Source organism: Pseudomonas sp. AU11447 (assembly GCF_001672555.2).
GTDB lineage: Bacteria > Pseudomonadota > Gammaproteobacteria > Pseudomonadales > Pseudomonadaceae > Pseudomonas > Pseudomonas nitroreducens.
This window is the reverse complement of sequence record NZ_LZDG02000050.1, coordinates 1-46,112: the sequence shown is the minus strand read 5'-3', so window position 1 is coordinate 46,112 and position 46,112 is coordinate 1. Positions and strand designations below refer to the sequence as shown.

Here is a 46,112-nt window from a genome sequence, read left to right as displayed (position 1 = left end):
ATGGGCCAGGGATGGTCCGTCGTGGCGTGCCCCTGAAACTTCGGTTCAACGAGGGTATTTTTCGCCCCAAGCGAAAAACCGGATGGAGGGGCAAGCCTTCTTGGTTACTTCTTCGGCGTCTGGAAGAAGTAACTCGCCCGAGGGGGCGAAATAAAACCTCTCAACACACGCAAAAGCGGCGCAGAAACTCCCAACCCAAAACACGCACAAAACGGACAAAGTCCGCTTCAACCCCGATTGCGTTATCCTGCGGCCCAACCCGTCCCCTCCCAGGAGCCGTCATGCCGTCGTACCGCACATTGCTGCCCCTCTCCCTGGCCCTGCTCGCCGGCTGCGCCGGGCAGACCAAACCCGTGGTCACCCTGGAAGACGCCAGCGACTGCAAGCCACTGAAACTGCATACCGGCCAGGAGCTCGTGCTGATCCTGCCGAGCAACCCCACCACCGGCTTCCGCTGGGAACTGCGCAATGCCGCCAACGGCCTGCTGCGCGCCCTCGGCCCGGAGGTGTACAGCAACCCGGAAGACGCCGGCCTGGTCGGCAGCGCCGGCGAATCCACCTGGCGCTTCCGCGTGACCGCCGCCGGCGAGGACAAGCTGGAACTGGCTTACCGCCGGCCCTGGGAAGCCGAAGTCGCCCCCGCACAGACCTTCGTCTGCCCCATCGCCGTGAAGTAACGCTGCGATACCCGGCGCCATAAGCCGCTCGCGCTGACGCCTTCGGCCTGTAGGCCAGGCGCCGCGCTGCGGCACAGTGGGCGTTCATTTCCTCGGGAGGGAACCCCATGCGCTGGGCACTCTTGGCACTGATCGGCGGTGCCGCCTACCTGTTCGCCGTGACCTTCGACCTGCCCGCCCTGCGCATGCTGTGCAAGCCGTTGCCGGTCCTCGCCATGCTCTTCTGGATTCTCGGCACACCTGCAGACGGCTATCGCCGCTGGGTTGCCGTCGGCCTGGTGCTGTCGATGCTCGGCGACATCCTGCTGGAATGGCCGATCAACGCCTTCGTGCCTGGCCTGGCCGCCTTCCTGCTTGCGCATCTCGCCTACCTGGTCGCCTACCTGGGCGACACCCGCCGCCCAGCCCCGCTAGGCCTGCTGATCGCAGGCGGCGTGGGCGGCGCCCTGTTCGCCCTGCTCTACAGCCGCGGCCTTGGCCCACTGCTGTTGCCGATCGCGCTGTACAGCCTGACCATCAGTGCCATGCTCTGGCGCGCCATCGCTCGCCTCGGCGTGCCGTCGATTGCCAGTGCCAGCCGGGTGTTCGCCGCCCTGGGCGCGCTGCTGTTCGTCAGCTCCGACTCGATGATCGGCATCAGCCGCTTCGTCGCCGCCTTCGACGGCTCCTCCTACGCGATCATGCTCACCTACTGGCTCGGCCAGTTCGGCATCGCCGCGTCGGTCACATCCCGTCATATCGCTCTGCCATACTCGGAAGGACAAACGACTTCCCGGGCGTGACATGCTGCGAATCGCTTCACCGCTGCTGCTTCTCTGTTCGGCGCTGGCCAGCGCCGAACCCTTGCGCCTGGCCGGCGACGACTGGTGTCCCTACCTCTGCCCTGGCGATCCGGACAAGCCCGGCTACCTGCTCGAAGCCCTCGGCCAGGTCCTGCCGCAGCCACCGTTGTTCGAACCCCTGCCCTGGCCGCGCGCCCTGCAGATGGCCCGCGAGGGACTGGTGGATGGCGTGGTCGGCGCCTACAGCGAAGAGTCCGAGGAGCTGCTGATCGGCGAGGAACCCATCGGCTGGGTGACCATGCGTTTCTACGTGCGCAACGACAACCCCTGGACGTGGCAAGGTCCGACCTCGCTGAGCAGCCAGTCCATCGGGCTGGCGCAAGGCTATTCCTACGGCAAGGAGCTGGACGCCTGGCGCGACGAACACCTGTCCAACCATGAGCAGGTTCAGGTACTCAGCGGCGAGAAAGTCCTCGAACGCAATATCCAGAAGCTGCTGCTGGGACGCATCACGGTGCTGCTCGAAGACAGCCAGATCGTCGAGCACTACCTGCATCGCCACGGCCTGTCGCAGAGCATTCAAGCAGCCGGTGAACTCGCCGACAAACGTCCCATGTACGTCGCCTTGAATCCTCGCCTGGATGGCGTGCAGGAGCGCCTGGCTGACCTCGACGAAGGCCTGCGTGAACTGCGTCGCACTGACCAGTGGAAACCCCTGATGCAGGGTTACGGCATCGCCGTTGACTAGTCCCACGAAGGCATGAGAAAAGTCCGGCAGAGCCCTCTGTCATCGGCTATAGATCAATCATAAGAGACTGGGAAAAAGGGGAGCTCCATGCGTGCAGTAGTTCGCTCGATGTTGTTGCTGGGAGCCTGCCTGACTCTCTCGGCCTGTGGCAGCCTGCTGCCCAGCGAACGCGCGGAAGTGCAATCACCATTCCTGGATTACCAGGATGCACAGAGCCGCTACAACCAGGTCGATCCTGGCAAGACCACCAAGTCGCAACTCTACGCGCTGGGCTTCGATCCGCTGTCCCAGGGCAATGCCAAGATGCTCTCGTTCATCGACGTGCGCCTGCTCTTCGTGCAACCCAATATCCCCATCGACTACCTGCCCGACGGCCTCGTCACCTGCCTGCAGGCCAAGGACCGCTGCATCGGCTACGCCTTCGACTTCAACAAGACCGACAGCCAGCGCGTCGGCAGTTTCTGGGCCGACATCTTCAACTTCCGCAAGCGCCGCCAGGTGCAGGGCTGGTCGTTCCGCCCGGTGTTCGTGCTGATCGACGATGTGGTCGTGCACAAGACCAGCAACGGCGAGCCGAATATCCGCCGCATGGAAGACAAGAAGAACCCGCTCGGCCCGCTGCAGGGTGCTGGCGAATACTTCTCCGACCAGCTCAAGTGACCCTTATCGGCTGACGCTTGGGCGCACTTCGCGCCTCGGCTACAATGCGCGCCCCGGCAAACCGGGCGCGCTGCGCCCCGTTGCCTGTTCAGCGTAACGAGGCCCCATCCAGCGTGAGCGAATCCGATCGCATCTTCGCCCAACCGCAAGCCCAGGTTCCCGACTTCACCTTCAACGAGGACGTGGTGCGCGTCTTCCCGGACATGATCAAGCGATCAGTGCCGGGCTACCCCACCATCGTCGAGAACATCGGCGTACTCGGCGCGCGCTTCGCCGCCCCGAACAGCGTGCTCTACGACCTCGGCTGCTCGCTGGGTGCCGTGACCCAGGCGCTGCGCCGCCACGTGAAGACCGACGGCTGCCGCGTCATCGGCGTCGACAATTCCGCACCGATGATCGAACGCTGCGGCGAATACCTGCGCGCCCAGGACGCCATGCACCAGGAACTGCTGCCGGTCGAACTGATCGAGGCGGACATCCTCACCCTGGATCTCAAGCCCTGCTCGCTGATCACGCTGAACTTCACCCTGCAGTTCATCGCCCCCGGACAACGCCTGGAACTGCTCACCCGGTTGCACAGCGCCCTGCTCCCCGGCGGCGCGCTGATCCTTTCGGAAAAACTGCGCTTCGCCGACGAGCAGGAGCACGACCTGCTCACCGACCTGCACATCGACTTCAAGCGCGCCAATGGCTACAGCGAACTGGAAATCGCCCAGAAGCGCACCGCCATCGAGAACGTCATGCGCCCCGATACCCTGGAAACCCACCGCGAGCGCCTGCTGGCCGCCGGTTTCTCCAAGGTCGTGCCCTGGTTCCAATGCCTCAACTTCGCTTCCCTGATTGCCCTGCCATGATCGAACGCTTCGACCTCGACCGCCTCGGCCTTGAACTGGCCGGCACACCGCTGGAATCCTGGGCCGCCACGCTGCCCGCGCAACTGGCCGCCAAGGTCGACGACGGCCATGGCGACCTGGAACGCTGGCTGGCGGCGGTGGATCGCCTGCCCGAACTGCAGCCCGCCGCCATCGAACTGCGCGGGCGCTTCAATCTGGAAGGCGCCTGCGACAAGGCCACCCGCAACCAGCTCAAGCTCGCCCTGCAAGGGCTGATCCCATGGCGCAAGGGACCGTTCCACCTGTTCGGCGTGCACATCGATACCGAATGGCGCTCGGATTGGAAATGGGAGCGTGTCTCGCCGCACCTCGACCTGACCGGCAAGCGCGTACTGGATGTCGGCTGCGGCAACGGTTACTACCAGTGGCGCATGCTCGGCGCGGGCGCGCGCAGCGTGGTGGGTGTCGACCCGAACTGGCTGTTCTTCTGCCAGTTCCTCGCCATGAAGCGCTACCTGCCAGACCTGCCGGCGTGGCACCTGCCCTTCGCCCTGGAAGACCTGCCCGAAAAGCTGGAAGGCTTCGATACCGTGTTCTCCATGGGCGTGCTCTACCACCGCCGCTCCCCCATCGACCACCTGCTCGCGCTCAAGGATTGCCTGCGCAAGGGGGGCGAACTGGTGCTGGAAACCCTGGTGGTGGAAGGCGACGTGAACACCGTGCTGGTGCCCGAGGACCGTTACGCGCAGATGCGCAACGTGTGGTTCCTGCCGTCGGTGCCGGCGTTGGAGCTGTGGCTGCGCCGCGCGGGCTTCACCGACGTGCGCAGCGTGGACATCAGCCGCACCTCGGTGGACGAACAGCGGGCGACCGAGTGGATGCGCTACCAGTCGCTACCGGACTTCCTCGATCCGGAAGACCACGGCCGCACCATCGAAGGCCTGCCGGCGCCCCTGCGCGCCACGCTGGTAGCGCGCAAGCCCTGAGCGCTGCCGACGTAGGGCGCATAACGCCCGAGGCGTTATCCGCCGTGATGGCGGATAACCCGTTCCGGGTTATGCGCCCTACGGTTTTTAAGCAGATGGGGATCAGCGGTTAGCCGCCGCCACGATCAGCGCCTTCATCTCGGCAACTGCCTGCTTGAAGCCCACGAACAGCGCGTGGGCGACGATGGCATGGCCGATGTTCAGTTCGTTGATCCCGGCAATCGCCGCCACTGGCTCGGCGTTGTGGTAATGCAGGCCATGGCCGGCGTTGACGATCAGGCCGTGGGACAGGCCGAATTCCACGCCATCGCGAATGCGCGCCAGCTCATGGGCCGCTTCGGCCGGGTTGTGCGCGTCGGCATAACGACCGGTATGCAGCTCGACGGCCGGCGCACCGATGCGTGCCGAGGCCTCGATCTGAAGCGGGTCCGGGTCGATGAACAAAGACACTTCGCAACCGGCGGCCGCGAGGCGCTGCACCGCTTCGCGGATACGAGCTTCCTGGCCGGCAACGTCCAAGCCACCTTCGGTGGTCAGTTCCTGGCGGGTTTCCGGGACCAGGCATACATGGGCCGGACGGATGATCTCGGCGAACTTCATCATCTCCTCGGTCACACCCATCTCGAAGTTCATGCGGGTCTGCAGCACTTCGGCGAGTACGCGCACATCGCGGTCCTGGATGTGCCGGCGATCTTCGCGCAGGTGCACGGTGATGCCGTCAGCGCCGGCTTCCTCGGCGTCCAGCGCGGCTTTCACCGGGTCGGGATAACGGGTGCCGCGGGCCTGGCGCAGGGTGGCGACGTGGTCGATGTTCACGCCGAGCAGGATACGGTTGGCTTCAGTCACGGGAGTTGTCCTTGCGATTCATGAAGAGCTCGCGGCTGACCAGCGGTCGGCCGCCAAGATGGGGTGCCAGCGCCTGGCGCATCAGGCGCTTGGCCGCCGCCAGGGCGCCCGGCGCGCTCCAGTCGGCTTCGGCCATGGCCAGCAGGTCGGCGCCGTGGAACAGGCCCGGCTGCAGGCTGCCGACCGGCTCGAGGCCCGAGTCGGGCAACAGGCGATAGAGACCGTCCGGCGCAACGCTCTGGCCGACGATATCGGTGTCCAGGGAAAAACCATAGCCCAGGTCGTCCAGCAGCCGCCATTCGAAGGAGCGCAGCAGCGGCTCCAGCGGATTGCCGGCGGCCAGCAGCGGCAGGGTCGCATGGTAGTGATCGAACAATGCGGGATGCGGATCCTCCGCCGGCAGCAGGCGGATCATCAGTTCGTTCAGGTACAGGCCGCTGAACAGCGCTTCGCCACTGAGCAGGTTGGGGATGCCGTTGGGTTCCAGGCGCACGACGTTCTTCAGCTCGCTGCGTCCGCGGAACTCGACCTCCAGCGGCACGAACGGCCGCGCCAGCGCACCGGCCTTGCCCCGCGCGCCGCGCAGCACAGCTCGCAGACGCCCCTGCGGGGTGAAGAAATCCACCAGCGCGCTGGTTTCCTTGTAGGGACGGCTGTGCAGGACGAAGGCGGCTTGGGCAGTGGAAGCGAGGCTCATGGCACTACGCCTGGAGTGGAAGTCGGGAGATGGACGCCCTCAGGCGCCCGAAGGGTGCGCCCCGCAAAAGGTCGCGGGGCGCCGAGGGTCAGAGGTCGCCGTAACCCAGCGACCGCAGTGCGCGCTCGTCGTCGGACCAGCCGCCTTTCACTTTCACCCAGAGGTTGAGCATGACCTTGGAATCGAACAGCACTTCCATGTCCTTGCGCGCGTTCTGGCCGATGCTTTTGATGCGCTCGCCCTTCTCGCCGATGATGATCTTCTTCTGGCCGTCGCGCTCGACCAGGATCAGCGCATGGATGTGCAGGATCGGACCGTCCTGCTTGAATTCCTCGATCTCCACGGTGACCTGGTACGGCAGCTCCGCGCCCAGCTGGCGCATGATCTTCTCGCGCACCAGCTCGGCGGCGAGGAAACGGCTGCTGCGGTCGGTGATCTGGTCTTCCGGGAAGAAGTGCTCGCTCTCCGGCAGGCGCTCGGCCACCAGGGATTCCAGCACATCGAGGTTCTGCCCGTGCTGGGCGGAGATCGGCACGACTTCGGCATTGGGCAGCTGTTCGGCCAGCCACTGCAGGTGCGGCAGCAGGTCGCCCTTGTCTTCCATGCGATCGACCTTGTTCACCGCCAGCAGAACCGGGCAGCTCACGTACTTGACCTTGTCGTAGACCATCTGGTCTTCGTCGGTCCAGCGGTTGCGGTCGACGACGAAGATCACCACGTCGACGTCCTTCAGCGCGGCGCTGGCCGAACGGTTCATGTAGCGGTTGAGCGCCTTGTCGTTGTCCTTGTGCAGGCCGGGGGTGTCGACATACACCGCCTGCACATCACCCTCGGTCTTGATGCCCAGCAGGGTGTGGCGAGTGGTCTGCGGCTTGCGCGAGGTGATTGCCAGTTTCTGCCCGAGGATGTGGTTGAGCAGGGTCGACTTGCCGACGTTGGGGCGGCCGACAATCGCCACGTAGCCGCAGCGAACGACTCCTGCTTCATCGTGCTCGGATTGATCGTGCTGGTCTTGCTCGTGCTCACTCATGGCCATTCTCCACGCCCAGGGCTGCCAGCGCGGCGGCGGCGGCCACCTGCTCGGCGATGCGGCGGCTGCCGCCGTGCCCGTGGGTCTTGTCATTCAGCAGGGCCACCTCGCACTCTACGAAGAAGGTGCGGCAGTGCGGTTCGCCCTGGATATCCACCACGTCGTAGCGCGGCAGTTCGCACCCGCGGGACTGCAGGAACTCCTGCAGGCGGGTCTTGGGGTCCTTGTTGGTATCCACCGGGGTCAGCTCACGCAACTGCGGGCCGAGCCAGGCCATGATCCGCTCGCGAGCGGAATCCATGCCGGTGTCCAGATAGATGGCGCCGATCAGCGCCTCCATGGCGTCAGCCAGAATCGACTCGCGGCGATATCCGCCGCTCTTCAGCTCGCCCGAGCCCAGTCGCAGGTAATCCCCGATTTCGAAACCGCGGGCCAGCAGGGCCAGGGTCTCGCCTTTCACCAGTCGCGCACGCAGGCGCGACAGCTGGCCTTCACGGGCCTGGGGGAAGTGGGTGAACAGAGCTTCGCCAATGACGAAGTTGAGGATGGCGTCACCGAGGAACTCCAGGCGCTCATTATTGCGCCCGGCGAAGCTGCGATGGGTCAGCGCCAGGACCATCAGGTCCTGGTCACGGAAGGTGTAGCCAAGCTTGCGCTCGAGTCGATCCAGGCTGTTGTTGCTCACGGCATTCGTACACGGAATTCTTTGTCAAATTTGACCACCAGGTCGATGTTCTGCACCAGTGGCTCGCGTTTTTCGTACTTCAGGTGGGCGCGGAACTCGTTGTTGTCGAGTTGGACGTCCAGCGCATCTTCCAGCTTGAGATCGCGGATGTTGTTGAGCATCAGCGCCTTGTTCACGTAGGCGTAGAACTCCGGAACAGTGCGCACTTCCGCAGCCTTGTCGGTCTCCACCGAGGTGATGGCTTTCTCGATGGCGTAGTAGTCCATGTAGTGCGGGATGACCTTGAACGCGGCACTGGCCAGGAACGCCACGACGGCGAGTACCACCAGCCAACCCAGCAACGACATCCCCTTCTGCGAACGTGCGTACGTCATATCGACCTCATGTCGGTATCTTTCTTATTTGCCCGCCAACCGCGGCGGATCCAAGTGAAGCGGGGCTGCCTCGCTCCCCGCGTGCAGCCCCGCCTTTATTTAGCATCGTTCCAGCCTTGCCGGCCCGGAGCGTCTCACAAGTTTAGTGAATCACGCCGACTCGCGAGAAATTCGGCAGATTGCGCATCTTCGGATCCGGCCAGCTCATCCAGACTGCGAACGCCTTGCCGACGATATTGCGATCCGGAACCATGCCCAGCAGGTCCTTCGGAATCTTCGGATCGTTCCAGTAGCGGCTGTCGTTGGAGTTGTCGCGGTTGTCGCCCATCATGAAGTAATGGTCGGCCGGCACTTTCCACTGCTTGCCCGGCTCGATGCGGAAGCGGGTCATCTCCTTGCGGATCATGTGCTCCACGGCGCCCAGCTTCTCCTGGTACAGGGTCACGCTGCCCAGGGTGCCCGGCTCATCGCCCACCAGCGACTCGGCCACGGCCTGGTCGTTGATGTAAAGACGCTTGTCGCTGGTGTAGCGGATGGTGTCACCCGGTACGCCAATGACACGCTTGATGTAGTTGATGTTCGGATCGCTGGGGTATCGGAACACCATGACATCGCCGCGCTGCGGGTCACCCACGGGGATCACCTTGGTATCCAGTACCGGCAGGCGGATGCCATAGGCGAACTTGTTCACCAGGATGAAATCGCCCACTTCCAGGGTCGGCTTCATCGAACCCGACGGGATCTGGAAAGGCTCGACCAGGAACGAACGCAGCACCAGCACGATGAACAGCACCGGGAAGAACGACTTGCCGTATTCGACCAGCACCGGTTCCTTGTTCAGCTTCTCCAGCACTTCCGGATCGGCTTCACTGACAGAACCTTCATAGGCGGAAATGGCCGCCCGGCGACGCGGTGCGAACAGCACCAGGTCCACCAGGGCAAGAACGCCGCACACTGCGACGGCAATCACCAGCAACAGCGGGAAATTCAGGGTCATAGGGTTCAACTGTCCACTTTGAGCACAGCGAGGAAGGCTTCCTGCGGAATCTCCACGCTACCGACCTGCTTCATCCTTTTCTTACCGGCCTTCTGCTTCTCCAGCAGCTTGCGCTTACGGCTCACGTCACCACCGTAGCACTTGGCCAGTACGTTCTTCCTGAGCGCCTTCACCGTCGAACGGGCGATGATCTGCCCGCCGATGGCCGCCTGGATCGCGACGTCGAACATCTGCCGCGGAATCAATTCCTTCATCTTCTCCACCAGTTGACGACCCTTGTACGGGGCGTTGTCGCGGTGGACGATCAGGGCGAGGGCATCAACCTTCTCACCGTTGATCAGTACATCGAGACGAACCAGGTTGGCCGGCTCGAAGCGATCGAAGCTGTAGTCCAGCGAAGCATAGCCACGGCTGGTGGATTTCAGACGGTCGAAGAAGTCCAGCACCACTTCGTTCATCGGCAGGTCATAGATCACCTGGACCTGGCCGCTGAGGAAGTGCATGTCACGCTGGACACCGCGTTTCTCGATGCACAGGGTAATGACGTTGCCCAGGTGCTCCTGAGGCACAAGAATCGTCGCGCGGCAGATCGGCTCGCGCATCTCGTCGATGGACGAGAGGTCGGGCAGCTTGGACGGGTTGTCGACATAGAGGATGTCGCCGTTCTTCTGCACGATCTCGAAGATCACGGTCGGTGCAGTGGTGATCAGGTCCAGGTCGTATTCGCGCTCCAGGCGCTCCTGGATGATCTCCATGTGCAGCATGCCGAGGAAGCCGATGCGGAAGCCGAAGCCCAGTGCCTCGGAGCTTTCCGGCTCGTACTGCAGCGCGGCATCGTTCAGGGTCAGCTTCTGCAGCGCCTCGCGGAAGTCCTCGAAGTCATCGGAGCTGACCGGGAACAGGCCGGCGTAGACCTGCGGCTTGATGCGCTTGAAGCCTGGCAGCACATCCACATCGGGCGTGTTGTTCAGGGTCAGGGTGTCGCCCACCGGGGCACCGAGGATGTCCTTGATGCCAGCGATGATGAAGCCCACTTCACCGGCCTTGAGGTCCGGAGTCTCAGTATGCTTCGGGGTGAAGACGCCGACGCTGTCCACCTGGTGGACCTTGCCGGTGGACTTCACCAGGATCTTGTCGCCTTTCTTCACGCGGCCGTGCTTCACGCGCACCAGCGAAACCACGCCCAGGTAGTTGTCGAACCAGGAGTCGATGATCAGCGCCTGCAGCGGCGCGTCGATCTCGCCTTCGGGCGCCGGAATGGCGGTGACCAGGCGTTCCAGCACATCTTCCACGCCCATGCCGCTCTTGGCCGAGCAGGCCACGGCGTCAGTGGCATCGATGCCGATGATGCTTTCGATCTCGTCCTTCACGCGGTCCGGGTCGGCCTGCGGCAGGTCCATCTTGTTCAGCACGGGCATGACTTCCAGGCCCTGCTCGATGGCGGTATAGCAGTTGGCGACCGACTGCGCTTCCACGCCCTGGCCTGCGTCCACCACCAGCAGCGCGCCTTCGCAGGCGGCCAGCGAACGGCTGACTTCGTAGGTGAAGTCGACGTGGCCGGGGGTATCGATGAAGTTCAGCTGGTAGGTCTTGCCGTCCTTCGCCTTGTAGTGAAGGGTGACGCTGTGCGCCTTGATGGTGATGCCGCGCTCACGCTCCAGGTCCATGGAGTCCAGCACCTGGGCCTCCATCTCGCGGTCGGACAGGCCGCCGCACATCTGGATGAAGCGGTCTGCCAGCGTCGACTTGCCATGGTCGATGTGGGCGATGATGGAGAAATTGCGGATATGACTAAGGTCACTCACGGCTGAACACACTCGGAAGGCTGAAGGCGGCGGTCCGCCGAAAAATAGCCGGGGAGTTTACCTGAATACAGCCAGGGGCGTCACGCCGAGCCGGATGGTCAGGCATGAAAAAGGGCGGTCGAAACCGCCCTTTTCTGGTGCGCCGGCCTTACTCGGTCAGCTTGAACGTGATGAAGCTCGCACGCCCCTGGCGCAGTACGCGCATGGAAATCGAACGATCCTTCGGCAGCGCCTTGGCAATCTCGCTGAAGGTTTTCGAGGAATCCACTGCACGGTTGTTCAGGTGAGTGATGACGTCGCCCGGACGCAGGCCGATCATGGCCGCCGGACCGCCCTGCACTTCCTTGATGACCACGCCGCCCTTGATATCCAGGGACTTGCGCTGCTCGGCAGTCAACTCCGCCACGGTCACGCCCATGCGGTTGCTGCTGCGCTCGGCACCCTTGCCTTCGACGGCGGCAACGGCATCGTCGTCGTCCGGCAGGCTACCGATGGTCATGCTCAGGGTCTGGCGCTTGTTGTCACGGATGACTTCCAGGGACGCCTTGTCACCCGGCTTCATGTTGCCAACCAGGTGCGGCAGGTCGGCGGATTCGTTGATGGTCTGACCGTTGAGGCTGAGGATCACATCCCCCACCTGCAGGCCGCCCTTGGCTGCCGGGCCGTCTTCCACCAACTGCGCGACCAGTGCACCAGCCGGCTTGTCGAGACCGAAGGACTCGGCCAGATCCTTGTTCACTTCCTGGATCACCACGCCCAGCCAGCCGCGATTGACCTTGCCGCCAGCCTTGAGCTGATCGGCGACGTTCAGCGCCACATCGATAGGGATAGCGAACGAAAGCCCCATGAAGCCGCCGGAACGGGTGAAGATCTGCGAGTTGATACCGACCACTTCACCCTGCAGGTTCAGCAGCGGGCCACCGGAGTTACCCGGGTTGATCGCCACGTCGGTCTGGATGAACGGCACATAGTTCTCGTTCGGCAGGCTGCGGCCCTTGGCACTGACGATGCCGGCCGTCACCGAGTGATCGAAGCCGAACGGCGAGCCGATGGCCAACACCCACTCGCCGACCTTCAGCTTGTCGGAATCGCCCAGCTTGAGCGTCGGCAGGCCCTTGGCGTCGATCTTCAGCACAGCCACGTCGCTGCGCGGATCGGCACCGACCAGCTTGGCCTTGTGCTCGCTGCGGTCGGACAGGCGCACGAGGATCTCGTCAGCGTCGGCGACCACATGGTTGTTGGTCAGGATGTAGCCATCATCGGAAATGATGAAGCCCGAACCCAGGGACTGGGCTTCGCGCTGCTGGCCACGGGGAGCCTGCCCCTGACCACCCTGGCCACGGGGAATGCTGCGCTCGAAGAATTCACGCAGGCCCGGCGGCAGGCCGTCGAGGTCCGGAATGCCCATCTGCGCGTTGGAACGATCGGGTAGCTTCTGCGTGGTACTGATGTTGACCACCGCCGGCGAGGCTTTCTCGACCAGCGGGGTGAAATCCGGTAGTTCAGCCCGCGCGGTGACCGACAGGCTCAGGGCCAACAGGGCGACCAGCGCAGCCATGCTGCGTTTCAGGGTTTGCATTGACTACAGCTCCCGTGATGTTGATTGGGAAGATCACTAAACAGGGCCGGGCGGCCCACCGACCAGCGCACGCAGCACAACCGGTTGCATCGCCGGATCATCCGTATGGCGTCGCGTGTAGTGACGCACCAGCAGCCAGGCCAGCAGGAAACCCGCCAGCCCAGCCACGATGATGAGAGGTTCCCCCAGATCGAGGCCCGCCGCCAGTAGCGCCAGCGTGAACAGCCCGATCAGAGGAGAGAGATAGAAAAGCAGGGCACTCTTGAGCAGCAGGTCTTCATCCATACCCAGCACGACTTCGTCGCCGGGCGCCAGCGCCAATGAAGACAGGACGCGCATTCCGCCGCGCCCACGCACAACACCCAACTGCCGCAGAAGGCCGTGGCCGCAACCGGCACTGGCCGAGCATCCTGAGCAGGTGGAGTAGCGCAGCGTTTCGACCTGGACAGCGCCAGACTCGACCGCAATCACCCTCCCCCGCTCCTGGATCACTGTGGCTGGGCTCCTGCTGGGCGCATGGACAACGCCACGCGCTCGGCCGTGCCACTGGGGATTTCACCGACTACGGTCACCATAGTGCCGCCGTCGTCACTGGCAAACCGCCGCGATACCACCGTCGTCGGGCCCAACTGGGTGCGGGCATCGTCGACCTTGGCGCCATGCAGCGGCTCGAGGAATACCGAGAAACGCGCCAGGCCATCACCGTAGGCAAGGCAAAGCACCTGATCATTGGACACCGGGCTGCGCTCCTGCAAGGTGCTGTTCAGGGTGAAACCCGGTGGCACCCATTCGGAATGCCAGCTGGTTTTCACTTCGGCGACCTTGGCTTCCTTCACCGGCTTGCAGGCTGCGCTCGGCTGAAGCGCCCCGTCGTCCGGTGCCTCCATGTCGATGCGAGTGAACTGCAGGCGCTCGATGATCTGGCCCTTGTCGTTGAGCAGCAGGGACTTGAGCGGCAGGCCTGTTTCCTTGTCCAGGTGCAACTCGAACCCGTAGCGATGCTGGTCTCGCGGGATGACCGCCAGCACCACCGCCGGACGGTCGGCGATGCGCGACTCGCCAGCGACGCGAACATCATAGTAGGCGGACAGGTCAGTCGGATTCAGCTTGCGGGCCGGCCACATCTCGCCGGTCGACACCTGTCCGGACATGCCGCCACCCACACACTGGGTGGCACCATCGACACGCACCACTTCCTGGCGCGGCCCATCGACCTGGACAAGGTGCTCGCGAACCGAGCCATCACTCTCCACCCGATGCCAGACATCGTGGGTGGTGAAGGCTCCGCTGCGTTCGTAGATGAAGGTACCCTGGAAGTTCTGTTGCTGATCAGCCTCGGAGAGGCGCTTGATCCAGTCCAACGCATCGGCGGCCTGAACTGGCAATGCCAGCAGACCGCCGAGGAAGAACAACAGTGCTGTCGTAGCGCGCATGTCGCTCCTTAAGGTCGCAAATCAGCGGCTTTCCAGGCTCGCGGCGCGTGCGTAGGGCAGGGCGCTGTCGGTGCCGCTGACAGCGGACTGCTGCGCATGCTGACGCAGGTAACCCGGAAGACGCTGCTCGTGCCAGGTGGTCTGCCCGCCCTGGGCATTGGTGATCACCTGCGGCGCCTCGTCCTGAGTGTAGCCTGCCAATACCGCCGGGCCTTGCACTTGCGGCAGGGCGATCTGCGGAGTGGCGCCTTGCTGGGCAAGGCCGTTGGCAACACTGTCATCCTGGTGGTACATGCGCACACCGGCCAGCACGGCCAGGGTCACCGAGGCGGCGACTGCCAGGCGGCCGACGTTGCGCCAGGGATTGCGACTGCGCGGCGCCGGCACGGCCTCGTCGGCCAATGCGGCGGAGACGGCAGCCGCAATGTCCAGCTTGGGCATGGCTGGCTCGCGGTGCATCACTGCACGGGCCAGTTGGTAACGGGACCAGGTGGCCCGCAATTCGGCGTCCTCGCCGCAGGCTGCAAGCACACGCCGCAGCTCCAGCTCATCCGCTTCGTTATCCATAACAGCGGACAGCGACTCCTGCAGGGCTTCACGACTCATAGCGGTACCTCTCTTGGCTTCTGCCGCTGTATCAGACTTCATCATGCAACAAAGGCTGCAAAGCTTTGTCGATCGCTTCCCGCGCACGGAATATCCGTGAGCGGACGGTTCCCACCGGACACTGCATCACGGTGGCGATATCTTCGTAACTCAGACCTTCGAACTCACGCAGGGTCAATGCCGTGCGCAAATCATCGGGCAACTGCTGGATGGTGCGATGGACCGTTTCCTCGATCTCATCCCGCAGCATGGCTCTTTCCGGCGACTCGATGTCCTTCAGGGCGTGATCGCCGTCGAAGAACTCCGCATCCTCTGCCGTGACATCGCTGTCCGGCGGCCGCCGACCGCGCGCAACCAGATGGTTCTTCGCGGTGTTGATGGCGATACGGTACAGCCAGGTATAAAAGGCACTGTCACCGCGGAAGTTACCCAAGGCGCGATACGCCTTGATGAACGCTTCCTGTGCGACGTCCTGGGCTTCCTGGGCGTCGTGCACGAATCGCACGATCAGCCCCAGAATCTTGTGCTGGTACTTCAGCACCAGCAGGTCGAATGCCCGTTTATCTCCGCGCTGTACCCGTTCAACCAGTTGCTGATCCGTTTCCTGGGTTAGCATGAATGCTCCTCTGAAAACCTGGAGGAGCTTCGAGCACCCTGGTGAATCGTCCTGCCAAGATAGACTCGGGTCTTTTGCAAAAGTTCTCCCCTCCAAGCATACGCCGCACAGTTTTTTCACATTGGCGGCAACCGGACCCCGACATGCGTCCGAAGCCCGTCAAATTCAACTGTACCGGGCGGAACACCCGCTCCCCTTCCGCGCAATGTCAATCTGCGCGCAAAGCTGATTGGGTATTCCGCGTTCGAACCGGAACGCCTGAAAAAGTTCCGGGGATTTGCCTTGGTCCTTCAATGATTTCGACGCCACCCGGACGCCCGCCAGGCCGGCTTGAGCGGGGAAGAATGCCTCCCGCCCTGCGACTGCCGTCCCGCCGCACGCACCTTCGGTGTCATCGGTTCGCCAGTATTGTGCCGTGGCCCCCTTCTATATACTAGGGCGCCATTTTGTGGAGCCGGGTATGAGTCAGCATTTCCAGCACGATGTCCTAGTGATCGGCAGCGGGGCCGCCGGCCTGACGCTGGCTTTGACGCTGCCCTCACACCTGAAGATCGCCGTGCTGAGCAAGGGCGAGCTTTCCCAGGGTTCCACGTTCTGGGCCCAGGGCGGCGTCGCCGCCGTGCTGGATGACACCGATACCGTGGAATCCCACGTCGAGGACACTCTGGTCGCCGGCGCGGGCCTGTGCCGCGAGGACGCGGTGAAATTCACCGTCGAGCATAGCCGCGAAGCCATCCAGTGGCTGATCGAGCAGGGCGTACCCTTCACCCGCGACCATGAGCCGGGGCGCGAGGACGGCGGTTTCGAGTTCCACCTGACCCGCGAGGGCGGCCACAGCCATCGCCGGATCATTCACGCCGCCGACGCCACCGGCGCCGCGATCTTCAATACGCTGCTGGAGCAGGCGCGCCAGCGGCCGAACATCGAACTGCTGTCGCAGCGGGTTGCCGTCGACCTGATCACCGAGCGAAAACTGGGGATGAACGGCCAACGCTGCCTGGGCGCGTACGTGCTGGATCGCGCCACCGGCGAAGTCGACACCTTCAGCGCGCGCTTCACCGTGCTCGCCTCCGGCGGCGCCAGCAAGGTCTACCTCTATACCAGCAATCCGGACGGCAACTCCGGCGATGGCATCGCCATGGCCTGGCGCGCCGGCTGCCGAGTCGGCAACCTGGAGTTCAACCAGTTCCACCCGACCTGCCTGTACCACCCGCAGGCCAAGAGTTTCCTGATCACCGAGGCGCTGCGCGGTGAAGGCGCCCTGCTGCGCCTGCCCAATGGCGAGCGCTTCATGCCGCGCTTCCACGCCCTGGGCGAACTTGCCCCGCGCGACGTAGTGGCCCGCGCCATCGACCACGAGATGAAGCGCCTGGGTATCGACTACGTATACCTGGACATCAGCCACAAGCCGGCCGAGTTCATTCGCGAGCACTTCCCCACCGTCTATGAACGCTGCCTGGACTTCGGCATCGACATCACCCGCGAGCCCATCCCGGTCGTGCCGGCGGCGCACTACACCTGCGGTGGCGTGCTGGTGGACGAACACGGCCATACCGATGTGCCGAACCTCTATGCCATCGGCGAAACCACCTTCACCGGCCTACACGGTGCCAACCGCATGGCCAGTAACTCGCTGCTGGAATGCTTCGTCTACGCCCGTTCCGCCGCCGCCGACATCCTCGCCAAGCTGCCCAAGGAACAGGCCCTGGTCGCGCTGCCCTGCTGGGACGCCAGCCAGGTGACCGACTCGGACGAAGACGTGATCATCGCGCACAACTGGGACGAACTGCGGCGTTTCATGTGGGACTACGTGGGCATCGTGCGCACCAACAAGCGCCTTGCCCGCGCCCAGCACCGCGTGCGCCTGCTGCTGGACGAGATCGACGAGTTCTACTCGAACTACAAGGTCAGCCGCGACCTGATCGAACTGCGCAACCTGGCGCAGGTAGCGGAGCTGATCATCAACTCCGCCATGCAACGCCACGAGAGCCGCGGCCTGCACTACACGCTGGACTATCCGGACCTGCTCCCCGAGGCCCGCGACACTATCCTGGCGCCGTCCACCTATTGCGGCTGAACCTCAGCCGCACCCGCAGACGCCGGTGCAACTCCGGCGCCAGGGCATCGGCGGGGACGCAGACGCTGCGAGCCAGCCAGTCGCCAGGGCGACGGAAACGCAGGACGATCAACCTGGGCAGCGCCAGGCTGTCCGGCATCAACTGCACCGGCTGAAAGCCGTCCCGCTCGCTCCACAGCTGCCAGCCCTCGGCGTTGTGGCGCAGCGCACGCACCGAATCCGGCGCGCGCAATAGAATCTGCCGCGGCACAACCCAGCAGGCATGCAGCAGACAGAAACTCAGGCCGAGCGATTTCCAGTGCAGGGGAATGTCCGCGAGCAGCAGCGCCAGGACGGCACCGAACTGCGCGGCGAGGTAGGCCGCCAGCAAACCGATGGACGGTTGCCAGCGGCACTCGAAGGGGTCACTTCGGCTGGACACGGTCCAGGATCATGCGAACGATGATGCGCAGGTCGGCATCTTCCGGCTCGCCGCGCTGCATGAACCAGCCGAACATGTCCTGGTCCTCGCACTCCAGCAGCTTGCGGAAGCGCGCCTGATCATCGGCGGGCAGGCCCGGATAGACTTCCTGGACAAAGGGCACCAGCAGGACGTCCAGTTCCAGCATGCCGCGGCGGCTGTGCCAGAAAAGGCGTTTGAGTTCGGTTTCGTCGGTCATCTGCGGGCACCTCGATTAACAGCGGGCGAATACGTGTTGTCGCTCGCGAAGTCGACGGACGGCGCGAGCCGAGCGGCATTATACGCATGCTCGACTCCCCCGGCACCCGCTGACAAGGCAGGGCCTGAGCTCTATCATGAGGCCCCTAACTTTCTTCCAGCGAATCGTGATGACCGACTCTGCTTTCTACACCGAACTCAATCACGAAGGGATTCTCGCCGTCCGTGGCGCGGACGCCGCCAAATTCCTCCAGGGCCAGCTGACCTGCAACCTCAATTACCTCAACGCCGAGTATTCCAGCCTCGGCGCCCGTTGCACGCCCAAGGGCCGCATGACCTCCAGTTTCCGCATCCTCGCCGAGGGCGAAGGCTTCCTGCTGGCCATGGCCAGGGACCTGCTGGACAGCCAACTGGCGGACCTGAAGAAGTACGCGGTGTTTTCCAAAGCCACCCTCTCCGATGACAGCAGCCAGTGGGCGCGCTTCGGCCTGAGCGCTGCGGACGCCGTTCTGGCCGAACTGAAGCTGCAGCTCTCCGGCGAAGCCGACCAGGTAGCGCGCGCCGACGGCCTGATCGCCATCAGCCTCGGCCAGGGCCGCGTCGAACTCTGGGTGCCGGCCGAGCGCGCCGCTGCCATTGCCGAGCTGCTGCAGGCCCACCTGCCCCACGCCGAACTCAACGACTGGCTGCTCGGCCAGGTGCGTGCCGGCGTCGGCCAGGTATTCGGCGCCACCCGCGAGCTGTTCATCCCGCAGATGATCAACCTGCAGGCCGTGGGCGGCGTGAGCTTCAAGAAAGGCTGCTACACCGGCCAGGAAATCGTTGCGCGCATGCAGTACCTCGGCCGCCTCAAGCGCCGCCTGCAGCGCCTGAAACTCGACGGCGCCGAACTGCCGGAGCCGGGCCGCGAGCTGTTCTCGCCGGTGCACTCCACCAGCGTCGGCGAGGTGGTACTGGCCGCCCGCGCGGACGATGGCGTAGAGCTGCTCGCCGTGCTGCAGGACGACGCCGCTGCCGACGGCAATGTGCGCCTGGGCGAGGATCAGCCCCTGCGCCTGCTGGATCTGCCTTACGTTCTGGACAGCGATCGCGAGATCCAGCGCTGAATTCCGTGCCGGGCGGGGAGCCCGGTTTTCCCTGAAGGACACTTCATGAGCAAGCTTGCCGAAAAAGTACAACAGGAACTGCTGCGAGCCATCGACAACGATGAGCTGGTGCTGCCGACGCTGCCCGAAGTCGCCCTGCGCGTCCGCGAGGCGGCGGAAGACCCGGACATCAGCATCCAGGACCTCAGCAAGGTGATCGGCAACGACGCTGCCCTGACCGCGCGCATCATCAAGGTGGTGAACAGCCCGCTGCTGCGCACCAACAAGGAAATCACCGACCTGCAGATGGCGATCAGCCGCCTGGGGATCAACTACACGTGCAACCTGGCGACCGGCCTGGCCATGGAGCAGATGTTCCAGGCCACGTCCGACGTCGTCGACCGCAAGATGCGCGAGGTGTGGAACAAGAGCACCGAGATCGCCGGCATCTGCCACGCCCTGTGCCGCCACTACACCCGCCTGGCGCCGGACCAGGCGACCCTCGCCGGCCTGGTGCACCAGATCGGCGTCCTGCCGATCCTCACCTACGCCGAGGAGCACAGCGAGCTGCTGGCCGACTCCATCAGCCTCAACCACGTGATCGAGCGCATCCACCCGATCATCGGCGACCGTATCCTCAAGGCCTGGGACTTCCCGGCGCCGATCGCCGCCGTGCCGGGCCAGCACCTGGATTTCAGCCGCGATTCGGCCAAGGTCGACTACGTCGACATCGTCCAGGTCGCCACCCTGCAGAGCTACCTCGGCAGCCAGCACCCCTACACCGAGCTGGACTGGGCGACCATCCCGGCGTTCGCCAAGCTGGGCCTGGACCCGAAGGCGGACGTCAAGGAAGACGAAGACCTCTCCGCGGCCATGGAAGCGGCGATGAGCATGCTGCAGTAACGCCGGCCATAGAACCCCTGGGCCACCCCAACCTGGGGTTCAGGCGCAGGGCTCTTCGTAGGAGCGAGCTTGCTCGCGAAAGGCCAAGCGCCCGTGCTGCCGGCAAGCCCGTTCGCGAGCAAGCTCGCTCCTACAAAAGACCGCCTTGCCGTCGTGCTGCTCCCGAAACCCGCCCTCACCGGCGGGTTTCGCGTTTCTGGCTCAGGCGTTTTCCGCCGGGAAGGTCACGCGCACCAGCAGGCCGCCGAGCTCGCCCTGGCCGAGCTCGATCCGGGCGCGGTGGGCGCTGCAGATCTCGCCGACGATGGCCAAGCCCAGGCCGGTGCCCTGCTGGCGGCGACGGTAGAAGCGGCGGAAGACCTTGTCGTGCTCTTCCGGCGGGATGCCGGGGCCATCGTCCTCGACCTCCAGCTCTGCCGGCGAACGCACGCGGATGATCACGTTGCCATCTGCCGGAGCGTGGGCGATGGCGTTATCCACCAGGTTGCTGAGCAGTTCGTTGAGCAGTGTCGGGTCGCCCTTCACCCAGGCCGGCTCATCCGCTTCCAGCGCCAGCGCCACGCCGCGCGAATAGGCCAGGGGCGCCAGCGCCATGCCCAGTTCGCGGGCCAGCTGGCCCAGCTCGATGCGCTCCCCTGCTCCTTCGGCAATGGCGCGGGCACCACTTTCGACGCGAGCCAGCGACAGCAGCTGATTAGCCAGCCCGGTCACCCGGTCGGTGTTCTGCACAGCCTCGACCAGCGTCGTGCGCCATTGCTGCGGGTCGTCCTCGCGCAGGCCCAGCTCCAACCGTGCCTTGAGCGCCGCCAGCGGCGTGCGCAGTTCGTGGGACGCCTCGGCGATGAACTGCGACTGCCGGTCGAACAGCCCGCGCAGGCGCACGGTGAAGTGGTTGAGCGCCGCCACCAATGGGCGCAGCTCCTTCTGCACACGAACTTCCGGCAGCGGGCGCAGGTCGTCCGGTTGGCGCTCCTCCACCGCTTCGCGCAGGCGATCCAAGGGGCGAAGGCCGGCGCTGACCGCGTACCAGACCATCATCAGCGCGGCGATGGCCGACAGCGCCAGGTTGAGCAGGGTGTCGGCGAGCAGGTTGCGCGCCAGCCGCTCCCGCGCGCCCATGGTTTCGGCGACGCGGATTTCCGCCATGCCGTTGACCGTCGGCTGGCTCACCGGCTGCAACAGGCTGACCACCCGCACGCCCTGACCTTCGTAGGTGGCGTCATAGAACTTGGCCAGCGCCGGGTAATCGTCGGTGCGCGGGGTGGTCGGCAGCGGCGCGGGCAGGTTCTCGTAGCCGGAGATCATTTTCCCCTGGGGGTCGATCACCTGGTAGAAGATGCGCCCGGCGCTGTCGTACTCGAAGCTGTCCAGCGCCACGTAGGGCACGTTGGCGCGCAGGGTGCCGTCGCTGGCGTACAACCCGTCGGCGATGTCCCGCGCGGAGGCCAGCAGCGTTCGGTCATAGGCAATGTCGGCGGCGTGGCGGGCACGCCAGTAAGTGGCCGCGCTGCCGATCAGCAGCAGCACCAGCAGCAGGCCGCCAAGGCGCCAGAGCAGCCGCCCGCGCAGGCTTCCCGTGCCGGGAAAGCGCCAGCGCCGTTCAGCCATCCTGGGCTTCCAGCAGGTAACCCAGGCCACGGAAGGTGACGATACGCACCGAGCTGCCCTCGAGCTTCTTGCGCAGGCGATGCACGTAGATCTCGATGGCATCGGCACTGGCATCCTGGTCCAGGCCGAACACCTGCGCCGCCAGTTGTTCCTTGCTCATCACCCGCCCCGGCCGCGCGATCAGCGCCTCCAGCACGGCCTGCTCGCGGGAAGTGAGGTTCATCGCCTGCTCGGCGAGAGTGAAGCGCCGCGCGCCAAGATCGTAGACCAGTTCGCCGCAGCGCTGCTGCTGTTCGCCGCCGAGCACACTGCGGCGCAGCAGGGCCTTCACCCGCGCCTCCAGCTCGGTGAGTTCGAAGGGCTTGGCCAGGTAATCGTCGGCGCCCAGGTTCAGGCCATGCACGCGATCGCGCACTTCGCCGCGGGCGGTGAGCATCAGCACGGGCAGGGTCTTGCCGCGCTCGCGCAGGCGCGCCAGCACCTGGAAACCGTCCAGCCGCGGCAGGCCGACATCGAGGATGGCCAGGGCGTAGTCCTCGCTGGCCAGGGCCAGGTCGGCGGCCACGCCGTCCTGCAGCAGGTCCACCGTCCAACCCGCGCCCTTGAGCGCCTGGGCGACGCTCTCGCCAAGCTGCGGATGGTCTTCAACCAGGAGGATTCGCACGTGGGACTACCCCTTCGGACTACAGGTTCGGGCCGGCAGTTTACCCATCCGCGAGCCGCTGTGAATGGGGGAAATTCGCTGAAATCACTGCGAAAGGAGACTGAAAGCCTGGCGAAAGCTTAGCCCGTTAGCATCGCCAACGAGCCGCCTCCCAACCCCGTTCTTTTCAGCGCCGACTGCCCAGGCGCAACGGTGGGAGCAGCGGACTCGACGACGGCAAAGACCGTCAACAGAGCGGAAGGCGGCGTGGTGCCCTTTCGCGACAACAACAAGAACGGAGACCACAGATGCCCACCGCCCAGCCTTTGGCTGCACCGGCTTTTGCCAAGCCCAACTCCCGCTGTCTGACACCCGCCCTGCTGGCTTTCGCCGGAGTCGCCCCGCTGTGCGATGCCGCCGGTTTTGTCGAAGACAGCAGCGCGACGCTCAGCACCCAGAACATCTACTTCAACCGTGATTTCCGCGACGGCGCTGGCCAGTCCAAGCGCGAAGAGTGGGCGCAGGGTTTCATCCTCGACTTCCAGTCCGGCTACACCCCCGGCACCATCGGCGTCGGCCTCGACGCCATGGGCATGCTCGGCCTGAAGCTCGACTCCTCGCCGGACCGCACCGGCACCGGCCTGCTGCCCACCCATGACGACGGCCGCGCCGCCGACGAGTACAGCAAGCTGGGCCTGACGGCCAAGTTCAAGGCCTCCGAGACCGAGCTGAAGATCGGCAGCCTGATTCCCGACCTGCCCACCCTGCAGCCCAACGACAGCCGCCTGTTCCCGCAGACCTTCGAGGGCGGCCTGCTCAACTCCACCGACCTGCCGGGCCTGAACTTCACCGGCGGGCGCCTGGAGAAAGTGAAGGACCGCGACTCCACCGACTACACCGACCTGGCGCTGAACAACAAGAACCGCCGCTTCTCCGGCGGCAGCGCCGAAGGCAAGCACTACGACCTGGCCGGCGGCGACTACAAGTTCACCGACCACCTCACCGGCCGCTACCACTACGCGCAGCTGGACGAGGTCTACCGCCAGCACTTCGTCGGCCTGCTCGCAGCCTATCCGCTGGGCCCAGGCAAGTTCAGCGCGGATGTGCGCCTGGCCATCAGCGACGACCAGGGCGAGGCGCGCGGCGGCGAAATCGACAACCGCGCCTTCAACGGCATGCTCGGCTACGCCCTGGGCTCCAACAAGTTCAGCCTCGGCTGGCAGCAGATGAGCGGCGACAGCGCCTTCCCCTACATCGATGGCAGCAACCCCTATCTCGTCAACTTCGTCCAGGTCGGCGACTTCGCCGAGACCGACGAGCGCTCCTGGCAAGTGCGCCACGACTACGACTTCGCCGGCCTCGGCATCCCCGGCCTGACCCTGATGAATCGCTACATCAGCGGTGACAATGCCAAAATCAACGGCATGGACGGTCACGGCAAGGAATGGGAGCGCAACACCGACATCAAGTACGTGATCCAGAGCGGCCCGCTCAAGGACGTGGCAGTGCGCGTGCGCAACGCCACCTACCGTTCGAGCTTCGCGCGGGACGCCGACGAGACGCGTATCTACCTCAGCTACTCCCTGGCGATCTGGTAAACCGACAACAACAAGAGAGGAATCGCACCATGTCCACCGTCCTGCGCAACCTGACCCTGGCCGGCGCCACCCTGCTCGCCGCCAGCCAACTGATGGCCGAGCCCAAGCGCCCGGAATGCATCGCCCCGGCCTCTCCCGGCGGCGGCTTCGACCTCACCTGCAAGCTGGCGCAGAGCGCCCTGGTGGACGAGAAGCTGCTGACCAAGCCGATGCGCGTCACCTACATGCCCGGCGGTGTCGGCGCCGTGGCCTACAACGCGGTGGTCGCCCAGCGTCCGGCCGACGGCAACACCATCACCGCCTTCTCCAGCGGCTCGTTGCTGAACCTGGCCCAGGGCAAGTTCGGCCGTTTCGACGAGAACGCCGTGAAATGGCTGGCCGCCGTGGGCACCAGCTACGGCGCCATCGCGGTGCCCAGCGACTCGCCGTACAAGAACCTCGGCGACCTGGTCGCTGCGCTCAAGGCCGACCCGGGCAAGGTAGTGATCGGCTCCGGCGGCACCGTCGGCAGCCAGGACTGGATGCAGACCGCGCTGATCGCCAAGGCTGCCGGCATCGATCCGAAGCAGCTGCGTTACGTCGCCCTGGAAGGTGGCGGCGAGATCGCCACGGCGCTGCTGGGCGGGCACATCCAGGTCGGCAGCACGGACATCTCCGACTCCATGCCGCATATCCGCGCCGGCAAGATGCGCATCCTCGCAGTGTTCTCCGAGGAACGCCTGAAGGATAAAGGCATGGCCGACATCCCCACCGCCAAGGAGCAGGGCTTCGACATCGTCTGGCCGGTGGTGCGCGGCTTCTACGTCGGGCCGAAGGTGAGCGACGAGGACTACCAGTTCTGGAAGGCCTCCTTCGACAAGCTGCTGGCCTCGGAAGACTTCGCCAAGCTGCGCGATCAGCGCGAGCTGTTCCCCTTCGCCATGACCGGCCCGGAGCTGGACGCCTACGTGAAGCAGCAGGTCGCCCAGTACAAGCAGCTCGCCCGCGAGTTCGGCCTCATCCAGTAACGCCCCGTGCGGCGCCGCCTTCAGCGAAGGCGGCGCAAGGAGACTCCCCATGTCCCGTACCAGCCTCTTCCAGCGGCTGTTCGCCGGCGCCTGGCTGTTCGCCTGCGTCGCCTTCGCCTTGATCGCCTGGCAATTGCAGGCGCCCTTTTCCTACGAACCGGTCGGCCCGCGCGCCTATCCGCTGCTCTGCCTGGGCTTGATGGCCGCCGGCCTCGCCTGGCTGATCGTGCGGCCCACGCCGATCAAGCGCGAGGACGACGAGCCCGCGCTGGAAGGCGCACTGCTGGCCAAGGTGGTGCTCTGCGTCGCGCTGCTGGCGGTCTACGCCGGGCTGTTCGAGCCGCTGGGCTTCATCCCCGCCAGTGCCCTGGTTGGCACCTTCATCGCGCTGATCTACGGCGGCCGCCCGGTGGCCAGCGTGGTCACTGCCACGCTGCTCGCCATCGGCCTCTACGTGCTGTTCGACCGCACCCTGGACGTCCCGCTGCCGCTGGGCATCCTCGATCCCCTGCTCTGAGGACTGAATCATGGATACGTTGAGCTACCTCGGTCAGGGCTTCGGTGTTGCCCTGACCCCCTACAACCTGATCACCGCGCTGATCGGCACCCTGATCGGCACCGTCGTCGGCCTGCTGCCGGGCCTGGGCCCGATCAACGGCGTGGCCCTGCTGATTCCGGTGGCCTTCGCCCTTGGCCTGCCGCCGGAGTCGGCGCTGATCCTGCTGGCCGCCGTGTACCTGGGCTGCGAATACGGCGGACGGATTTCCTCGATCCTGCTGAACATCCCCGGCGAAGCCTCCACCGTGATGACCACCCTCGACGGCTACCCCATGGCACGCAACGGCCTGGCCGGCGTGGCCCTGTCGCTGTCGGCCTGGAGCTCGTTCATTGGCGCCTTCATCGCCACCTGCGGCATGGTGCTGTTCGCCCCGCTGCTGGCGAAATGGGCGATCGCCTTCGGCCCGGCGGAATACTTCGTGCTGATGGTCTTCGCCATCGTCGCCTTGGGCGGGCTGGCCGGCGACCGGCCGCTGAAGACGCTGCTGGCAGCGCTGCTCGGGCTGTTCCTCTCCAGCGTCGGCATCGACGCCAACAGCGGCGTGTACCGCTTCACCTTCGACAACATCCACGTCTCCGACGGCATCCAGTTCGTCGTGCTGGTACTGGGTCTGTTCTCGGTCAGCGAAATCCTCCTGCTGCTGGAGAAGACCCACCACGGCCACAAGATGGTCGAAGCCAGCGGACGCATGCTGTTCAACGCGAAGGAAGCGGCCTCGGTGGCGGTGGTCAACCTGCGCTGCGGCCTGCTCGGCTTCATCATGGGCGTACTGCCCGGCGCCGGCGCGACCCTGGCCAGCGCCGTGGCCTACATGACCGAGAAGAAGATGGCCGGCGAGTCGGGCAAGTTCGGCAAGGGCGACCTGCGCGGCCTGGCCGCCCCGGAAACCGCCATCGGCGCCTCCGCCTGCGGCGCCCTGGTGCCGATGCTGACCCTCGGCGTACCCGGCTCGGGCACCACCGCGGTTATGATCGGCGCGCTCAGCCTGTACAACATCACCCCCGGCCCGCTGCTGTTCCAGGAACAGCCAAACATCGTCTGGGGCCTGATCGCCTCGCTGTTCATCGCCAACGTCATGCTGATCATCCTCAACGTGCCGATGGTCCGGGTGTTCACCCGCATCCTCTCGGTGCCGAACTGGGCGCTGGTGCCGGGCATCGCGATCATCACCGCGATCGGCGTGTACGCCGTGCACGCCACCACCTTCGACCTGTTCCTGATGGTCGCCATCGGCATCCTCGGCTACATCCTGCGCAAGCTGGACTTCCCGCTCTCGCCGCTGCTGCTGGGCTTCATCCTCGGCGGGCTGATGGAGCAGAACCTACGCCGCGCACTGTCCATCTCCAACGGCGAACTGGGCATCCTCTGGTCCAGCCCCATCGCCATCGGCACCTGGGCGCTGGTCGCGCTGATGCTCGGCCTGCCGCTCTACCGCGCCTGGCGCAAACGCGCCCGCCGCTCCCGCGAGGCGCTGGCTGACGCCGCGTAAAAGCAACCACGCTCGCCGCGTCGAGACGCGCGGCGACTTTCAAGGCCCGCCTTTGTGCGGGCCTCTTTTTTGGGACATCCCAGAAGTGCGTCGCCAATCGGTTTAGAACCTCCGGCAGACTGCCCCCCCCTAACCTGCCGTTGCGCCAAACCGATCCTCGCCAGCCCCCTCCTACATCCAAACCACTAACTGCCGAAGAGCTTTACGCTCAGCCAAAGAGAAATGTCCTAACTCTTTGCCACGAATCGCGCTGATAGCGTTAGCCGCTCCTAGAGCCGCAGTCGAGCCCTACAGATAGCACCCGCTTTCAACGCAAACGAAGTGCAAGGACCCTTCCAATGATCATCAGCCCTCCCTTCATTCCCGCGCCGATAGCGGGAGAAACCGATGAAGCTTTTGTCGAACGCGCCATGCCCGGCGGTGAAGTGGGTGATGGCGCCTATCCACTGAGCTTCGACTTAAACTGGCATGGCGGCATGCACCTGCGAGCACCGCAGGAAAACGGCAGGCCACTACCCATAAGAGCCATCGCCGATGGAACCCTGGCCTACTTCCGGGCGCCGACGACGCGTTCGGATGATCCTGAGCATGCACTCAACTACGGAGACGGCTGGACTGACAACGGCTGCGTCGTTCTGCGTCACGAAACCGAGATCGGTGAAGGCGAACGCGGGCAGGTGGTGTTCTTCTCGATCTACATGCACCTGTCGAAAATCAACATCCCCCACCCGCAACTCAACCAGCGCATTTACCGCAAGGACAGCATTGGCGAAGCCGGGCAGATATACGGCAGTGTCGGCAAGGTTCACTTCGAGATCATYGCCGACGACAGCCAGATCACCCACCTCACCGGCCGCAACCAGCGCGACCTCGACTACCAGAACCAGAATGGCCGCACCGACAGTTGCTGGGGAGACATGTACTTCTTCCTTCCCAACACCCTCTTGGGATATGCCTCACCGCCAACGAACCTTGCGCAACCCAACAGCTCCTCAGACGTGGCCTACCGCAGCCCGCAACTGACCGGAGGCTGGAGTAGCGAAAATGGCTTTGCGGGAAGTGAAGGCTACAGCCCGACAGTTGCCGAACAACTGAGCCAGGGTCTCATCGTCCGCATGACGTACGACAGAGGCCAGTGCCGGCTGACCACCTACTGCGTCAACGGCGAACAGATCGGCATCCAGCAGGAAGAGGCGGACTTCGAATACAACCTCTACACCACCGCCACCCGTCGCTACCCCGGCTGCCCCAGTGCCGGCTACGAACTACTGCGCTTCGGTCGCGTGCTGGGACCGGATGCACTCCAGCCGGCCAACGCCGCRCATTGGCGGAAAATCTGCTTGCTACCCCGCACCGAGGCCGGCGAAACAGAGCGCAGCGCCTGGTTCAACCTCAACGCAYCCGGCGTGACCCGTTTCAGTGATGCCGACTTCCCCCACTGGATGGGCTGGCGCCTGATCAACGACGACTCCAACGAGGACAGCCACTGCCAGTCAGACTACATCCGCAGCCTGCTCGAACCACCGAGCTACCTGAGCGACCCGCCACCGCGCCAACCCGATGCCGCCACCATTGCCACCTCGCCGGAGTACGACAGCATGTATGACGGCGACCGGCGGCGGCTGTCCGAGCAGAACATGGATGAGCGGGAACTGAACACGACCCGGCTGAAAGAGCCTGAGAACCAGGGCAAGCTCAAACGCGTGATCTGCAAGTTCCCCACCGAATGGGCGCGGGAGGATTTTGAGATTCGCTATCGCTGGTTGAAGCGAGTCGCGGATCACGGCTCAATGTCTGAGGATGATTTCAAGGAGCTTGAGCGACACCATCAGGCGATGGCGTTTTGGGAGGAGGCTGGCTTAGAGGGGATAGAAAGTAAGCATTGGCATTTTCCGCCAAGAGAAACTATTGCATCGCTTAAAACGTGCACTTGGCTAAGCAGGAGCGAAATGCTTCAAACACTACCCGCCAACTCGCTGAGAAAATCTGCACAACAGTGGATATGGGAGAGCATCACCCTAAGTGGTGCTGAGGGGCTTCTTAGCTCAAGCAATGAAACAGCAAAGTCACGAAGAATAGAATTAAACAAATCACTGCGAAAATTCTTAGTCGCTGACAAAGTCAGGCTAGCGTGCTTATTTGGGAATGCAACTCAAGAAACCCAGTGGTATCAAAAGTTTCATGAAGCAAGCAGTTATTGGTACGCACCTTGGGACGGCAGAGGACTCCTCCAACTAACACACGCATCAAATTACTTGGAATATTGGAAGTTTCAAGGTAGACCTATCGACAATGCTACCAAGTCAATCCTAGAACTTCACACCACTCAAGCCAATAACAACCGCCCGATAATTCAAGGGCAGAAATCAATGAACGACCCAACACACAGCCTTAGCGATACCTCTACAGGAATTTCAAGCGAGATCATAAGCCGAAGAAATAATACCAAAAACGCATATGAAGCAGCACATAGTGCCGGCGCATACTGGGCATGGTCAAAGTCGGCAATGCAAGCAGACTCTTATCTAACCGACTCCAGCAGCACTCTTAAAACAGTCCAAACGACCCAGGAAACAAGCGATACTACGAAAATCTGGCTTTCGGCAAGGTAGCGGCGACAGTAAACATTGGCCACCCAGCAACAAACTATTCTTTAATCTGGGGAATTCAGGCTCGCTTCATGGCATTTACCAATTCGCAATTTGTTCTATTAGACAACGTACAATTCAAGTGGGATGACGGAAGCTTGAGCTTCTTACCACAGGACTTTTCCAGACGAGAAATCCAGTCATGAGCCAGCGACTTTTATTCAAAACATTTTTTGCAATCTTAACTTTCAGCCCAATTCTTTGCCACGCTCAAATACCAGTACTTGGAAATGAACCGGGAGAGGAAAAATCATTAAGCCTAACTGGGCCTCTAGAGATAAGACAGGGAGAATGCATTTACTCTGCAACCTTAAATAAGAGACAAATCATAACTCACAACACTCCAGATATTATAATTTATGAAAAAACACCAACAATAGACCAAAAACTCACGCCCTACTTATGGCAGCCCGAAACTTATTCAGGATATGAGTGGAGCTTTAAAAATCCAGGCCGTAGAAACCTGAGGTGGCTAGGGCTGATTTGTGAGTCCGCAGAAAACCTCCCATTTCTTAAAATTGAGAAGTCCGCACAAAAATTTGAAACCAATGAAATCATTGAATCAAACAAGCGGAAATGCCCAGCCAATCTTGTTAACGGAAAATTCATACTCCCTGAAGAGTTTGGTGAGCAAAAAAACTACACAATAGAAAACATCACCAAAAGCAATTGGACAGGCTTCGCTGCATTTCACAGATCAAAATCCAGAAATATCTACGATCAAATGAGATTCTGTCTTTTGCACGATAACGTCGTCTTGATTGGCACAACTGAAAACATACAACCAACGCCGATGCTGGATGAAAAATTCCGGACAATGACCATTAATTTCATCAAGTCCATCGAGTTCAAGCAAGAAAGCAATGGGAAATTTTAACTTTCTTAGGAAAAATGGAAAAAACACATTAATAATAGTATCTCTATCGTCAATCCACATTTTTGCCGCTGACATTCCCCCAACAAAAAGGCCACTTCAACACCATCTAAATAATTAGTGCGACTTTTCATTAGAGTCCCAGAGGCCACTACTAAGAGGAATTGAAAATGCTCCCTCTTATACAAATCATCACCATTACCCGGAGTAATCTTCACAAAGAAAAAATACAATATAAACAATGGTGAGACAAAGAAAAAAAGCCCAAAGGAGAAACTTACCTACAACGAATAAATTATCACCCGAAAAGGGGACAGATTTATTTTTCTAACCTCCCCCTAACAACGCTCAGAGTCTGCTGTCGCAAACACAATACAAAAGATAATCTTTCGGACGAATCAAGAAGCGGAAAGAACCCGCAGCGGGACCATCCAGCTTTTGCCACTGACGGGTTTGGCGCAGAAGACTTCGACGACCTTGCGGGTGAGCTCGCGGCCATCCGGGGCGAACAGGTGAATCTCGCCCCAGCGGGCATCCAGTGGCACCGAGCAACGGGCGACGAGAGTCTTGAGATTGGGTTCGGCGACGGTCCAATTGGAGTTGCTGCGGGCGTTCTCGGCAGCCACGAAGGCACGTGCAGCCTGGTCGATCTCGTACAGGCCCTGGACCGACTCGGTGGAGCGCCAGTCTTCGAGATGGGAACCGGCGGCAAAGCCGCTCGCGCCAAGCAGCAGGCCCGGCAGGATCAACAGCCACCCACGCAGGAGCAGCGGCATCACGCCGGCGGTAGCGACCAGTCGATGGGCTCGAGGCCGTGCTGCTCGAGGAACTTGTTGGTGCGGCTGAAATGGCCGTTGCCGAGGAAGCCACGGTAGGCCGACAGCGGCGACGGGTGCGCGGACTTGAGCACCAGGTGCTTCTGCGGGTCGATCAGCTTCTGCTTGCTCTGCGCGTGGGAGCCCCAGAGCAGGAACACCAGGTTCTCGCAGCGCTCGCTGACTACTTCGATAATCCGGTCGGTGAAGGGCTGCCAGCCGGCTTTCGCATGGGAGCCGGCGTTGGCCTGCTCGACGGTCAGCGAGGTGTTGAGCAGCAGCACGCCCTGCTCAGCCCAGTGCTGCAGATAGCCGTGGTTGGGGATCGGCAGGTTGAGGTCGCGTTGCAGCTCTTTATAGATATTCTGCAGCGACGGCGGCGTCGGCACGCCCGGCTGCACCGAGAAGCACAGGCCGTGGGCCTGGCCGGGGCCGTGGTACGGGTCCTGGCCGATGATCACCACCTTGATGCGCGCAAGCGGCGTGGTGTTCAGCGCGTTGAAGATCAGCGGGCCGGGCGGGAAGATCACCTTGCCGGCGGCCTTCTCCGCGCGGAGGAATTCACCCAACTGCTTCATGTAGGGCTTCTCGAATTCCTCGTGGAGGGCTTCTTTCCAGCTGGGTTCCAGCTTGATCCGATCTTCGTTGGTCATGGTGCGTCTGCCTGGTGAAACGAACCGGCACGCTAAGCAAGCGCCCCGGTCAAGTCAAGGCGCCTTGCGCCGCACCGCCCACCCACCCGGCAAACGCGGCACACCGCTGCCCAGGCCGGCAAGCATCCACACCACCACGGCAAGCGTCAGCCCCAGGTGAAACAGCTCACGGCGTGGCACACCAGCCAGTTCACCGCGGGTACCGATCAGCAGGCCGCTGCCGATGAACAGCAGCGCGCCGAGCAGGGCCAGCAGATGGCGCCGCGAGCGCCCCGGCCAGGCGATGACCAGAAGTGCAACGAGGTTGGTCAGCAGCGTGACCTGGGACGGCAGCATCACCAGCGCCATGCACGCCAGCAACACCAGCGCGCGCTGCAAGGGCGAACCGGAGAGCCGCCCCAGCGCGATCAGCGGCAAGCCGACCGCACCGGAGAGCACGCTCGCCAGATGATGCGGTTCGACCAGCACCGTCGCGCCACCGTACTCCAGCGCCCCGAGAAACGCCGCAACGCCCATCGACACGAAGCCCAACGCCCGCCAACCCTGTTGCTCGCGCAGGGCGAGCCAGGCGGCGATGCAGCAGGCCAGGGTCAGCAGCAGTTCGGCGATCACGGGGAGCATGGGTCATTCCTTTATTGTCGTCGCCGCAGACTAGCGAGCCTCGACTCGATCTGCACGGTGGCACACGCCATCCCGGTAGACGCCGCGCGTCAGGCTCAACCGGTATGCAGCGCCCGGTAGTGACTGGGCGCCATGCCTACCACGCTCTTGAACAGCCGCGAGAAGTAGTACGGATCGGCGTAGCCCAGCTGCTCGGCGACCTGGCGCACTTCGAGATTGCCCTGGTCGAGCAGGCGACAGGCGTGGGTCATCTTCAGCCGGATGAAATCCTGGATCGGCGCCTGGCCAGTCAACGCGCGGTAGGTCTTGGCGAAGTGGAAGCGCGACAAGCGGAACTGCGCGGCCAGCTCGTCGAGGTTCAGCGCGTCGTGCAAATGCTCGCGCATCATCGCCTGCACCGCCTCCACGTCCAGCACCCGGCCGGACTTCAGCCGCGCGCGCGCCGGGCGCAGGGCCAGGGAAGTCAGCAGGCTCTGCAACAGGTGGGCGGCATGGATGAAGTGCGGCAGGCTCAGGCCCTGGCGGCGCAGCGCCAACAGCGCATCGAATTCCCCGAGGATGCGCGGCTGCACGCCCACCCGCAGGCGCGGCGATTTGCCCAGCGGACGCAGGAAATCCTCCGCCAACCGGCCGTCCAGGTGCACCCAGAAGATCGACCAGGGCCGCTGCGGATCGGCCCCATAGGCATGGGCACGGCCTTTGGGCAGCACCAGCAGGTCACCGCCGGTGACCTCGAATCGTCCATCCGCTGTTTCCAGCCAGCCTTGCCCGGCGCTGCAGTAGATCAGCAGGTGATCATCAGGGATTTCCCGCTCCATGCGGTGCCCCACGGCTGCCGGGTAGTAGCCCAGGGCCAGTGGATAGCAGGCCTGACCCAGCGGATGGCGGTCCAGCGCGCGGCGCAGGCGTGGCGGAGTGATGAAGCGCACGCCCTGCTGCGGCAGCGGCCAGGTGGAAATGAGCGGGCGGGACACGGCTGGCCTCCGGAATCGGCAATGCCAAGATCGTCCATCCATTGCCCAAGATCGTCAATCCACAGCCGCGGGCGCAACCGCTATAACCGGAACTCTCCAAGCGAAAAGAACGCGTGCGCCACGCACGCCGCTGTAGCCGACAAGAATAAACAGAGGTAGCTGCATGCATTTCGATCTGTCCGAAGAACAACGCCTGCTGGTGGACAGCGCCCGCGCCTTCGCCAGCCGCGAACTGGCGCCCCACGCCGCCGACTGGGACCGCCAGCACCACTTCCCGGTGGAGGTCATCCGTCGCGCTGCCGAACAGGGCTACCTGGGCCTGTACATCGCCGAAGAGGACGGCGGCCTTGGCCTGTCGCGGTTGTCCGCGTCGCTGATCTTCGAGCAACTGGCCGCCGGCTGCGTCGCCACCACCGCCTACATGACCATCCACAACATGGCCAGCTGGATGCTCGCCAGCTTCGCCGACGCCGCGCTCAAGGAGCAGTGGCTGCCGGGCCTGATCGGCGGTGAGTTGCTGGCCTCCTATTGCCTCACCGAGCCAGATGCCGGCTCCGACGCCGCGCGCCTGCGCACCCGCGCCAGGCGGGATGGCAACGACTACGTGCTCGACGGCGCCAAGACCTTCATCTCCGGCGCCGGCAGCACCGACGTGCTGATCGTCATGGCGCGCACCGGCGAGGAAGGCGCCAAGGGCATTTCCTGCTTCCTGGTGCCGGCCAACGCCGAGGGCATCCGCTACGGCCGCAACGAGGACAAGATGGGCTGGAAGGCCCAGCCGACCCGCACCATCACCTTCGAAGGCGTGCGCATTCCCGCCGGCAACCGCATCGGACCGGAAGGCCAAGGCTTCGTCTATGCCATGAAGGGCCTGGACGGCGGCCGCCTGAACATCGCCAGCTGTTCCCTCGGCGCCGCCCAGGCGGCGCTGGAGCAATCGCTGCGCTACGTCGAGGAACGCAAGCAGTTCGGCAAGGCGCTGGCCGAATTCCAGGCGTTGCAGTTCAAGCTCGCCGACATGCTCACCGACCTCACCGCCAGCCGGCAGATGGTGCGCCTGGCCGCGCACAAACTGGACCACAAGGACGGCGAGGCGACGCTGTATTGCGCCATGGCCAAACGCTTCGCCACCGACCGCTGCTTTGTGTTGTGCAACGAGGCGCTGCAACTGCACGGCGGCTACGGCTACCTCAACGACTACCCGCTGGAGCGCTGGGTGCGCGACAGCCGCGTGCACCAGATTCTCGAAGGCACCAACGAGATCATGCGGGTAATCGTTGCCCGCCGTCTGTTGGAACAGGGTGGGATGCTGGATCGGTTTCTGTGACCACCAAGCAATTTGGGGGCAGGCGGACAGCCCCTCTCCCCCGCCCTCTCCCTTCGGAGCGGGACGCGTAGCCAGGGTCAGAGAGAGGGAAGCCCGGCAAGAAATGGAAAAACCGCCCGCCGATGCGGGTGCAATCGAACAGAACGGACATGGACTCATCACGGCCGACCTGCCTAGAGTCCATGCCCATGACCGCCAAGGAGATGCCCATGAGCAACGCCCTCGAGCCCTACAAGCCCGGAGTCTTCGACCTGACCCACAAGCTGACGGTGGAAAAGCACGGCCACACCGCGCTGATCACCATCAACCACCCGCCGGCCAACACCTGGGACCGCGACTCGCTGATCGGCCTGCGCCAGGTGATCGAGCACCTGAACCGCGACGACGACATCTACGCCCTGGTGGTGACTGGGCAGGGGCCGAAATTCTTCTCCGCCGGCGCCGACCTGAATATGTTCGCCGACGGTGACAAGGCCCGCGCCCGCGAGATGGCCCGCCGCTTCGGCGAAGCCTTCGAAGCGCTGCGCGACTTCCGTGGCGTCTCCATCGCCGCGATCAACGGCTACGCCATGGGTGGCGGCCTGGAGTGCGCGCTGGCCTGCGACATCCGCATCGCCGAGCGCCAGGCACAGATGGCCCTGCCCGAAGCTGCCGTAGGCCTGCTGCCCTGCGCCGGCGGTACCCAGGCGCTGCCGTGGCTGGTGGGCGAGGGCTGGGCCAAGCGCATGATCCTCTGCGGCGAGCGCGTGGATGCCGAGACGGCGCTGCGCATCGGCCTGGTCGAGCAGGTCGTCGACGCCGGCGAGGCACGCGGCACGGCTCTGCTGCTGGCAGCCAAGGTCGCGCGCCAGAGCCCGGTGGCGGTGCGCACCATCAAGCCGCTGATCCAGGGCGCCCGCGAACGCGGCCCGACCACCTGGCTGCCGGAGGAGCGCGAGCGCTTCGTCGACCTGTTCGACGCCGATGACACCCGCGAAGGCGTGAACGCCTTCCTGGAGAAACGCGATCCGCACTGGCGCAACCAATAAGGCCCCGACCATGAATGTGATGTTCGAAGAACGCCCTGGCCTGCACGGCTTCCGCATTGGCGTGGTGACGCTGGACGCGGAGAAGAGCCTGAACGCCCTGAGCCTGCCGATGATCGAGGCGATGAACCATCAACTGCACGTGTGGAAGGACGACCCGCAGATCGCCTGCGTGGTGTTGCGCGGCAACGGCGGCAAGGCCTTCTGCGCCGGCGGCGACGTGCGCAAGCTGGTGGACGCCTGCCGCGAGCAGCCCGGCGAGGTTCCCGCCCTCGCCCGCCGCTTCTTCGCCGATGAATACCGCCTGGACTACCTCATCCACACCTACGGCAAACCGCTGATCTGCTGGGCCCACGGCTACGTGATGGGCGGCGGCATGGGCCTGATGCAGGGCGCCGGCGTGCGCATCGTCACGCCCAGCAGCCGCCTGGCCATGCCGGAAGTGAACATCGGCCTGTACCCGGACGTCGGCGCGAGCTGGTTCCTCGCCCGCCTGCCCGGCCGCCTCGGCCTGTTCCTCGGCCTGACCGCCACGCAGATGAACGCCCGCGACGCACTGGACCTGGACCTCGCCGACCGCTTCCTGCTCGATACCCAGCAGGAAGACCTGATCGAAGGCCTGGTGCAACTGAACTGGCGCGAACAGGCCGACGTGCAACTGCACAGCCTGCTGCAGGCGCTGGAAAACGAAGCCCGCGGTGAATTGCCGGATGCCCAGTTGCTGCCACGCCGCGAACGCCTGGATGCGGTGCTGGACAGCGCCAACATCGCCGAGGCCTGGCACGCCCTCACCGCACTGGCCGATGACGAGGACACGCTGATCGCGCGGGGAGCGAAGACCCTCGCCTCGGGCTGCCCGCTGACCGCTCATCTGGTCTGGGAACAGATCCGCCGCGCACGCCATCTGTCGACTGCCGAGGTGTTCCGCATGGAGTACGCGATGAGCCTGAACTGCTGCCGCCACCCGGAGTTCCCGGAAGGCGTGCGGGCCCGGCTGATCGACAAGGACAACACCCCGCACTGGCACTGGCCGGATATCGCTGCCATACCTGATGCTGTGGTGAATGCGCACTTCGACGCGACCTGGGAGGGCGAGCATCCGCTGGCGGATCTTTAGCCGCCCCTGCCGTCCTCTGTAGCTGCGTAGGGCGCATAACCTGGAACAGGTTATCCGCCGCCCACCTGAGTGGCGGATAACGCTTGCGCGTTATGCGCCCTGCGAGAGCTGCCGCCCGGAGCTGGCATGACTTCTCCTGGCGCTGGAGTGCCCTGCGGTCCAACAGGAGGAAACCAGCATGCAAACCATCGCCTTCATCGGCCTCGGCCACATGGGCGCCCCCATGGCCGCCAACCTGATCAAGGCCGGCTACCTGCTGCGCGTGTTCGACCTGGTGCAGAGCGCCATCGACGGCCTGGTCGTCCAGGGTGCCAGCGCCGCCCGCAGCGCCCATGACGCGGTGGACGGCGCCGACGTGGTGGTCACCATGCTGCCGGCCAGCGGGCACGTCGAGGGGCTCTACCTCGGCAACGAGGGCCTGCTGGCGCACATTGCCCCCGGCACCCTGGTGCTGGAGTGCTCTACCATCGCCCCCGCCTCGGCGCGCAAGGTCCACCAGGCTGCCGTCGAGCGCGGGATTCCCATGCTCGATGCACCGGTCTCCGGCGGCACCGGCGGCGCCATCGCCGGTACCCTGACCTTCATGGTCGGTGGCGACGCCGAGGTGCTCGAACGCGCCCGCCCGGTGTTTTCCGCCATGGGCCGGAACATCTTCCACGCCGGCGGCGACGGCGCCGGGCAGGTCGCCAAGGTGTGCAACAACCAGCTGCTCGCCGTGCTGATGATCGGCACCGCCGAATCCCTCGCCCTCGGCGCCGCCAACGGGCTGGACCCTGCCGTGCTGTCGGAGATCATGCGCCGCAGCTCCGGCGGCAACTGGGCATTGGAGGTGTACAACCCCTGGCCCGGCGTGATGGAGAATGCCCCCGCCTCACGCGGCTACAGCGGTGGCTTCATGACGTCGCTGATGACCAAGGACCTGGGCCTCGCGCTGGAAACAGCACAGGTCAGCGGCAACAGCACGCCCATGGGCAGCCTGGCACTGGCGCTGTATCGCCTGCTGGTGAAACAGGGCCATGGCGAGCAGGACTTCTCGGTGGTGCAGAAACTCTTCGATAACTGACCTTATTGTGAAGCCACGCTTACGAGTGCATGGCGTAAGGGTGGCTTTATCCACAACCGCGTCGGGTCGAAGATGAATCACCTGCCGCCAGCGCGCGGCGATTTCTCCCACAAAGGTGATTCCATGAACATTGCCCTGATCGGCGCGACCGGCCACGTTGGCCACTACTTCCTCGAAGAAGCCCTGCGCCGCGGCCATAGCGTGACCGCGCTGGTGCGCGACCCGGCGAAGCTGCCGGCGCGCGACAACCTCAAGGTGATCCAGGCCGACGTCTACGACCCGGCCCAGGTCGCCCGCGCCGTGGCCGGGCAGGACGTCGTGGTCAGCGCATTCAATGCTGGCTGGGGCAACCCGGATATCCGTGGCGCCCACGCCAAGGGCAGCCGCGCCATTCTTGACGGCGTGAAGGCGTCCGGTGTGAAGCGCCTGCTGGTTCTCGGCGGCGCCGGCAGCCTGGAGATCGCCCCCGGCCAACGTCTGGTGGACAGCCCGGAATTCCCCGAGCAATGGAAACAGAGTGCACTCGGCGCCGCCGACGCGCTGGATCAGTTGCGCGCCGAGAAGGAACTCGACTGGGCTTTCCTCAGCCCGGCGATGCTGCTCGACGGCGAAACCCGCACCGGCAGCTTCCGCATCGGCGGCGACCAGGTGTTGTTCGATGGCAACGGCGAGAGCCGCATTTCCCTGCCGGACCTGGCGGTGGCGATGATCGATGAGGCCGAGCAGGCCAATCATCATCAGCAGCGGTTTACCGTGGCGTATTGATTCGCTGCGGCTGGTTCGCGAGCAAGCTCGCCCCTACAGACACGGATTGCTGCATGGCGCTCTTGTAGGAGCGAGCTTGCTCGCGAACCGTGTTCCAGCCAACGCGCAGGGGTTGAGCTGATCGCGGACGGAGTCCCGTGCACCCACAAAAAAGGGCCATCCCATGGGATGGCCCTTTTGCGCAGGCCCTCTCGGCTTACCGCTCGCGCAGCGCTTCCGCCTTGGCCCGCAGGATGGGCTTGAGCAGGTAGCTGAGGATGCTCTTCTTGCCGGTCATGATGTCCACGGTGGCGATCATGCCGGGGATGATCAGCAACGGCTTGTCGTCGCTGCCCAGGTGGCTTTTGCGGGTGCGCAGCTTGATCAGGTAGAAGCTGTTGCCGTCCTCGTCGGTGACGGTGTCGGCGCCGATCTGCTCCAGGTCCGCCTGCAGGCCACCGTAGATGGTGTAGTCGTAGGCGGTGAACTTGACCATGGCGTGCTGGCCGGGGCGCAGGAAGGCGATGTCCTGCGGACGGATGCGCGCTTCCACCAGCAGGGTGTCGTCCAGAGGGACGATCTCGATCAGGTCGCTGCCCGGCTGGATCACACCGCCGATGGTGTTCACCAGCAGTTGCTTGACGATGCCGCGCACTGGCGAGGTGACCAGGGTGCGGCTGACGCGATCCTCCAGCGCCTTGCCGGTGGCGGTGGCCTTGCTCAGCTCGGTGCGGGCTTCGTTGAGTTCCTTCAGTGCATCGCTGCGGAAGCGCGACCGGGTTTCGGCAACCTTGCGCTCCACTTCCTTCACCGCTGCCTCGGCCCGTGGGATCGCCAGGGTGGTGGCATCGAGCTGGCCACGGTTTTCCACTTCACCGCGCTTGAGACGCAGCAGTTCCACCTGGGACATCGCGCCCTGCGCCACCAGCGGCTCGGACATGGAAATCTCCTGGCGCAGCAGGTTCAGGCTGTTGCGGTACTGCGCCTGCTTGGAGACGAACTCGCGCAGTTCCTGCTGCTTCTGCACCAGCTGTTGCTGCAGGCCATCGGTTTCGTCCTTGAGCTGCTGCTGGCGGCTGTGGAACAGCGCCTCTTCACTGCTGGCCTGGCCGGGCACCTTGGCGCGCACATCGTCGGGGATGTTCAGCGCGCGCTCTTCCACCTCGGCAGACAGCCGCTCCACCCGCAGGAACATCGCCAGGCGGTCGGCCTCGGTTTCACCGACGTTGGACTGGAAGCGCGTCGGGTCCAGGCGCATCAGTTGCTCGCCGGCCTGCACCACCTGCCCTTCGTGGACGAATATCTGCGAGACGATGCCGCCTTCCAGGTTCTGGATCTTCTGTACCTTGGACGAGGGAATCGCCTTGCCCTCGCCGCGGGTGACCTCGTCGATCTGCGCGAAGTGTGCCCAGAGCAGCAGGAAGGCGACGAAGCCGATCAAGATCCAGATGGTCAGGCGCACCACGCGCGGCGCGTCCTCGATCAGCGCCTTGCTGACTTCCGGAAGCGGCTGGCCGGAGAGGTTGTCGCCGCCCTTGAAATAGCCACGGACAGAGTGGCGGATACTGCCCAGAGGATTAAGCGACACTGATCTGCCCCTTCTTCAGTGCATCCATGACCACGTCCTTCGGACCGTCGGCAATGATGCGTCCCTTGTCGATGATCACCAGGCGGTCCACCAGGCTGAGCATGGAGGCGCGGTGGGTGACCAGCAGCAGTGTCTTTTCGCCCATGATCGATTGCAGGCGCTGTTTGAGGCGCTCCTCGCCGGCGTTGTCCATGGCGCTGGTGGGTTCGTCCAGCAGCAGGATCGGCGGGTCGAGCAGCAATGCGCGGGCCAGGGCGACGTTCTGCCGCTGGCCGCCGGAGAGGTTGTGGCCACGCTCGCCGACCTGCAGTTCATAGCCCTGCGGGTGCAGGCGGACGAACTCGTTCACGCCGGTCAGCTCGGCCACTTCCAGCACGCGTTCGTCATCGATGTAGCGCGCGCCGCTGACCAGGTTGTCGCGCAGGGTGCCGCTGAACAGGCTGATGTCCTGCGGCACGTAGCCGATGTTGTGGCGCAGCTCGCTGATGTCCAGTTGGCGCACGTCGGCGCCGTCCACCAGCAGGTTGCCGTTTTCGGGCTGGTGCAGGCCGACGATCAGCTTGGCCAGGGAGCTCTTGCCCGAGCCGCTGCGGCCGATGATGCCGACCTTCTCGCCGGCGCGGATCTGCAGGTTGATGCCGTGCAGCGCCGCAACCTGCTGGTTCGGATAAGCGAAGTCGAGGCCGCGCATCTCGATGCCGCCGCGCAGCTGCGAGCGGGTCAACGGACGTTCGTCGGCGTTGCGCTCCTGCGGCAGCTCCATCATCTGGTTGGTGGTGGCCATGGACAGGCGCGCCTGCTGGTAGCGCTGGATCAGCCCGGAGAGCTGGGTCAGCGGGCCGAGGGCGCGGCCATTGAGCATGTAGCAGGCGATCAGGCCGCCCATGGAGAGGTCGCCGGCGATGATCAGGTAGACGCCGCCGATGATCATGACGACCCCGGCCAGCGCCTGGATCAGCACGGTGATGTTCATCGCCAGGGTCGACAGCAGCTTGACCCGCAGTTCCAGGCGGCTGAGGGTGCCGATGGTCTGCTCCCAGAGGTACTGGCGCTCGCTCTCGGCGTTGTTGACCTTCACCGCGTCGAGGCTGGCGAGCGTCTCGATCAGGCTCGACTGGCGTTCGGCGGCCAGCGCCATGGTGCGGTTCATGGTCTCCACCAGCGGCTTCTGCAGCAGCCAGCCCAGGCCCGCGGCCAGCGGGAAGGCAACCAGCGGGACGAACACCAGCGGCCCGCCGATGATGCCGATCACCAGCAGGATCAGCAGGGTGAAGGGCATGTCGATCAGGGTGGTCAGCGTGAGCGAGTTGAGGAAGTCGCGCAGCGTCTGGAATTCGTGGATGTTCTGGGCGAACGAGCCGACCCGCGCCGGGCGGTACTTCATGCTCATGCCGACGATGCGCTCGAACAGCGTCGCCGAGATGATCAGGTCAGTCTTCTTGCCGGCCAGGTCCAGGCACAGGCCGCGCATGGTCTTGAGCAGCAGGTCGAACAGGTAGGCGCCGCTGATGCCGATGGCCAGCACCCAGAGGGTGGCGGCGGCCTGGTTGGGCACCACGCGGTCGTACACGTTCATGACGAACAGTGGCGCGGCCAGGGCGATCAGGTTGATCAGCAGGCTCGCGGCGACGGCGTCGACGTAGAGCCAGCGGGAACGCTTCAGGGTGTCGCGGAACCAGCTCTTGGCGCGCGGGATCAGCTCGCCGTGCTGCAGGTCGAACTTGTGCTGCGGCTGGGCGAAGAAGGCCTGGCCGGCGTAGTCCTCGCTCAGCAGCTCGCGGGAAACGCGCACTTCACCGCCATCGCTTTCCGACAGCAGCAGGCGCGCATCGCCATTGCTTTCCCAGCCCAGCAGCACTGCGCAGCGCCCTTCGCGCAGCAGCAGCATCGCCGGCATGGCGAGGGCCGGAATCTGCCCCAGCTTGCGCTGCAACAGGCGCCCTTGCAGGCCGGCGCGAGCCGCCGCACGGGGCAGCAGCTCGGCGGAGAGGCGCTGCCCGGGCAGCGGCAGGCCGCTGGTGAGCATGGCGCGGCTGGCCGGCTTCTGGTGCAGCTGACAGAGCGTCAGCAGGCTGTCCAGCAGCGGGTCGTCGAGCAGACCGCGCGGATCGTGGCTTAGGGGTACTGCGCTGACTTCTTGATCCACGCGGATGCTCTCTCGGGCAGGTTAGTTAAGGCCGGGCAGCTGGACTCGCGGCTTGATGTCTTCGGAAGCCACCGCAGCCATCGGTGCTACCACGCCCTGGCTCTTGAGCAGCTCGCCCAGGGTCGCCTTGATGCGGTACTGGGTGAACAGCTCGGTGTACTTCAGGTCGACCAGACGGCGCGAAGCGTTGAACAGTTCGTTCTCGCTGTCCAGCAGATCGAGCAGGGTGCGCTCGCCGATGGTGAACTGCTTCTGGTACGCCTCGCGCACGCGGGTGCTGTAGTCCACATACTGGCGGGCGATCGGCAGCTGGTCGCGGGCGTTGTTCAGGGCGTTCCAGGACAATCCGAGTTCCTCGTTCAACTGGCGCAGGGCGTTGTTGCGGATATCCAGGGCCTGGTTCGCCTCGTAGGACTTGGCTTCCAGCTCGGCCTTGTTGCTGCCACCGGCGAACAGGTTGTAGCGCATGCGCAGCATGGCCTGCCATTCGTTGTTGTGGCCTTCTTCTCCGTCGAGGTTGTTATCGGCACCACGGGAAAGTTCTGCATCGAATCTCGGATAGAAGGTCGATTTCGCCGCGTCGTACTGCTTCTCGGCGGCGGCCACGTCGGATTCTGCGGAGCGCAGGATCGGGCTGTTTTCCACCAGCTGGCGACGGGCGGCCTGCAGATCTTCCGGCAACTGGCCGGCAAGACCGGTCGGGTCGCTCAGGTCCACCGGGTCGCTGCCCACCACGCTGTAGTAGTTGGTGCGGGCGTCGGCCAGGTTGGTCTTCTCGGTCATCAGGTTGTTCTGCGCCTGGGCCAGGCGGGCCTCGGCCTGGTCCTGGTCGGCGAGGCGACCAACGCCGCGGGCACTGCGCAGGCTGATCTGGTCGTAGACGCGCTGGTGGTTCTTCAGGTTTTCCTCGGCCAGACGAACCATTTCCTGACGACGCAGCACATCGGTGTAGACCTGGGCGACATCCAGCGCGGTGCGCTCGGAGGTTCCCAGCAACGCGTAGGCGCGGGAGTTCACGTTGGCCTGCTGGCGGCCGACTTCGCTGGAGGTGGCGAAACCGTCGAACACCATCTGGCGCAGGGCAAGGTTGGATTCGCCACGGTTCAGGGTTTCCCAGTGGTCGCCTTGGCCACGGGTGGTGGTGTTGTCGGAGCCTTCACGGCCATAACCGGCGGTCAGGTCGACGGACGGCAGGTAGCCACCCTTCGCCGCACGCAGCTGCTTGTCCGCGGCGAGTCGGGAGTTCACCCCGGCCTGGATTTCCGGGTGGTACTCCAGGGCCTTCTGCATGGCCTGGTTGAGCGAGTCGGCGTGGGCGGGCAGGACGAATGAAAGGGCGAAGGGCACTACAGCAGCGAATCGCATACGCATGAGGAAAACATCCTTATCAATGGGATAGCCGCAGCGATTCGATTGCCGCAAATAGCGTCAAAAGACCGGCGAATGCGCTGCAAGGAAGCATCGAAAAGCGTGATGTATTTCACGCTAAATTTTTTTACGCGAGCACCCGATATCAAAGTGACATCGATTTGCCAATTGTTTAGGATGGCAATCGAATGGTCAATACATTGGCATATACGTAATTTCCATCCGCTATAAGCCATGTTTTTGACGCCAACTTTTTTGCTCTTACAGACAAGGGAATGCCCCTGGCGCCGACCTCCATGCGGCCCGGTCGGCAACCAGGCAAGCCTCACCAGGAGAAGTGCATGAGCAGCGTCGTCGCCGTCGTGAAAAGCATCATCGGCCAAGTGATTGCGGTATCCCCCGAGGGCGTCCAGCGCGTCCTGGTCGAAGGTGACCGCATCTACCAGGGCGAACAGCTGCTCACCGGCGCCGCAGGAGCGGTGACGCTCGACGTCGGCAAGGGCAAGCTGGTGGACCTGGGCCGCGACAGCCAGTGGAGCAGCGCCGACCTACCGCAGGCCGAGACGCACCACGCAGCCGCGCAGCCGGCCAACGCTCCGAGCACCGAGGACCTGCAGAAGGCCATCGCCGCCGGCCTCGACCCGACCCAGGCCCTCGCCCCTACCGCGGCGGGCCCCAGTGCCGCTCCGTCGGCAGGTGGCAATGGCGGCGTAGGTGGCGGTCACAGCTTCGTGATGCTCGATGCCACCGCCGGGCACGTCGACCCGAACATCGGCTACGCCACCGCCGGCCTGGACAACGGCGGCTCCGCCGGCGACGAGCGCCAGGGCGACCTGCCGCCCAACCTCGCGCCAGAATTCAGCGAAGGCAGCAACGGTGTGCTGAACCTCACCACCGCCGAGGACACCCTGCTCACGGGCACCTTCGCCGCCCGCGATCCGAATGGCGACACCATCAGCTACAGCGTCGGCCAGGCCCCGGCCAATGGCCTGCTGGTGCTCAATCCCAACGGCACCTGGCAGTACAACCCGAACGGCGACTACAACGGCGCCGACAGTTTCACCGTGATCGTCACCGACGCCCGTGGCGCCACCAGCACCCTGGTGGTGAACGTCGGCATCACCCCGGTGAACGACGCTCCGGTGGCTACTGGCACCTATACCAGCACCGTCACCGACACCGCCGCCAACGACAGCTTCGCCGACATCAAGGGTCAACTGACCGCCACCGACGTCGACGACACCAACCTGACCTGGAGCGGCAGCGCCAAGGGCGCCTACGGTGAGCTCACCGTCAACACCGACGGCAGCTACACCTATGTGGTCGACGCCAATGCGGTGAACGCCCTGCCCCTGGGGCAGAACCCGAGCGAAAGCTTCACCGTCACCGTGACCGACCCGTCCGGCGCTACCGACACCCGCGTCATCACCATCAACGTGCAGGGCGCCAACGACACGCCGGTCGCCCAGGATGGCCAGGCCAGCGTCACCGAGGACAGCGTGATCGGCGGCCAACTGGTGGCCACCGACCGCGACACCGGCAGCACCCTCACCTTCACTACCAACGGCAACCCGCCGGCGGGCTTCACCCTGAAGCCGGACGGCAGCTGGACCTTCGATGGCAAGGACCCGGCCTACCAGCACCTGGCCGAGGGCGAGACCCAGGTGGTGCAGGTGCCCTACACCGTCACCGACGAGCACGGCGCCACCAGCACCGCCACGCTTACCGTGACCCTGACCGGCACCAACGACGCGCCGGTCGCCCTGCCGGGCGCTGCCACCACCGAAGAGAACACCGTGCTCAACGGCCAGGTTCCGGCCGCCAGCGACGTGGACGGCAGCGTCACCGGCTACCARCTGACCACTGGCGTCGGCCAGGGCAACGGCAGCCTGAGCTTCAAYCCGGACGGCAGCTACAGCTTCAACCCCGGCAAGGACTTCGACAGCCTCGCCCAGGGCGAGACCCGCGACGTGACCTTCACCTACCAGGCGAAGGACAACAACGGYGCGCTGAGTGACCCGCAGACCATCACCATTACCGTCACCGGCACCAACGACGCGCCGGTTGCCCAGCCGGGCACCGCCACCACCGAGGAGAACACCGTTCTCAATGGCCAGGTTCCGACCGCCAGCGACGTGGACGGCAGCGTCACCGGCTACCAACTGACC

General features: G+C 64.2%; 44 protein-coding genes. 21 read left to right on the top strand and 23 right to left on the bottom strand.

The genetic code is table 11. The features are described from left to right. Window positions 1–281: 281 nt before the first annotated feature. The 6 genes from A6723_RS19615 (at window position 282) to cmoB (ending at window position 4,686) form a co-directional block, all read left to right on the top strand. Window positions 282–677, top strand: coding sequence for a protease inhibitor I42 family protein (locus tag A6723_RS19615; RefSeq protein ID WP_054908987.1), 396 nt, complete (start codon window positions 282–284; stop codon window positions 675–677). A 107-nt stretch (window positions 678–784) separates the two neighbouring features. Then, a complete protein-coding gene (locus tag A6723_RS19610) occupies window positions 785–1,459 on the top strand; it encodes a lysoplasmalogenase (RefSeq protein ID WP_054908988.1) in 675 nt (224 codons plus the stop codon). Between the two features lies 1 nt (window position 1,460). Continuing rightward, window positions 1,461–2,207, top strand: coding sequence for an ABC transporter substrate-binding protein (locus tag A6723_RS19605; protein WP_054908989.1), 747 nt, complete (start codon window positions 1,461–1,463; stop codon window positions 2,205–2,207). 87 nt (window positions 2,208–2,294) lie between these two features. After that, window positions 2,295–2,867, top strand: coding sequence for a hypothetical protein (locus A6723_RS19600; RefSeq protein WP_026078837.1), 573 nt, complete (start codon window positions 2,295–2,297; stop codon window positions 2,865–2,867). A gap of 113 nt (window positions 2,868–2,980) precedes the next feature. Continuing rightward, complete coding sequence (cmoA, locus tag A6723_RS19595) at window positions 2,981–3,721, top strand: carboxy-S-adenosyl-L-methionine synthase CmoA (RefSeq protein WP_054908990.1); 741 nt, start codon at window positions 2,981–2,983, stop codon at window positions 3,719–3,721. Then, the gene (gene cmoB, locus A6723_RS19590; RefSeq protein ID WP_054908991.1) at window positions 3,718–4,686 is read left to right on the top strand and encodes a tRNA 5-methoxyuridine(34)/uridine 5-oxyacetic acid(34) synthase CmoB; all 969 of its coding nucleotides are present in this window, start codon (window positions 3,718–3,720) and stop codon (window positions 4,684–4,686) included. The genes cmoA and cmoB overlap by 4 nt, the downstream gene beginning before the upstream one ends. A gap of 102 nt (window positions 4,687–4,788) precedes the next feature. Here cmoB and pdxJ read toward each other — a convergent pair whose 3' ends face one another. The 12 genes from pdxJ to rpoE all read right to left on the bottom strand — a co-directional run bounded on the left by pdxJ (window position 4,789) and on the right by rpoE (window position 15,354). Beyond that, the gene (gene pdxJ / locus A6723_RS19585; protein ID WP_024765545.1) at window positions 4,789–5,532 is read right to left on the bottom strand and encodes a pyridoxine 5'-phosphate synthase; all 744 of its coding nucleotides are present in this window, start codon (window positions 5,530–5,532) and stop codon (window positions 4,789–4,791) included. Continuing rightward, window positions 5,525–6,229 (bottom strand): DNA repair protein RecO, encoded by a 705-nt coding sequence (recO, locus tag A6723_RS19580; protein ID WP_054908992.1) that lies wholly within the window; start codon window positions 6,227–6,229, stop codon window positions 5,525–5,527. The genes pdxJ and recO overlap by 8 nt, the downstream gene beginning before the upstream one ends. Window positions 6,230–6,317: 88 nt before the next feature. Continuing rightward, window positions 6,318–7,259: a GTPase Era gene (gene era / locus A6723_RS19575; protein ID WP_054908993.1), complete on the bottom strand. Its 942-nt coding sequence runs from the start codon at window positions 7,257–7,259 to the stop codon at window positions 6,318–6,320. Then, entirely contained in the window at window positions 7,252–7,944 is a 693-nt protein-coding gene (gene rnc / locus A6723_RS19570) for a ribonuclease III (protein ID WP_024765542.1), read from the bottom strand. The genes era and rnc overlap by 8 nt, the downstream gene beginning before the upstream one ends. Further along, window positions 7,941–8,318 (bottom strand): DUF4845 domain-containing protein, encoded by a 378-nt coding sequence (locus tag A6723_RS19565; protein WP_054908994.1) that lies wholly within the window; start codon window positions 8,316–8,318, stop codon window positions 7,941–7,943. The genes rnc and A6723_RS19565 overlap by 4 nt, the downstream gene beginning before the upstream one ends. A gap of 142 nt (window positions 8,319–8,460) precedes the next feature. Continuing rightward, window positions 8,461–9,315 (bottom strand): signal peptidase I, encoded by an 855-nt coding sequence (lepB, locus tag A6723_RS19560; protein ID WP_054908995.1) that lies wholly within the window; start codon window positions 9,313–9,315, stop codon window positions 8,461–8,463. Between the two features lie 5 nt (window positions 9,316–9,320). Next, window positions 9,321–11,120: a translation elongation factor 4 gene (gene lepA, locus A6723_RS19555; RefSeq protein ID WP_024765539.1), complete on the bottom strand. Its 1,800-nt coding sequence runs from the start codon at window positions 11,118–11,120 to the stop codon at window positions 9,321–9,323. A gap of 148 nt (window positions 11,121–11,268) precedes the next feature. Continuing rightward, complete coding sequence (locus tag A6723_RS19550) at window positions 11,269–12,699, bottom strand: DegQ family serine endoprotease (RefSeq protein WP_054908996.1); 1,431 nt, start codon at window positions 12,697–12,699, stop codon at window positions 11,269–11,271. Between the two features lie 36 nt (window positions 12,700–12,735). Further along, window positions 12,736–13,191 (bottom strand): SoxR reducing system RseC family protein, encoded by a 456-nt coding sequence (locus tag A6723_RS19545; RefSeq protein WP_054908997.1) that lies wholly within the window; start codon window positions 13,189–13,191, stop codon window positions 12,736–12,738. After that, window positions 13,188–14,132 carry a MucB/RseB C-terminal domain-containing protein gene (locus A6723_RS19540; RefSeq protein WP_054908998.1) on the bottom strand — a complete coding sequence of 315 codons (945 nt, stop codon included), beginning with the start codon at window positions 14,130–14,132 and terminating at the stop codon, window positions 13,188–13,190. Before A6723_RS19540 ends, A6723_RS19545 begins: the two co-directional genes overlap by 4 nt. Before the next feature lie 21 nt (window positions 14,133–14,153). Beyond that, a complete protein-coding gene (locus A6723_RS19535; protein WP_024765536.1) occupies window positions 14,154–14,738 on the bottom strand; it encodes a sigma-E factor negative regulatory protein in 585 nt (194 codons plus the stop codon). Between the two features lie 31 nt (window positions 14,739–14,769). Continuing rightward, a complete protein-coding gene (gene rpoE, locus A6723_RS19530) occupies window positions 14,770–15,354 on the bottom strand; it encodes an RNA polymerase sigma factor RpoE (protein WP_024765535.1) in 585 nt (194 codons plus the stop codon). 460 nt (window positions 15,355–15,814) lie between these two features. Between rpoE and nadB the strand changes: the two genes are divergently transcribed. After that, window positions 15,815–17,431 carry an L-aspartate oxidase gene (nadB, locus tag A6723_RS19525; protein ID WP_054908999.1) on the top strand — a complete coding sequence of 539 codons (1,617 nt, stop codon included), beginning with the start codon at window positions 15,815–15,817 and terminating at the stop codon, window positions 17,429–17,431. Here nadB and A6723_RS19520 read toward each other — a convergent pair. Together A6723_RS19520 and A6723_RS19515 are read right to left on the bottom strand one after the other, a co-directional pair. After that, window positions 17,400–17,852, bottom strand: a complete 453-nt coding sequence (locus A6723_RS19520) for a protein YgfX (RefSeq protein WP_054909000.1) — start codon at window positions 17,850–17,852, stop codon at window positions 17,400–17,402. The two genes, nadB and A6723_RS19520, sit on opposite strands and share 32 nt — an antisense overlap. Further along, complete coding sequence (locus tag A6723_RS19515; RefSeq protein ID WP_024765533.1) at window positions 17,836–18,090, bottom strand: succinate dehydrogenase assembly factor 2; 255 nt, start codon at window positions 18,088–18,090, stop codon at window positions 17,836–17,838. The genes A6723_RS19520 and A6723_RS19515 overlap by 17 nt, the downstream gene beginning before the upstream one ends. A gap of 169 nt (window positions 18,091–18,259) precedes the next feature. Here A6723_RS19515 and A6723_RS19510 point away from each other — a divergent pair, with 169 nt between their 5' ends. Together A6723_RS19510 and A6723_RS19505 are read left to right on the top strand one after the other, a co-directional pair. Further along, complete coding sequence (locus A6723_RS19510) at window positions 18,260–19,195, top strand: folate-binding protein YgfZ (protein WP_054909001.1); 936 nt, start codon at window positions 18,260–18,262, stop codon at window positions 19,193–19,195. 45 nt (window positions 19,196–19,240) lie between these two features. Further along, the gene (locus tag A6723_RS19505; RefSeq protein WP_054909002.1) at window positions 19,241–20,077 is read left to right on the top strand and encodes an HDOD domain-containing protein; all 837 of its coding nucleotides are present in this window, start codon (window positions 19,241–19,243) and stop codon (window positions 20,075–20,077) included. Window positions 20,078–20,278: 201 nt separating this feature from the next. On the opposite strand, the gene A6723_RS19500 is transcribed toward A6723_RS19505, so the two are convergent. After that, window positions 20,279–21,685: a sensor histidine kinase gene (locus tag A6723_RS19500; protein WP_054909003.1), complete on the bottom strand. Its 1,407-nt coding sequence runs from the start codon at window positions 21,683–21,685 to the stop codon at window positions 20,279–20,281. Continuing rightward, the gene (locus A6723_RS19495) at window positions 21,678–22,349 is read right to left on the bottom strand and encodes a response regulator (protein WP_024765529.1); all 672 of its coding nucleotides are present in this window, start codon (window positions 22,347–22,349) and stop codon (window positions 21,678–21,680) included. The genes A6723_RS19500 and A6723_RS19495 overlap by 8 nt, the downstream gene beginning before the upstream one ends. A 287-nt stretch (window positions 22,350–22,636) precedes the next feature. Between A6723_RS19495 and A6723_RS19490 the strand changes: the two genes are divergently transcribed. The 6 genes from A6723_RS19490 to A6723_RS31820 all read left to right on the top strand — a co-directional run bounded on the left by A6723_RS19490 (window position 22,637) and on the right by A6723_RS31820 (window position 30,506). Next, complete coding sequence (locus A6723_RS19490; protein ID WP_054909004.1) at window positions 22,637–23,926, top strand: OprD family porin; 1,290 nt, start codon at window positions 22,637–22,639, stop codon at window positions 23,924–23,926. A gap of 29 nt (window positions 23,927–23,955) precedes the next feature. Continuing rightward, complete coding sequence (locus tag A6723_RS19485) at window positions 23,956–24,933, top strand: tripartite tricarboxylate transporter substrate binding protein (RefSeq protein WP_054909005.1); 978 nt, start codon at window positions 23,956–23,958, stop codon at window positions 24,931–24,933. A 49-nt stretch (window positions 24,934–24,982) separates the two neighbouring features. Then, window positions 24,983–25,450, top strand: a complete 468-nt coding sequence (locus A6723_RS19480) for a tripartite tricarboxylate transporter TctB family protein (RefSeq protein WP_038803784.1) — start codon at window positions 24,983–24,985, stop codon at window positions 25,448–25,450. 10 nt (window positions 25,451–25,460) lie between these two features. Then, a complete protein-coding gene (locus A6723_RS19475; protein ID WP_054909006.1) occupies window positions 25,461–26,981 on the top strand; it encodes a tripartite tricarboxylate transporter permease in 1,521 nt (506 codons plus the stop codon). Window positions 26,982–27,319: 338 nt separating this feature from the next. Then, the gene (locus A6723_RS19470; protein WP_064979850.1) at window positions 27,320–29,593 is read left to right on the top strand and encodes a M23 family metallopeptidase; all 2,274 of its coding nucleotides are present in this window, start codon (window positions 27,320–27,322) and stop codon (window positions 29,591–29,593) included. Window positions 29,594–29,771: 178 nt separating this feature from the next. After that, window positions 29,772–30,506 (top strand): hypothetical protein, encoded by a 735-nt coding sequence (locus A6723_RS31820; RefSeq protein WP_139093021.1) that lies wholly within the window; start codon window positions 29,772–29,774, stop codon window positions 30,504–30,506. Window positions 30,507–30,901: 395 nt separating this feature from the next. Here the strand turns inward: A6723_RS31820 and A6723_RS19465 are convergent, their stop codons facing one another. The 4 genes from A6723_RS19465 to A6723_RS19450 all read right to left on the bottom strand — a co-directional run bounded on the left by A6723_RS19465 (window position 30,902) and on the right by A6723_RS19450 (window position 33,608). Then, window positions 30,902–31,279, bottom strand: coding sequence for a hypothetical protein (locus tag A6723_RS19465; protein ID WP_054909008.1), 378 nt, complete (start codon window positions 31,277–31,279; stop codon window positions 30,902–30,904). Then, window positions 31,279–31,971 (bottom strand): uracil-DNA glycosylase, encoded by a 693-nt coding sequence (gene ung / locus A6723_RS19460; protein WP_054909009.1) that lies wholly within the window; start codon window positions 31,969–31,971, stop codon window positions 31,279–31,281. Before ung ends, A6723_RS19465 begins: the two co-directional genes overlap by 1 nt. A gap of 54 nt (window positions 31,972–32,025) precedes the next feature. Continuing rightward, window positions 32,026–32,592 (bottom strand): hypothetical protein, encoded by a 567-nt coding sequence (locus tag A6723_RS19455; protein WP_054909010.1) that lies wholly within the window; start codon window positions 32,590–32,592, stop codon window positions 32,026–32,028. Between the two features lie 95 nt (window positions 32,593–32,687). Further along, window positions 32,688–33,608: an AraC family transcriptional regulator gene (locus A6723_RS19450; protein ID WP_054909011.1), complete on the bottom strand. Its 921-nt coding sequence runs from the start codon at window positions 33,606–33,608 to the stop codon at window positions 32,688–32,690. A 121-nt stretch (window positions 33,609–33,729) separates the two neighbouring features. Here A6723_RS19450 and A6723_RS19445 point away from each other — a divergent pair, with 121 nt between their 5' ends. The 5 genes from A6723_RS19445 (at window position 33,730) to A6723_RS19425 (ending at window position 38,863) form a co-directional block, all read left to right on the top strand. Beyond that, a complete protein-coding gene (locus tag A6723_RS19445) occupies window positions 33,730–34,893 on the top strand; it encodes an isobutyryl-CoA dehydrogenase (RefSeq protein WP_054909012.1) in 1,164 nt (387 codons plus the stop codon). A 209-nt stretch (window positions 34,894–35,102) separates the two neighbouring features. Next, a complete protein-coding gene (locus A6723_RS19440) occupies window positions 35,103–35,921 on the top strand; it encodes an enoyl-CoA hydratase (RefSeq protein ID WP_054909022.1) in 819 nt (272 codons plus the stop codon). 10 nt (window positions 35,922–35,931) lie between these two features. Further along, window positions 35,932–37,035, top strand: coding sequence for an enoyl-CoA hydratase/isomerase family protein (locus A6723_RS19435; RefSeq protein ID WP_054909013.1), 1,104 nt, complete (start codon window positions 35,932–35,934; stop codon window positions 37,033–37,035). Between the two features lie 178 nt (window positions 37,036–37,213). Beyond that, window positions 37,214–38,098 carry a 3-hydroxyisobutyrate dehydrogenase gene (gene mmsB, locus A6723_RS19430; RefSeq protein WP_054909014.1) on the top strand — a complete coding sequence of 295 codons (885 nt, stop codon included), beginning with the start codon at window positions 37,214–37,216 and terminating at the stop codon, window positions 38,096–38,098. Between the two features lie 123 nt (window positions 38,099–38,221). Then, window positions 38,222–38,863: an NAD(P)-dependent oxidoreductase gene (locus A6723_RS19425; RefSeq protein ID WP_054909015.1), complete on the top strand. Its 642-nt coding sequence runs from the start codon at window positions 38,222–38,224 to the stop codon at window positions 38,861–38,863. A gap of 196 nt (window positions 38,864–39,059) precedes the next feature. On the opposite strand, the gene A6723_RS19420 is transcribed toward A6723_RS19425, so the two are convergent. From A6723_RS19420 to A6723_RS19410, 3 genes are read right to left on the bottom strand one after another with little or no spacing between them, the layout of a single operon-like run. Continuing rightward, on the bottom strand, window positions 39,060–40,430 hold the full coding sequence (locus A6723_RS19420; protein WP_054909016.1) for an HlyD family type I secretion periplasmic adaptor subunit: 1,371 nt from the start codon (window positions 40,428–40,430) through the stop codon (window positions 39,060–39,062). Further along, entirely contained in the window at window positions 40,420–42,576 is a 2,157-nt protein-coding gene (locus A6723_RS19415) for a type I secretion system permease/ATPase (RefSeq protein WP_054909017.1), read from the bottom strand. Before A6723_RS19415 ends, A6723_RS19420 begins: the two co-directional genes overlap by 11 nt. A 21-nt stretch (window positions 42,577–42,597) precedes the next feature. After that, on the bottom strand, window positions 42,598–43,947 hold the full coding sequence (locus A6723_RS19410; RefSeq protein ID WP_037016421.1) for a TolC family outer membrane protein: 1,350 nt from the start codon (window positions 43,945–43,947) through the stop codon (window positions 42,598–42,600). A 338-nt stretch (window positions 43,948–44,285) separates the two neighbouring features. On the opposite strand from A6723_RS19410, the gene A6723_RS19405 reads away from it, so the two are divergent. Next, window positions 44,286–46,112: retention module-containing protein (locus A6723_RS19405; RefSeq protein WP_175405566.1), on the top strand; the 1,827-nt coding region annotated here is incomplete at its 3' end.

Excerpts from the sequence above, each read along its gene's own strand:
- A6723_RS19615 (WP_054908987.1), top strand. The coding sequence starts at position 282 with ATGCCGTCGTACCGCACATTGCTGCCCCTCTCCCTGGCCCTGCTCGCC.
- A6723_RS19610 (WP_054908988.1), top strand. The coding sequence starts at position 785 with ATGCGCTGGGCACTCTTGGCACTGATCGGCGGTGCCGCCTACCTGTTC.
- A6723_RS19605 (WP_054908989.1), top strand. The coding sequence starts at position 1,461 with ATGCTGCGAATCGCTTCACCGCTGCTGCTTCTCTGTTCGGCGCTGGCC.
- A6723_RS19600 (WP_026078837.1), top strand. The coding sequence starts at position 2,295 with ATGCGTGCAGTAGTTCGCTCGATGTTGTTGCTGGGAGCCTGCCTGACT.
- cmoB (WP_054908991.1), top strand. The coding sequence starts at position 3,718 with ATGATCGAACGCTTCGACCTCGACCGCCTCGGCCTTGAACTGGCCGGC.
- recO (WP_054908992.1), bottom strand. The coding sequence starts at position 6,229 with ATGAGCCTCGCTTCCACTGCCCAAGCCGCCTTCGTCCTGCACAGCCGT.
- era (WP_054908993.1), bottom strand. The coding sequence starts at position 7,259 with ATGAGTGAGCACGAGCAAGACCAGCACGATCAATCCGAGCACGATGAA.
- A6723_RS19565 (WP_054908994.1), bottom strand. The coding sequence starts at position 8,318 with ATGACGTACGCACGTTCGCAGAAGGGGATGTCGTTGCTGGGTTGGCTG.
- lepB (WP_054908995.1), bottom strand. The coding sequence starts at position 9,315 with ATGACCCTGAATTTCCCGCTGTTGCTGGTGATTGCCGTCGCAGTGTGC.
- A6723_RS19550 (WP_054908996.1), bottom strand. The coding sequence starts at position 12,699 with ATGCAAACCCTGAAACGCAGCATGGCTGCGCTGGTCGCCCTGTTGGCC.
- A6723_RS19540 (WP_054908998.1), bottom strand. The coding sequence starts at position 14,132 with ATGCGCGCTACGACAGCACTGTTGTTCTTCCTCGGCGGTCTGCTGGCA.
- A6723_RS19535 (WP_024765536.1), bottom strand. The coding sequence starts at position 14,738 with ATGAGTCGTGAAGCCCTGCAGGAGTCGCTGTCCGCTGTTATGGATAAC.
- rpoE (WP_024765535.1), bottom strand. The coding sequence starts at position 15,354 with ATGCTAACCCAGGAAACGGATCAGCAACTGGTTGAACGGGTACAGCGC.
- nadB (WP_054908999.1), top strand. The coding sequence starts at position 15,815 with ATGAGTCAGCATTTCCAGCACGATGTCCTAGTGATCGGCAGCGGGGCC.
- A6723_RS19515 (WP_024765533.1), bottom strand. The coding sequence starts at position 18,090 with ATGACCGACGAAACCGAACTCAAACGCCTTTTCTGGCACAGCCGCCGC.
- A6723_RS19510 (WP_054909001.1), top strand. The coding sequence starts at position 18,260 with ATGACCGACTCTGCTTTCTACACCGAACTCAATCACGAAGGGATTCTC.
- A6723_RS19505 (WP_054909002.1), top strand. The coding sequence starts at position 19,241 with ATGAGCAAGCTTGCCGAAAAAGTACAACAGGAACTGCTGCGAGCCATC.
- A6723_RS19500 (WP_054909003.1), bottom strand. The coding sequence starts at position 21,685 with ATGGCTGAACGGCGCTGGCGCTTTCCCGGCACGGGAAGCCTGCGCGGG.
- A6723_RS19490 (WP_054909004.1), top strand. The coding sequence starts at position 22,637 with ATGCCCACCGCCCAGCCTTTGGCTGCACCGGCTTTTGCCAAGCCCAAC.
- A6723_RS19485 (WP_054909005.1), top strand. The coding sequence starts at position 23,956 with ATGTCCACCGTCCTGCGCAACCTGACCCTGGCCGGCGCCACCCTGCTC.
- A6723_RS19480 (WP_038803784.1), top strand. The coding sequence starts at position 24,983 with ATGTCCCGTACCAGCCTCTTCCAGCGGCTGTTCGCCGGCGCCTGGCTG.
- A6723_RS19475 (WP_054909006.1), top strand. The coding sequence starts at position 25,461 with ATGGATACGTTGAGCTACCTCGGTCAGGGCTTCGGTGTTGCCCTGACC.
- A6723_RS31820 (WP_139093021.1), top strand. The coding sequence starts at position 29,772 with ATGAGCCAGCGACTTTTATTCAAAACATTTTTTGCAATCTTAACTTTC.
- A6723_RS19465 (WP_054909008.1), bottom strand. The coding sequence starts at position 31,279 with ATGCCGCTGCTCCTGCGTGGGTGGCTGTTGATCCTGCCGGGCCTGCTG.
- ung (WP_054909009.1), bottom strand. The coding sequence starts at position 31,971 with ATGACCAACGAAGATCGGATCAAGCTGGAACCCAGCTGGAAAGAAGCC.
- A6723_RS19455 (WP_054909010.1), bottom strand. The coding sequence starts at position 32,592 with ATGCTCCCCGTGATCGCCGAACTGCTGCTGACCCTGGCCTGCTGCATC.
- A6723_RS19450 (WP_054909011.1), bottom strand. The coding sequence starts at position 33,608 with ATGGATGGACGATCTTGGCATTGCCGATTCCGGAGGCCAGCCGTGTCC.
- A6723_RS19445 (WP_054909012.1), top strand. The coding sequence starts at position 33,730 with ATGCATTTCGATCTGTCCGAAGAACAACGCCTGCTGGTGGACAGCGCC.
- A6723_RS19440 (WP_054909022.1), top strand. The coding sequence starts at position 35,103 with ATGAGCAACGCCCTCGAGCCCTACAAGCCCGGAGTCTTCGACCTGACC.
- A6723_RS19435 (WP_054909013.1), top strand. The coding sequence starts at position 35,932 with ATGAATGTGATGTTCGAAGAACGCCCTGGCCTGCACGGCTTCCGCATT.
- mmsB (WP_054909014.1), top strand. The coding sequence starts at position 37,214 with ATGCAAACCATCGCCTTCATCGGCCTCGGCCACATGGGCGCCCCCATG.
- A6723_RS19425 (WP_054909015.1), top strand. The coding sequence starts at position 38,222 with ATGAACATTGCCCTGATCGGCGCGACCGGCCACGTTGGCCACTACTTC.
- A6723_RS19410 (WP_037016421.1), bottom strand. The coding sequence starts at position 43,947 with ATGCGTATGCGATTCGCTGCTGTAGTGCCCTTCGCCCTTTCATTCGTC.